Origin of the sequence: Vibrio sp. 10N.261.55.C5 (assembly GCF_041470505.1) — a bacterium.
Taxonomy (GTDB): Bacteria; Pseudomonadota; Gammaproteobacteria; order Enterobacterales; family Vibrionaceae; genus Vibrio; species Vibrio crassostreae_C.
This window is the reverse complement of sequence record NZ_JBFRMS010000015.1, coordinates 4,627-62,297: the sequence shown is the minus strand read 5'-3', so window position 1 is coordinate 62,297 and position 57,671 is coordinate 4,627. Positions and strand designations below refer to the sequence as shown.

At 44.3% G+C, this 57,671-nt stretch carries 55 protein-coding genes and 4 pseudogenes; 29 read left to right on the top strand and 30 right to left on the bottom strand.

Annotation, left to right across the window (positions count from 1 at the left end):
- Nucleotides 1-342: 342 nt before the first annotated feature.
- Nucleotides 343-1,356: a porin gene (locus tag AB4263_RS07900; protein ID WP_136979967.1), complete on the top strand. Its 1,014-nt coding sequence runs from the start codon at nt 343-345 to the stop codon at nt 1,354-1,356.
- A 127-nt stretch (nt 1,357-1,483) separates the two neighbouring features.
- Here the strand turns inward: AB4263_RS07900 and AB4263_RS07895 are convergent, their stop codons facing one another.
- Nucleotides 1,484-2,143, bottom strand: coding sequence for a DUF2726 domain-containing protein (locus AB4263_RS07895; RefSeq protein WP_017065541.1), 660 nt, complete (start codon nt 2,141-2,143; stop codon nt 1,484-1,486).
- Between the two features lie 273 nt (nt 2,144-2,416).
- On the opposite strand from AB4263_RS07895, the gene AB4263_RS07890 reads away from it, so the two are divergent.
- A complete protein-coding gene (locus tag AB4263_RS07890; protein ID WP_372098034.1) occupies nt 2,417-2,602 on the top strand; it encodes a hypothetical protein in 186 nt (61 codons plus the stop codon).
- 135 nt (nt 2,603-2,737) lie between these two features.
- On the opposite strand, the gene AB4263_RS07885 is transcribed toward AB4263_RS07890, so the two are convergent.
- On the bottom strand, nt 2,738-4,696 hold the full coding sequence (locus AB4263_RS07885) for a GGDEF domain-containing protein (RefSeq protein ID WP_102427817.1): 1,959 nt from the start codon (nt 4,694-4,696) through the stop codon (nt 2,738-2,740).
- A 261-nt stretch (nt 4,697-4,957) separates the two neighbouring features.
- Here AB4263_RS07885 and AB4263_RS07880 point away from each other — a divergent pair, with 261 nt between their 5' ends.
- Nucleotides 4,958-6,064 carry a M20/M25/M40 family metallo-hydrolase gene (locus tag AB4263_RS07880; RefSeq protein WP_372098033.1) on the top strand — a complete coding sequence of 369 codons (1,107 nt, stop codon included), beginning with the start codon at nt 4,958-4,960 and terminating at the stop codon, nt 6,062-6,064.
- A 108-nt stretch (nt 6,065-6,172) separates the two neighbouring features.
- Here the strand turns inward: AB4263_RS07880 and AB4263_RS07875 are convergent, their stop codons facing one another.
- Together AB4263_RS07875 and AB4263_RS07870 are read right to left on the bottom strand one after the other, a co-directional pair.
- Nucleotides 6,173-6,595, bottom strand: a complete 423-nt coding sequence (locus AB4263_RS07875) for a DUF3859 domain-containing protein (protein WP_019824122.1) — start codon at nt 6,593-6,595, stop codon at nt 6,173-6,175.
- 78 nt (nt 6,596-6,673) lie between these two features.
- Nucleotides 6,674-7,042 (bottom strand): ATP-binding protein, encoded by a 369-nt coding sequence (locus AB4263_RS07870; RefSeq protein WP_102333268.1) that lies wholly within the window; start codon nt 7,040-7,042, stop codon nt 6,674-6,676.
- A 275-nt stretch (nt 7,043-7,317) separates the two neighbouring features.
- Between AB4263_RS07870 and metA the strand changes: the two genes are divergently transcribed.
- Complete coding sequence (gene metA, locus AB4263_RS07865; protein ID WP_017059174.1) at nt 7,318-8,259, top strand: homoserine O-succinyltransferase; 942 nt, start codon at nt 7,318-7,320, stop codon at nt 8,257-8,259.
- 168 nt (nt 8,260-8,427) lie between these two features.
- Nucleotides 8,428-9,195, top strand: coding sequence for a type IV pilus biogenesis/stability protein PilW (gene pilW / locus AB4263_RS07860; RefSeq protein ID WP_017059173.1), 768 nt, complete (start codon nt 8,428-8,430; stop codon nt 9,193-9,195).
- Nucleotides 9,196-9,284: 89 nt separating this feature from the next.
- Here pilW and rlmF read toward each other — a convergent pair whose 3' ends face one another.
- Together rlmF and AB4263_RS07850 are read right to left on the bottom strand one after the other, a co-directional pair.
- The gene (rlmF, locus tag AB4263_RS07855) at nt 9,285-10,586 is read right to left on the bottom strand and encodes a 23S rRNA (adenine(1618)-N(6))-methyltransferase RlmF (protein WP_372098032.1); all 1,302 of its coding nucleotides are present in this window, start codon (nt 10,584-10,586) and stop codon (nt 9,285-9,287) included.
- A 4-nt stretch (nt 10,587-10,590) separates the two neighbouring features.
- Nucleotides 10,591-11,088, bottom strand: a complete 498-nt coding sequence (locus tag AB4263_RS07850) for a YgjP-like metallopeptidase domain-containing protein (protein WP_004734935.1) — start codon at nt 11,086-11,088, stop codon at nt 10,591-10,593.
- Between the two features lie 137 nt (nt 11,089-11,225).
- On the opposite strand from AB4263_RS07850, the gene AB4263_RS07845 reads away from it, so the two are divergent.
- A complete protein-coding gene (locus AB4263_RS07845) occupies nt 11,226-11,462 on the top strand; it encodes a glutaredoxin family protein (RefSeq protein WP_016786183.1) in 237 nt (78 codons plus the stop codon).
- Between the two features lie 89 nt (nt 11,463-11,551).
- Here the strand turns inward: AB4263_RS07845 and AB4263_RS07840 are convergent, their stop codons facing one another.
- The gene (locus tag AB4263_RS07840) at nt 11,552-12,424 is read right to left on the bottom strand and encodes a LysR family transcriptional regulator (RefSeq protein WP_017065533.1); all 873 of its coding nucleotides are present in this window, start codon (nt 12,422-12,424) and stop codon (nt 11,552-11,554) included.
- A 110-nt stretch (nt 12,425-12,534) separates the two neighbouring features.
- On the opposite strand from AB4263_RS07840, the gene AB4263_RS07835 reads away from it, so the two are divergent.
- Nucleotides 12,535-13,752: an MFS transporter gene (locus tag AB4263_RS07835; RefSeq protein WP_372098031.1), complete on the top strand. Its 1,218-nt coding sequence runs from the start codon at nt 12,535-12,537 to the stop codon at nt 13,750-13,752.
- 67 nt (nt 13,753-13,819) lie between these two features.
- Nucleotides 13,820-14,386 carry a DUF1415 domain-containing protein gene (locus AB4263_RS07830; protein WP_017065531.1) on the top strand — a complete coding sequence of 189 codons (567 nt, stop codon included), beginning with the start codon at nt 13,820-13,822 and terminating at the stop codon, nt 14,384-14,386.
- Between the two features lie 28 nt (nt 14,387-14,414).
- Here the strand turns inward: AB4263_RS07830 and AB4263_RS07825 are convergent, their stop codons facing one another.
- On the bottom strand, nt 14,415-15,485 hold the full coding sequence (locus AB4263_RS07825) for a diguanylate cyclase domain-containing protein (protein ID WP_372098030.1): 1,071 nt from the start codon (nt 15,483-15,485) through the stop codon (nt 14,415-14,417).
- Between the two features lie 213 nt (nt 15,486-15,698).
- Between AB4263_RS07825 and AB4263_RS07820 the strand changes: the two genes are divergently transcribed.
- On the top strand, nt 15,699-16,274 hold the full coding sequence (locus AB4263_RS07820; RefSeq protein WP_304564037.1) for a nucleoside triphosphate pyrophosphohydrolase family protein: 576 nt from the start codon (nt 15,699-15,701) through the stop codon (nt 16,272-16,274).
- Between the two features lie 156 nt (nt 16,275-16,430).
- Here AB4263_RS07820 and AB4263_RS07815 read toward each other — a convergent pair whose 3' ends face one another.
- The 4 genes from AB4263_RS07815 to gntH all read right to left on the bottom strand — a co-directional run bounded on the left by AB4263_RS07815 (nt 16,431) and on the right by gntH (nt 19,997).
- Nucleotides 16,431-16,919 carry a GNAT family N-acetyltransferase gene (locus AB4263_RS07815; protein WP_048658534.1) on the bottom strand — a complete coding sequence of 163 codons (489 nt, stop codon included), beginning with the start codon at nt 16,917-16,919 and terminating at the stop codon, nt 16,431-16,433.
- A 115-nt stretch (nt 16,920-17,034) separates the two neighbouring features.
- Nucleotides 17,035-17,544, bottom strand: coding sequence for a hypothetical protein (locus tag AB4263_RS07810; RefSeq protein ID WP_017068283.1), 510 nt, complete (start codon nt 17,542-17,544; stop codon nt 17,035-17,037).
- Between the two features lie 185 nt (nt 17,545-17,729).
- Entirely contained in the window at nt 17,730-18,245 is a 516-nt protein-coding gene (locus tag AB4263_RS07805) for a hypothetical protein (protein WP_017068282.1), read from the bottom strand.
- A gap of 126 nt (nt 18,246-18,371) precedes the next feature.
- Nucleotides 18,372-19,997, bottom strand: a complete 1,626-nt coding sequence (gntH, locus tag AB4263_RS07800) for a guanitoxin biosynthesis MBL fold metallo-hydrolase GntH (RefSeq protein ID WP_017068281.1) — start codon at nt 19,995-19,997, stop codon at nt 18,372-18,374.
- 193 nt (nt 19,998-20,190) lie between these two features.
- Here gntH and AB4263_RS07795 point away from each other — a divergent pair, with 193 nt between their 5' ends.
- The 3 genes from AB4263_RS07795 (at nt 20,191) to AB4263_RS07785 (ending at nt 22,141) form a co-directional block, all read left to right on the top strand.
- Nucleotides 20,191-21,030, top strand: coding sequence for a LysR family transcriptional regulator (locus AB4263_RS07795; RefSeq protein ID WP_017068280.1), 840 nt, complete (start codon nt 20,191-20,193; stop codon nt 21,028-21,030).
- A 98-nt stretch (nt 21,031-21,128) separates the two neighbouring features.
- A complete protein-coding gene (locus AB4263_RS07790) occupies nt 21,129-21,848 on the top strand; it encodes a hypothetical protein (protein ID WP_102393881.1) in 720 nt (239 codons plus the stop codon).
- Nucleotides 21,849-21,907: 59 nt separating this feature from the next.
- Entirely contained in the window at nt 21,908-22,141 is a 234-nt protein-coding gene (locus AB4263_RS07785) for a hypothetical protein (RefSeq protein WP_102393880.1), read from the top strand.
- Between the two features lie 224 nt (nt 22,142-22,365).
- Here the strand turns inward: AB4263_RS07785 and AB4263_RS07780 are convergent, their stop codons facing one another.
- The 11 genes from AB4263_RS07780 to AB4263_RS07730 all read right to left on the bottom strand — a co-directional run bounded on the left by AB4263_RS07780 (nt 22,366) and on the right by AB4263_RS07730 (nt 33,595).
- Nucleotides 22,366-23,832, bottom strand: coding sequence for a lytic polysaccharide monooxygenase (locus AB4263_RS07780; protein WP_372098051.1), 1,467 nt, complete (start codon nt 23,830-23,832; stop codon nt 22,366-22,368).
- Between the two features lie 487 nt (nt 23,833-24,319).
- Nucleotides 24,320-24,679, bottom strand: coding sequence for a DUF6559 family protein (locus AB4263_RS07775; RefSeq protein ID WP_102320089.1), 360 nt, complete (start codon nt 24,677-24,679; stop codon nt 24,320-24,322).
- Between the two features lie 29 nt (nt 24,680-24,708).
- A complete protein-coding gene (gene btuD / locus AB4263_RS07770) occupies nt 24,709-25,467 on the bottom strand; it encodes a vitamin B12 ABC transporter ATP-binding protein BtuD (RefSeq protein ID WP_372098029.1) in 759 nt (252 codons plus the stop codon).
- On the bottom strand, nt 25,454-26,449 hold the full coding sequence (btuC, locus tag AB4263_RS07765; protein WP_017065523.1) for a vitamin B12 ABC transporter permease BtuC: 996 nt from the start codon (nt 26,447-26,449) through the stop codon (nt 25,454-25,456). Before btuC ends, btuD begins: the two co-directional genes overlap by 14 nt.
- Nucleotides 26,450-26,582: 133 nt before the next feature.
- Nucleotides 26,583-27,611 carry a succinylglutamate desuccinylase gene (locus AB4263_RS07760; RefSeq protein WP_372098028.1) on the bottom strand — a complete coding sequence of 343 codons (1,029 nt, stop codon included), beginning with the start codon at nt 27,609-27,611 and terminating at the stop codon, nt 26,583-26,585.
- A gap of 278 nt (nt 27,612-27,889) precedes the next feature.
- Entirely contained in the window at nt 27,890-29,686 is a 1,797-nt protein-coding gene (locus AB4263_RS07755; protein WP_136978784.1) for a M3 family oligoendopeptidase, read from the bottom strand.
- Nucleotides 29,687-29,825: 139 nt separating this feature from the next.
- Nucleotides 29,826-30,443 (bottom strand): alpha-ribazole phosphatase family protein, encoded by a 618-nt coding sequence (gene cobC, locus AB4263_RS07750; RefSeq protein WP_136978786.1) that lies wholly within the window; start codon nt 30,441-30,443, stop codon nt 29,826-29,828.
- Nucleotides 30,444-30,452: 9 nt separating this feature from the next.
- On the bottom strand, nt 30,453-31,064 hold the full coding sequence (cobU, locus tag AB4263_RS07745; protein WP_372098027.1) for a bifunctional adenosylcobinamide kinase/adenosylcobinamide-phosphate guanylyltransferase: 612 nt from the start codon (nt 31,062-31,064) through the stop codon (nt 30,453-30,455).
- Nucleotides 31,065-31,073: 9 nt separating this feature from the next.
- The gene (locus AB4263_RS07740) at nt 31,074-31,880 is read right to left on the bottom strand and encodes an adenosylcobinamide-GDP ribazoletransferase (protein WP_372098026.1); all 807 of its coding nucleotides are present in this window, start codon (nt 31,878-31,880) and stop codon (nt 31,074-31,076) included.
- Complete coding sequence (gene cobT / locus AB4263_RS07735) at nt 31,880-32,926, bottom strand: nicotinate-nucleotide--dimethylbenzimidazole phosphoribosyltransferase (protein ID WP_017065520.1); 1,047 nt, start codon at nt 32,924-32,926, stop codon at nt 31,880-31,882. Before cobT ends, AB4263_RS07740 begins: the two co-directional genes overlap by 1 nt.
- A 57-nt stretch (nt 32,927-32,983) precedes the next feature.
- Nucleotides 32,984-33,595 carry a flavin reductase family protein gene (locus tag AB4263_RS07730; protein ID WP_136978792.1) on the bottom strand — a complete coding sequence of 204 codons (612 nt, stop codon included), beginning with the start codon at nt 33,593-33,595 and terminating at the stop codon, nt 32,984-32,986.
- Between the two features lie 718 nt (nt 33,596-34,313).
- On the opposite strand from AB4263_RS07730, the gene AB4263_RS07725 reads away from it, so the two are divergent.
- Together AB4263_RS07725 and AB4263_RS07720 are read left to right on the top strand one after the other, a co-directional pair.
- The gene (locus AB4263_RS07725) at nt 34,314-35,009 is read left to right on the top strand and encodes an NAD-dependent epimerase/dehydratase family protein (protein WP_017059149.1); all 696 of its coding nucleotides are present in this window, start codon (nt 34,314-34,316) and stop codon (nt 35,007-35,009) included.
- A gap of 185 nt (nt 35,010-35,194) precedes the next feature.
- Nucleotides 35,195-36,568, top strand: coding sequence for an L-cystine transporter (locus AB4263_RS07720; protein WP_017059148.1), 1,374 nt, complete (start codon nt 35,195-35,197; stop codon nt 36,566-36,568).
- A gap of 112 nt (nt 36,569-36,680) precedes the next feature.
- On the opposite strand, the gene AB4263_RS07715 is transcribed toward AB4263_RS07720, so the two are convergent.
- Both AB4263_RS07715 and AB4263_RS07710 read right to left on the bottom strand, forming a co-directional pair.
- Nucleotides 36,681-37,073 carry a heme-binding protein gene (locus AB4263_RS07715; RefSeq protein ID WP_372098025.1) on the bottom strand — a complete coding sequence of 131 codons (393 nt, stop codon included), beginning with the start codon at nt 37,071-37,073 and terminating at the stop codon, nt 36,681-36,683.
- 9 nt (nt 37,074-37,082) lie between these two features.
- Complete coding sequence (locus tag AB4263_RS07710) at nt 37,083-38,093, bottom strand: aldo/keto reductase family oxidoreductase (RefSeq protein ID WP_372098024.1); 1,011 nt, start codon at nt 38,091-38,093, stop codon at nt 37,083-37,085.
- Nucleotides 38,094-38,225: 132 nt separating this feature from the next.
- On the opposite strand from AB4263_RS07710, the gene AB4263_RS07705 reads away from it, so the two are divergent.
- Together AB4263_RS07705 and AB4263_RS07700 are read left to right on the top strand one after the other, a co-directional pair.
- A complete protein-coding gene (locus AB4263_RS07705; RefSeq protein ID WP_372098023.1) occupies nt 38,226-39,110 on the top strand; it encodes a LysR family transcriptional regulator in 885 nt (294 codons plus the stop codon).
- 307 nt (nt 39,111-39,417) lie between these two features.
- Entirely contained in the window at nt 39,418-39,639 is a 222-nt protein-coding gene (locus AB4263_RS07700) for a hypothetical protein (RefSeq protein ID WP_017059142.1), read from the top strand.
- A 128-nt stretch (nt 39,640-39,767) separates the two neighbouring features.
- On the opposite strand, the gene AB4263_RS07695 is transcribed toward AB4263_RS07700, so the two are convergent.
- Nucleotides 39,768-40,289, bottom strand: coding sequence for a DUF2058 domain-containing protein (locus tag AB4263_RS07695; protein WP_010441213.1), 522 nt, complete (start codon nt 40,287-40,289; stop codon nt 39,768-39,770).
- Between the two features lie 415 nt (nt 40,290-40,704).
- On the opposite strand from AB4263_RS07695, the gene AB4263_RS07690 reads away from it, so the two are divergent.
- Both AB4263_RS07690 and AB4263_RS07685 read left to right on the top strand, forming a co-directional pair.
- Entirely contained in the window at nt 40,705-42,039 is a 1,335-nt protein-coding gene (locus AB4263_RS07690) for a sphingomyelin phosphodiesterase (RefSeq protein WP_372098022.1), read from the top strand.
- Nucleotides 42,040-42,078: 39 nt separating this feature from the next.
- Nucleotides 42,079-43,029 carry a chromosome partitioning protein ParA gene (locus AB4263_RS07685; protein ID WP_372098050.1) on the top strand — a complete coding sequence of 317 codons (951 nt, stop codon included), beginning with the start codon at nt 42,079-42,081 and terminating at the stop codon, nt 43,027-43,029.
- Between the two features lie 4 nt (nt 43,030-43,033).
- Here AB4263_RS07685 and AB4263_RS07680 read toward each other — a convergent pair whose 3' ends face one another.
- A complete protein-coding gene (locus tag AB4263_RS07680) occupies nt 43,034-44,068 on the bottom strand; it encodes an AraC family transcriptional regulator (RefSeq protein WP_017059139.1) in 1,035 nt (344 codons plus the stop codon).
- Between the two features lie 170 nt (nt 44,069-44,238).
- Here AB4263_RS07680 and AB4263_RS07675 point away from each other — a divergent pair, with 170 nt between their 5' ends.
- The 7 genes from AB4263_RS07675 (at nt 44,239) to purT (ending at nt 51,413) form a co-directional block, all read left to right on the top strand.
- Complete coding sequence (locus AB4263_RS07675; RefSeq protein ID WP_372098021.1) at nt 44,239-45,252, top strand: DUF2804 domain-containing protein; 1,014 nt, start codon at nt 44,239-44,241, stop codon at nt 45,250-45,252.
- Nucleotides 45,253-45,339: 87 nt separating this feature from the next.
- The gene (locus AB4263_RS07670) at nt 45,340-46,188 is read left to right on the top strand and encodes a sterol desaturase family protein (protein WP_017059137.1); all 849 of its coding nucleotides are present in this window, start codon (nt 45,340-45,342) and stop codon (nt 46,186-46,188) included.
- 206 nt (nt 46,189-46,394) lie between these two features.
- Complete coding sequence (sbcB, locus tag AB4263_RS07665) at nt 46,395-47,819, top strand: exodeoxyribonuclease I (protein WP_017080644.1); 1,425 nt, start codon at nt 46,395-46,397, stop codon at nt 47,817-47,819.
- A 25-nt stretch (nt 47,820-47,844) separates the two neighbouring features.
- The gene (locus AB4263_RS07660) at nt 47,845-48,216 is read left to right on the top strand and encodes a CidA/LrgA family protein (RefSeq protein WP_371702364.1); all 372 of its coding nucleotides are present in this window, start codon (nt 47,845-47,847) and stop codon (nt 48,214-48,216) included.
- Nucleotides 48,217-48,218: 2 nt separating this feature from the next.
- Entirely contained in the window at nt 48,219-48,896 is a 678-nt protein-coding gene (locus AB4263_RS07655; protein ID WP_017059134.1) for an LrgB family protein, read from the top strand.
- A 286-nt stretch (nt 48,897-49,182) separates the two neighbouring features.
- Nucleotides 49,183-50,070 (top strand): cytidine deaminase, encoded by an 888-nt coding sequence (gene cdd, locus AB4263_RS07650; protein ID WP_333008851.1) that lies wholly within the window; start codon nt 49,183-49,185, stop codon nt 50,068-50,070.
- Nucleotides 50,071-50,237: 167 nt separating this feature from the next.
- Complete coding sequence (gene purT, locus AB4263_RS07645; RefSeq protein ID WP_137002067.1) at nt 50,238-51,413, top strand: formate-dependent phosphoribosylglycinamide formyltransferase; 1,176 nt, start codon at nt 50,238-50,240, stop codon at nt 51,411-51,413.
- A 113-nt stretch (nt 51,414-51,526) separates the two neighbouring features.
- Here purT and AB4263_RS07640 read toward each other — a convergent pair whose 3' ends face one another.
- Nucleotides 51,527-52,180, bottom strand: a complete 654-nt coding sequence (locus tag AB4263_RS07640) for a thiopurine S-methyltransferase (RefSeq protein ID WP_372098020.1) — start codon at nt 52,178-52,180, stop codon at nt 51,527-51,529.
- Between the two features lie 324 nt (nt 52,181-52,504).
- Here AB4263_RS07640 and AB4263_RS07635 point away from each other — a divergent pair, with 324 nt between their 5' ends.
- Nucleotides 52,505-53,281: a RelA/SpoT domain-containing protein gene (locus tag AB4263_RS07635; RefSeq protein WP_017059130.1), complete on the top strand. Its 777-nt coding sequence runs from the start codon at nt 52,505-52,507 to the stop codon at nt 53,279-53,281.
- A 193-nt stretch (nt 53,282-53,474) separates the two neighbouring features.
- Nucleotides 53,475-54,469 (top strand): annotated as a pseudogene (locus tag AB4263_RS07630) (ABC transporter substrate-binding protein).
- 172 nt (nt 54,470-54,641) lie between these two features.
- Here the strand turns inward: AB4263_RS07630 and ihfA are convergent.
- Nucleotides 54,642-54,938, bottom strand: coding sequence for an integration host factor subunit alpha (ihfA, locus tag AB4263_RS07625; RefSeq protein ID WP_004734853.1), 297 nt, complete (start codon nt 54,936-54,938; stop codon nt 54,642-54,644).
- Nucleotides 54,939-55,387: 449 nt separating this feature from the next.
- Between ihfA and AB4263_RS07620 the strand changes: the two are divergent.
- Nucleotides 55,388-55,525 (top strand): annotated as a pseudogene (locus AB4263_RS07620) (GTP-binding protein); the annotation flags it as partial.
- Nucleotides 55,526-55,642: 117 nt separating this feature from the next.
- On the opposite strand, the pseudogene AB4263_RS07615 reads toward AB4263_RS07620, so the two are convergent.
- Nucleotides 55,643-56,374, bottom strand: a pseudogene (locus tag AB4263_RS07615) (DMT family transporter); the annotation flags it as partial.
- Between AB4263_RS07615 and AB4263_RS07610 the strand changes: the two are divergent.
- Nucleotides 56,365-57,651 (top strand): annotated as a pseudogene (locus AB4263_RS07610) (PLP-dependent aminotransferase family protein); the annotation flags it as partial. The pseudogenes AB4263_RS07615 and AB4263_RS07610 sit on opposite strands and share 10 nt — an antisense overlap.
- Nucleotides 57,652-57,671 lie beyond the last annotated feature (20 nt).

Genomic DNA, 57,671 nt, shown 5'->3' with positions numbered 1-57,671 from the left:
CGTCGTCATCGAATTACTAGGCCGCAATGACTAAATTCGGATTTTTCATATAAAGTGGCCGGGTTATTACCAACATACATAAATACGATAGCACTCTATAGTCGAAAAACATCAGCTACAATTAATCTCCCTCAAGAGCAACAATCTATAAGCAATTCAAAACCCAACCCCACACATCATAGCTATTTTGAATACATACAGCACAGTAATACATAATGAAATTTGCATAATGGTAAAGCGCGCCTATATTCATAACCTGTAGGAATCAATAATCTGAATTCAATGCTATACGTGAATTTATGGTTTACGATAAATACAAGTGTGAAAAATAGGGAATAAATTATGAAAAAATCACATATCGCCATTGCAGTGGTGAGCATACTATCGACATCTGCCGTATCGGCGGCGACCATTTATGAGACAGATGAAACAGTATTCAATATCGGCGGCCGCGCAGAAGTTCGAGGGAATTTCTCTGATGCGAATAAAAGTGCTGGTAATAGTAGCACCTATAGTGATAGATCACGTGTCCGCTTAAGTGTCGATGGCACACAAAAAGCGTCGGACGATGTTTCCTTTTTTGGGAAATATGAATTCGAACTAACAGAGTCTGAAGATGGCGCATCAGATGATATCGGCATTAACACTCGATTCTTATATACGGGTGTTCAAACCAATCACGGTAACGTCTATTATGGCCACCAAAATAATGCCGTTACCTACTTAACCGATTGGACGGATATGGCTGAAACCTTCAGCGGCTATATCAATGAATACACGGTGTCGACTGCTGATCGAGCAAAAAATGTTTTACGTTATGAACTGACAAGCGACAACATCACCTTTCAAATTGATGGCAATTTCAATTCAGATAGTGAATCAGCACAAAGTGACGGCTTCGGTGCAGTTGTCGCCGGCAGCACTTCGATTGGGTTAGATATTGGCGTCGGTTATGCGTCAAGTGATGAAACCTATGGCGTTGGGACAGATACAGAAACTTCTGATGCCTATATTGGTGCGGTTAAGTACACCAACGATCAGGGGGTTTGGTTCGCCGCACTCTATCAATTTGGTAGTATTTCAGGTCTAGGCGTAAAAGATTCAGACTACGATTCTGCCGATGCTTACTTGGGATACTCGTTTGGTGCCAACACCGTCAACCTGACCTACAGCTACTTTGAAGCTGACGATATTGCAGATTACGACATTAACTTTATCGGTCTAGAATACGCACGTTATATTGGCGATGTGGCCTTCTTTGGTAGTTATAAGTTTAACATGTTAGACGAGGGCGAAGGTGGGCAAGGCGATAACGACGAAGATGAGCTACAGCTCGGTATGCGTTACGCGTTTTAGTCTAAACCAATCCACTTAATATTAGTAAAGCCGAGCATAATCAATGCTCGGCTTTTTAGTTTGTATAACTTATTCGTATCTAAGCGATTGAATGGAGTCCAACCGGATGCATTACTATCGATACCAACTATTCTTCAACATCGAATACAACGTTGTAGTTTTCGGTATAGGTGCAGTTTGGCTGGCGGCTACAAGTGAAGAAGCGTCGGCCTTTGTAATCGCCTTGGCTTGCCAGTTTGATGATCATTGGGCTACCACACTTCTTACAAAATCGCACTTCTTTTGATGGCTCGATTAAATCGATGTGTGCTGCCAGTAACCTCTTCAAACGGCTCACTTGGTAGCTGTGTTTAATAGATGCACCAATCAGAGGTAAACCTGCCGATTTACACACGTGAATTAGTAGCTTTTCGCGATCGACTTTCCCTTTATTGAGCTCTTTGCCGTTATCAAGTTCGATAATAACGCGGGGCTCTAGCGTTCGCGGGTCGCAAACAACAAAGTCGAAGTAACTACGTGAGATCTTGTTGTTGGCGATAAACCAATTCTTCTTATTGTTCGTCTTAGCAGGAACAAGTACGTTCGACATGCTGACTTTAGCAAACACTTCCCCATGGTTGCCCACAGCTGATTTTAGCGCATTATAGAATGTCGCCTGTTGCGCCGACATCAACGCGCCTTTCTTCTGATAAGCGTGGTCTTTGGTGTCATCGTGTTTCACCACATACTTTTGAATAAAGTAAAAGAACACAACCAGAACAATTACAACGATAAAGATATTAGTCATTTTCCAACACAATCAAGTCTGTATAGGGATTAAGAGAGTAGCTAGCGTATGTAGAAAAGCATCACCTGGCAAGCAAAAGAGCGAGAGTCGCCAACCAGAATCACGACCTTTGAGCGCAGTGCCCAACGAGAGGTCGCTCCTTCGCTAGACACACCTCTCTTATTTTGATAATTAAATCATCAATTACACTCTAGATTGATTTAGATCAATTTACCTAGATTTGTGATCAACTAGTCTGAAAAACGTTAGGCAAATGTTAATAAGGAAATTGATATGGAACTTAAACAAGACCCAAGATGTTATACCGACGTATGTGTAGATGGTAAATGGTTCCACTATGACCACTGCGGAACCCAAGCCTACATGTTAAAGGGAGGAGCTTCGGCTGTGATTGAACTCGCTAGCGAACCAGCGACAGAAGGCGAATTGGTTGAAATGCTTCAAGGTGCCGCTAAGTAACCCACCAAGCCAAATCACAGTATGAATTAAGCGAATAAGAGTAAATAGCCGTATTAGTTCAGATAAGCACTCTTATTCGCTTAGTTATTGAAGTTCAGGTTTCTTGATTGCAGGGGATTAACTAAGTTTAGGAACTCAAATGATAACGACTTTATTGCGCCCTGACTGCTTAGCTTGATACAAAGCATCGTCTGCCGATTTCAAGTGTTTCTTATAGGTACGGCTATTCAACTGTTGCTCCGTTAGATGAGTCGTCGCACCAATCGATGTGGTTAATTCTAATGGGCCAGAATGCGTTTCAATCGCTCGGTCAGCGATCGCTTGCCTTATAAGCTTAAGCTCTTTATTAGGATCTTGATTCCCAGCCAGCAACAAAACAAACTCTTCCCCACCCCATCTTGCCACTACATCGTTTGTTGATAAGATTTTCTCTAAACGCTTAGCGACTTCCACCAGCACTTGGTCACCAATATCATGCCCATAAGTGTCATTAACTTGTTTGAAGCGGTCTAAATCTAGAATAGCGAGCGTATACCCAAACGACGACAAATGATGTGGCATCGGCTGAGTTAACCGTTGCTCTAAGTAACGCCTATTGTATAAGCCTGTCAGTTCGCATCTTGTTGATTGCTTAAGTAGTTCTTTGTTGGTCTTCTGGATCGAGCGTAACCTTATCAATAGTAACGTGGCGCTTATCATCACCATGATACCCAAAGCGACGACGATTCGATTCCGTAATTGCTGCTTATCTAATGTCAGCTCACCCAACTCTTTTTCTGCGTTAAGCAGTTCGTTTTCTTGAGCTAATGATGCCGTAGCGAAATCTTGCTCGAGTAAAAAGATATCACTCTGGCGCTTGTCAAATAGCAGCGCTTTATTACCCTTGTAATAGAGCTTGAAGTAGCGAAGTGCGTTCTCGCTGTCGCCTCTTGAATCATAGTATTCAGCAAGTGTTCTTAAGCCGAGGACCTTCCAGCTGCGAGTCCCCACAACATCGAACATTGCAGACGATCGCTTTAGATCAGCAAAAACAAAATTATCTCGGTTCAAACCAATGTTCGCTAAGGCTCTATTTAGGTAACACTGCCCCAATTGAAGTGTGTATTTGTCCACGCCTGGGTATCTAAGACACAAGTTTGCGACTTGTCGTGCTGACTCAAAGTTCTTTTCCGCCAACAACACATCACTCTCTGCTTTTAATAGGATGATTTTGTATCGTTCACTCACGTTATCGCCATTTAGCTTAGCCGCACTTTGATATGCTTCTCGGCCTTTGACTAAATCACCACTGCGCAGATAAGCAAAAGACTCATTCACATGCAGCACGCCGATGGTAGACGCTTCGAGTAGTCCACTCTTGTAATAGAGCTTTTTGGCTCTTTTAATCAGCTTGAGCGCTTTAGGCCAGTCTTCCAAATAGATATAAAGCAGTGCCATATTTGACACTAACTTGCTGTTGTAGATGTGATGAGGGTACTTCTTACCAAGGTCTAAACCTTTATGGAAAAAGTATTGAGCTTCAGGAAAGTCATTGCGGATGTTGTTGATGACACCAGCCGTGTTATAGGCCTTAATCAACAACTCTTCATAGTGGAGCGATTCTGCGATATCTATCGCAGCTCTGATTTGGATTTCAGATTCCGCTAGCTCACCCGTACTGATGTATTCGATCGCTAATTCAACGAGAGATTGGGCCTTTAACCAACCCATATGTTCGTGTTGTGCGAGTGCTTTAATCTGCCTGACGTATTCGGAAACCGCTTTGGTATCCAACTTATGTTGCGCGAGGTTCGACAAAATCATCAATTCGTAAGCACGATAGATGGCTTTATCTTGGTCTGGGAACTTGGCTTGGAGAGCCTCAAGTTGTAGGGAAGCTAAATTAGGGTCACCACGAGATACATCGAGAATATCGATCAACGCAGATCCATATTGAGAGAGTGATAACTCTTTCTCTGGACTATAAACACTCGGGTTTTCAGGGCGAATATGCTTTAAATCGTCGTCATAAGTTGGATAGAGCAAATACAGCCCCAGCACAATACTCATCAGCACCACGAAAAGGAATGAACCTAACACATTGTTTCTATTCATTTATCAGGGCCATTATTGATTGAATTCCAATTTTATTGACGTTTTTTTAAGAGCGGTCAAACATTATACCCGACAGATATACAGATTAAAATCCTGCGCACTGGTGGATCTGAATTGGGTTTTTCTCATTAATTAGAATAATCAGGCAACTTTCTTGATTTAACTCAGACAATCATCTACCTCATTGGCGTTATAGTGATTTTCCTGTTCCTACCTCCGCGGCTTCTTTTTGAACAAGCGGAAGCATAATGAGAATTAACAATGACCCAAATTAATGAACAACGTCTTGTAGAACATTTCTGCGATCTAGTGAAAATTGATAGTGAATCTCGTAACGAAAAAGCGATTGCTGAAGCTTTGGCTGAGCAACTCGGTGAACTAGGTTTTGAAGTTCACAAACTGGCGGTTCCTGAAGAAGTGTCTAATGGTTTCAACATCTACGCTCGTCTAGATGGCACTCTTCCAGGTAGCACAGTGTTCAGCTGCCACATGGACACAGTAACGCCAGGCATCGGCATTGAGCCAATCCTCGAAGACGGTATCATCCGTTCAAAAGGCAACACAATTCTAGGTGGTGACGACAAGTCTGGTATCGCAGCTATCATGGAAGCGGTTCGTTGCATTAAAGCTGAAGGACAAGAGCACAAAACTATCGAGATTGCATTTACTGTATTCGAAGAAGGCGGTCTGTTCGGCTCTTTGAACTTCGATATGTCTTACATTCAATCTGAGCACGCAATCGTACTTGATACAGGCGGTCCAATTGGCACTATCGTAAACGCAGCGCCTGGCCAGCAGAAGATTGTTGCTAAAATCAAAGGTCGCCCTGCTCACGCTGGTTTAGCACCAGAAGAAGGCATCAGCGCAATTCAAGTTGCTGCAGACGCTATCACTAAGATGAACCTACTTCGTATCGATGAAGAAACGACAGCAAACGTTGGTATTGTTGAAGGTGGTCAAGCAACTAACATCGTAATGCCAGAGCTTAAAGTCGTGGCTGAAGCACGTTCTCTAAACGGCGAAAAGCTAACGGCTCAAGTTGAACATATGATCTCTACATTCCAAGAAAGTGCTAAGCAGTTCGGCGCTGAAGTAGAAATCGAATCAACTCGTGCTTACGATGCATTCGTTATTGCAGACGATCATCCGCACATTCTTTCTATCAAATCGGCGTTTGAGAAGCTTGGCGTCACAGCGAACACTAAACGCACTGGCGGCGGTAGCGATGCAAACAACTTCAACGCAAAAGGCCTGACAACAGTTAACCTTTCTACTGGTATGGCGAAAGTTCACACCACTGAAGAGTACATTGCAGTGAAAGACATGGTCGCAATCACTGAGTTTGTTGTGGCTTACGTAACGCAATAATCGAATCCATTAGTTAGGTAGTCACTTCTATCTAGCACAATGAAAAAAGCCGAGACATCATCACGATGCTCGGCTTTTTGTTGTTTAGGTGAACATAGAAGGTCGAATCTAAAACCCTCTACGCTTCCAGAATTGGCCTTCGTCTTTTGCTACTAGGTCGAATGTCTTGTCGGCGATGATGTTGCCTTTTAGCTCAACCGTCATGCGCCACTTTCCTAGCTTGTTCGAGACAGGAGCCCAGATAGTGTCACCTAAGTAGAAATCCCAGTCATTGTTACCGACATACTCCTCACCATCAAACGGTTCGAGCACTTCACCTTTGTCTGTGGTGATGTTTGGGTGATAAATGCAGTAACGGATCTTCTCACCTTTGGCTTTTTTGATATTCAGGATATAGCCAAACTCTACGTCGATTTCAGCATCAACGGTGGTGGTGAACTCTTGGATTTTTGGAAGATCTTTAGATTTTGAATCCCATGTGGAATAGATACCATAAGAAGTCATGTCGACCACAACAGAGCGCTTTGCCATTTCAATCGTTACCTTGAAGTTGTTCTATTAATTTAATTCTATTTGCCATTCAGCCACGCAAGCAGAAGAAGAACGAGGCTATTCTTGCCAGTCTTTCGCCATACGCTTAATTACTGAAGGTTCAATGTCGTGAATAGTGCCATATTGCTCTCGGCACACTTCGATAATTAATTCTGCTTTATATTTGAGTGCAAGTTGGCGGTAGGCTTTCATTTCCCAATGCTTAATAAAGGTATTTGAAACAACCACATCAAACCCTTGCTTTAAGCCGTTTTCAGCTGTGTTTTGACACCACTCATGAGCTTGTCGCAGCTGCCTAGGATCAAAATGGTACTCACCTTGCTCATTCACATAATACATATCGGCTTCGACATGCAATGCATCGTAGGTTTTTGCTTTTGTTGATTTGCCAGAACCGGGCAACCCTCGAATGAGTATTAACTTCATCTGTCACTTTACAGGCTAATTTGAAAACATGAGTTTATCGTAAATAGTAACGAGTTGCTCTGATAACTGCCTCTGCTCAGCATACGAAAACCAAGTACTTACACACGACTCAGACAATCACTGAATACAATGAGACTCCCCTCGAAGCGCGTGGATTGCCTCTGATAGAAAACACAAATAATTTACATCTATCCATTTTGCATATCGACAAGCGTATCAAACTACTATAGATTTAGATGTATAGACGTCTACATATCTAGCTTAGGGAGAAAGCTGTGCCTATTCGCATTCCAGACCAATTGCCAGCATCCGATGTTCTTCGTGAAGAAAACATCTTCGTTATGCCGTTATCAAGAGCATCGACACAGGAAATTCGTCCACTTCGAGTCTTGATCCTCAACCTAATGCCGAAGAAGATTGAAACTGAAACTCAATTTTTACGCCTACTATCGAACAGCCCATTGCAAGTGGATGTAGAGCTGCTGCGCATTGATGATCGACCAAGTAAAAACACACCGACTGAACACCTTGATAACTTTTATCGCCAATTTGAAATGGTCAAAGGCAGAAACTTTGATGGATTGATCATCACTGGTGCGCCGCTTGGCTTGGTTCAATTTGAAGATGTGATCTACTGGGACCATCTGAAAACCATCATGGAATGGGCAAACAAGCACGTTACTTCAACTCTATACGTGTGTTGGGCAGCTCAGGCTGGTTTGAAATTACTCTATGATTTGCCAAAACGCACTCGAAAAGAGAAGCTGTCTGGTGTTTACAACCACGAGATACATAACCCATACCACCCTATTTTACGTGGCTTCGACGATACATTCTTGGCTCCGCACTCTCGCTATGCGGACTTCTCTCAAGAGTACTTAGCGGAACATACTGACCTTGATGTTCTTGCGACTTCTGATGTTGCGGGCGTATACCTAGCGGCGACCAAAGATAAACGAAACGTGTTTGTAACGGGTCACCCTGAGTACGACTCTCACACACTTCACAATGAGTACATTCGTGATTTGGGTGAAGGCATGGAGCCTGTGATACCAATCAACTACTACCCGAATAACAATCCAGACAACAAACCGGTTGCAAGCTGGCGCAGCCACGGACACTTGTTGTTCTCAAACTGGCTAAACTACTGCGTTTACCAACAAACGCCTTACGATCTGGATCATTTCAGCGAAGACAACTTTACCAAAGACGATTAAGTTCTTTCTTCCGATTCACAAACACATAAACCGTGTTCAGTATGTTGTTGATAAAACGATGAATTGGACGCGGTTTTTTTATGGTGTGTGGGTCGCATTCCATGATAGATTTACGACTTCAATGGGTTTGATTTCATATGATGGGTTGGTGTTCATAAGGAGCTTCACATGCCTGCCAAGCCATCATTTTCAAATCCGATTTCGTTGTCCCGCCCTCTTTCGTTATCAAGTGTGGTACTACTTGCCTCGCTTTCCTTGGCCGGTTGTGTCTCTGTCACTGAAGGACCGCCAAAGATTGAAAGTGATCCTATCGCGATGTCTGAATCTCGAATCGAATTAGGTTTGGGCTATATGGGACAAGGCAATATGGTGAGAGCGCGTGAAAACCTTGAGCTCGCGATTAAACACGCACCTAGCTACTACCGTGCTCGGCTTTCAATGGCGCATTACTACGAACAAGTGGGTGAAGTAGATGAAGCGAGAAGCACTTACCGCAAAGCACTCAGTCTTGATTCAAGAAATGGCAATGTATTGAACAACTACGGTACCTTCTTGTGTAAACAGGGCGAATACGAACAAGCCGATAATTACTTCAATCGCGCCATCGACCAACCCTACTACTACTTGGTGTCTGCAAGTTATGAAAACGCCGCGTTTTGCGCATTTAAGGCTGGCAATACAGACCAAGCGAAGTACTACTTCAGCAGAGCGATTGACCACGATCCAAACCGCGTGAAATCGATACTACAGTTATCAAAAATTGAAGTGAGTGACGCCGATTACAACGACGCTAGGCTTCGTTTATTCAAATTCCACCAGCGTTATGGCTACCAAATTCCATCGCTTAAAATCTTGGTCGAGCTCGAAAACAAAGCAGGTAACAGTGCTCTAGAGAAGAAATATCAGAGTAAGTTAGATGAGTTACTTTCTGCTTAGCGCATATGAAAAACACAAAAAAACGGGCTTGTTGCGTTAACAACAAGCCCGTCCGTATTTCAGCTTAATATCTTAACTAAGTGCAGCCGCTATTTTAGCGCGATCCACTCTTGTCTTTGATCATCGTCCATAAAGGTCCATGCGATAAAGCGACTTACCTTCTGGCCTTGTGACATCTCGACGACTTTTACTTGTTTCGCTCGCAGCTTGCCCAGTTCTGAACGAACCATATCGACGTTGTCTTTCTTAGAAATCAATGTCGTAAACCACAAAACTTGAGTAGCAAAAAGTTGACTCTCTCTTGCCATCTTCATAATGAAAGCGGCTTCACCACCTGGGCACCAAAGCTCGGCTTTTTGACCACCAAAGTTTAAGGTTGGTTTAGCTTGCTTAGTTGATTTATCTAACTTAACTGGCTTCTTGTTCGTTTCAGGCTTGAATGACTGACCGGCTTTCTTAGCACGGTTCGCCGCTAGATTATCCAGTTTACGTTGTGACCCCTTTTCAGCCTCTTCAAGAGAGCTGTGGAATGGAGGATTACAAATAGTGACATCGTAACGTTCATTATCCTTAATCACGCCCTTAAAGATAGATTCAGAGTCAGCTTGTAGGCGAGCGCGGATCTTACCTTTTAGATTAGGGTTGCTTTCCGCTATGAAGTTCGCTGTTTTGATGGAGACTGAATCAACATCTGTCCCTGTACAACGCCACTTATACTCTGTCGCACCAATGATTGGGTAGATACAGTTTGCACCGACACCAATATCTAATGCTTTCACAGACGCGTGGTTATAGGGTTCACCTTGGCCATCGCTATTAAGGATGTCGGCCACTCTGTGAATGTAGTCTGCACGACCAGGAATTGGCGGGCACAAGTAACCAGCAGGAATATCCCAATGTTTAACGCCATAGTGATGCGCCAACAAAGCTTTGTTGAGTAGCTTAACGGCCAATGGATCAGAGAAATTAATGGTGTCTTCGCCAACCGGATTCTTGATCAGATGCTCTTTTAGCTCAGGCAAGGCTGCAACTAGTAACTCGAAGTTATAGCGGCCAGTGTGCTGGTTTCTTGGGTGTAATCCACCTTGAGGTTTTTCAGCCGAGCGTCTTTTCTGAGCTGCGTTCTTGTTAAAAGCCGTTTTATTGAAAGAACCCTTATTCGATGATCCTTTATTTGCACCCTGCTTCCCTTTACTGTCTTTTGCAAAAGGTCGCTTTGCTTTGTTATTGCCCGCGCCTTTGGGTGCACTATTCTTGCGGCTTTTATCAGATGTGTTCTTTGTAGAAATACGCTTGTCGCTGCCTTCTTTAGCTTGGTTATCTTTTGTTTTTGCTGATGAAGTGCTGTTTTTCGACAGGCTTAGCGTCGTTCTATTTTGTGATTGGCTCATTGGGCTACTTCTTTAAATCTAAATACATCATGAATAAACGGGCATCCAACTCAAGTTGATGATATTCCGGTTCCATGTGACAGCATAGTTGGTAAAAGGCTTTGTCGTGCTCTTTCTCTTTGATATGCGCCAGTTCGTGTACCACCAGCATTCTTAGCAAAGGTTCTGGTGCATTTTTAAAAACACTGGCGATACGAATTTCATTCTTTGATTTGATCTTTCCACCGTGATTCTTAGCAACGTAAGAATGCAGACCTAACGCATTATTGATTAGGTGTATCTTGCCGTCGTAAATCACTTTGCTGATCGGTGGTGTTTTTTTCATGTAGCGATTTTTTATCTCAATCGCATAGTCAAACAGGGCTTTCTCGCTTTTTATTTCATGATTCTTTGGGTAGCGAGCTTCAAACCAAGGCACCAATTTACCCGACTCTACAAGTTGAGTAACAGGATCAAGAATGTGCTTAGGATAGCCTTGAATATAGCGTAAAGAAGGATGCATGCTGAAAGACCGTACAAGTTACACCACGACAATACGTTGTGGTCTTGAAAATTGAGCCGCATAGTGTAACTGATCACACTTTTCTAATCACCTAGGATTCGTTACACTTTAGCGAGATTCACCAAGAGAATGAAAAAATGAAACGTGTTGTATTGTACGTCGCAGACAAATGCCCGCACTGTAAAGATGCCCAAAGGTATTTAGACTCTAAGAAAATTGTTTACCGCCTGACGAATGCAAAGATGCAGCGTGGCCGTAAAGAATTGCAAGCAATGGGTGCTCGTTCTATCCCCGTGCTTAAAATCGGCGATCAAGTGATGGTCGGCTGGAATCAGAAAAACTTCGATAAGATGTATAACTCAAAGAACACCTAACGTGCTCTGAGCCAGTCATACTTCTATACAACAAAGCCCGAATATCCAATCTAGGATGTTCGGGCTTTGTTTATTTAAATCTTACTAAATCACACATACCGCTTAACGAAATCAATAAAGGTTCGGTCTGCTTTTGACAGATACCCTTCCTTTCTCCACGCCAAAGATAGGTTCAGTTTCACAGGGTCTTTAAATGGCACGCCTACGACATCTTCCTCGTATTCTGTCACCAAGCTAAGCAACGCGGTGATGGCAAACTCTCGCTTCACGATAGAAAGAATCATTGGCAATAAATTGGTTTCGAACGCAATGGTCATATCAAGATTGTACTTCTTACAAGTCGCATCGATAAAATCGCGGTGGAAGTAGCCCGATTTGAACATGATCAGCTCTTGAGCAAAAAATTCTTCAAAGGTGATGGATGGTTGCGTTGCCAGTGGGTGATCTTTGCCAACTACAGCTAACATTTCTGAGCTTAACAGGTGGTCAGTTTCAAGATCATCAGGCACGTTTTCATGGTTGATTACGCCAATATCGAGTTCGCCGTTTAACAGCATTTCACGAATAGATGCGGTGCCAGCATCAATCAAGGTCAACTTTAGGTTTGGGTATTGGCTTTTAAATGCCATCACTACTTGGGGGAAAAAGTAACTGCCCATCATACTTGGAGCGCCTAATCGAACCTCGCCTTTTTCTAGCCCCTTTAGTTCATTCATCGCGAGCTGAGCATCATCAAACTGCTGGGCGATTCGCTTTGCATGCTCAAACAGTACTTTGCCCTCCTCCGTTAAAGTGACGGATTTATCGCCTCGACGAAATAGAATCAACTCTAGTGTCTGTTCTAGTTTTTTAATGGAGATACTCAATGCAGGCTGTGCGATATGCAGCGCTTTGGCCGCCTGGGTGAAGTTACCAAACTGAGCAACAGCCAGAAAATGTCGAAGTGGTTTTGATTCAAGCATGGCGATATATTTAATATATAGAGGTGATATTTTTAATATATTTCTTTAATCACACCTGTACTGATAACTTGTTCACAAATAGCTTACTAACTCGCGCAGGCACAACGTAAATGTTTGATAAAGGCAGTCCTCAATACAAACGTATCACTCAATCATTGGCGATTGGTTCATTTATCATTTTCTGTAACCTTTACCTCTTTCAGCCTATCTTGCCGCACATGGCGGAGCACTTCCAAGTATCTGAAACTCAGATCAACTGGTTATTTGCTGCTACAACACTCGGCCTTTCGATTAGCTTGGTACCTTGGGCAATTGCCTCTGAAACCTTTGGTCGTAAACCCATTATTCTGTTCAGTCTGTTCGCTATCCCATTAATAGGGTTAAGCATGGTGTTCACGACTACCTTGTTGCAACTCGTTATTGCCCGCGCATTTATGGGCATCGCTGTGGCGGCGTTTGCTGGTGTGGCGGTTGCCTATATGGTTGAGGAGTTAACACCCAAAGCCTTTGCTGTCGCGATTGGAGGTTATATTGCGGCCAACTCATTGGGTGGAATCTTCGGACGTGTATTAGGCGGCTTAATTACAGACTATTTCGATTGGCATGCAACTGTACTGTTTTTCGTTGTCGGTTCATTGCTTGGTGCACTCTTTATTGCCTATCGCCTACCTGACCAACAGAACTTCAAACCTCAAAAAGGGCTGTTCTTTCATCACAACCGCTCCGTTGTAATGCACTTAAGAAACCGCACACTGTGGCTTGCCATGTTGATTGGTGGTGCTAACTTCGCGCTGTTTGTTAACCTGTACTCTGTAATGGGCTTTAGGCTAGTATCCGAACCTCACTCGGTACCCGTTGGTTTAGCTTCACTGATATTCCTATGTTACTTGGCCGGTACGGTCAGCTCTAAGCTATCAAACAAATGGACACTTCGTTTTGATCCGTTAAGTGGAATCTTGATGGGTGTGTGTATCAGCTTAGTTGGAATGCTCGTTTCTGCGGTCGATAAGGTCCCGTTCATGCTCGCTGGTTTATTGCTGATTAGCGGCGGTGCGTTCTTTGCCCACACTCTTGCCTACTCTTGGGTGAGTCAAAAAGCACCGAGCGCTAAGGCGACAGCAACTGCACTTTACTTGGTTCACTATTATATTGGCGGGAGCTTAGGTGGTTTCTTACTCTTGTATTGCTGGCAACTGTTCGGTTGGAATGGCGTGATTGCGGGCGGTTCAATCTTCTATGTTGCGATATTTGCTTGGGTCTACCAATTAAAACAACTTCAAGTATCGGCCTCTAAACTCGCACAAGCAAAAGTACGACTGAGGTTGTAACTCAATTATTGCTTTTGATTGACGTCCGTTCTGATATCCTACGCAAAATTTCATTTCGGAACCTGTTATGTCGAACACTCAAAGCACAGATCTTCAAACCATCCACGACCAAGTAAAACAGTGGTTAGACGATGTCGTTATTGGCCTAAACCTGTGTCCATTCGCAGCCAAGCCACAACGTAATAAACAGATTAAGATCTTTGTGAGTGAAGCAAATACGGAAGAAGCGTTGTTGCAAGACATCATGACGCATTTCGTAGAGTTAGATAACACGCCAGTCGCAGAATTAGAGACGACGTTGGTGGTTGTACCTAACATGCTGCAAGATTTCTTCGACTACAACATGTTCATTGATTGGATTGAAGCGTTGATCAAGCAAGAAGATTGGGAAGGTGTTTATCAAGTGGCAACCTTCCACCCAGACTATTGTTTTGGTGGTGCGGATCCAGAAGACGATGAGAACCTAACGAACCGTTCTCCGTACCCGGTTTACCATTTGATTCGTGAAGCGAGTATGGAAAAAGTGTTGAAGCACTACCCTAACCCTGAAGCGATTCCTGATACCAACATCGCGAGAGTCGAGTCTTTAACGCCAGAAGAACGCCGTCAACTGTTCCCTTACTTGTTTAGTTAATAGTTCAGTTAATCGCTAACATGATGGCTCATATTCCTGAGCGCTCTTGATGATATGGACGAGAAATGAACTGATCTCGTCCATTTTGTTTCGCAATGTACAGACACTCATCGGCAACTTTGATGAGCTTATCTAACGCCGACATCCTTTCCCCTTTGGTATCCCCGGTACTCAACTCAAAATGACATGCACCGATTGATATAGTGACAGGCTTTCTATCCAGTGTGATTTTCTTCATCTCTTGCAAAAGAGTCATGAACTTATCTTCAACACAACTTGGTGTTTTATTTGGGTACCAAAGAATGAACTCCTCGCCACCAAAGCGCGCCACAAACTCACCTTCTTGAGTGTTATTGCTCAGCACGTTCGCCACTTTCTTTAAGACAACATCACCCATTTGATGACCGTAAGTATCATTAACGACCTTAAAGAAATCGATGTCGACAACCGCCAAGGTTCCCTTTCCTAAAGAGCCTTTTAACTGCTCGACTTCCGCATTCAACGTTTTAAACAAGCAACGTCTATTCGGTAGATGAGTGAGAGGGTCATATAAAGCTTGGTATTCTAGCTTCTCGTTCAACTCTTGCAGCTTATGCTCTTGTTGTCTTCGAACCAATTCCACTTCGATCCACGAGGCCATTAACTTCATTACATCAATATCAAACTCTTTGAACTCGCGATAATACGGATTACCACTCGAGAAATTTAGAGTGCCATAGAGCTCGTCGTCGACGAAAATGGGAATGCCAATGTAAGATTCTAAGCCAAAGGATTGGTAAGCAGGATGTCTCGCGTAGATTTTGTGTTTACCGCAGTGTTCAATGCAGATAGGGCCACTCGACTTGCAGGTAATTTCGCAATACGTCGAACGGTAGTCGAACATGTCACCGCTTTTTAAGTCGACACCTTCTGGAGTCACGCAATGTTCTACTAGATAAGTGTTGCCATCTACTTTCGACAGAATACCAATATCTAAATCGAAACGCTCAAGCCCCATTGTGAGCAACTGAGCAATCTGAATATCGAAGCCCTTTCGATAATCATTGGTGATTTGATACAAGCGGCGTATAACAATTTCGCTTTCACTGGCTTGGTTCATAAATGGGATTCCACTACTGCTGACATTAATGGCAACATTAATATTTCGTATATTAAGAAGAGTAAAGTGTAAAAAAACATAATAATCAATTAGTTTGTATGCAAAATACCTCATTGGTCCAATGAATAAAAGTCGCGTTCTTCCACTTTGCGTTAGCACCCCATTCCTACCTTTGTTAAAATGGTCCATTAACGAAACAAAATGGATAGGAATATGAACCTTTCTCAACTAAACCAAGAAATCTACGATCACCTTTACCGCGACATTGAAGAGTTCCGCAGTACTTTTGATCTGCCGGTTGCTGCTCCTGAAACAATGGACGAAAAAGGCGATACGCTACATACCTCTCTAGCGATCGAAGAACTAACAGAACTTGCAGAAGCTGACTCTAAAATCGAACAAGCGGACGCTATCGTAGACAGCGTTTATGTTTTGATGGGACGTCTGGTTCACCTTGGCCAAGCTAAGGTTGAAGACAACCTAGCAATCAGCTACCTGATCGACCTACTGTTGAATGTTTCTAAAAACCGCTCAATTGACTTCTTACCTTGCTGGGACGAAGTACACTCAAGCAACATGAGTAAAGTATGTCGCAACGAAACTGAATACGCTGAAACAGAAGCTTTCTATGCTGAGCAGAACATCAAGCTGATGGCGGTTCAAAAAGGCGAATACATCATCGCTAAGTGTGCGGAAGATTTCGTATCTGAAGGCAAGACAGTTCGCCAAGGTAAAGTACTAAAATCTGTACACTACCGTCCTGCGAACCTTGAGCCACTAACGGCTTAACTAAGTTTACGACTGAACTAAGGTTATGGCTGTAGCTCTTTAAAGCACCAGCGCACCAAAATAGCAAACGCCACGTTTAAATAACGTGGCGTTTTATTATCTGTCAGTTAATTCTAACTGTGTTAATCGTAGCTGTGTGTTAATCGTAGCTAAATGCTATACCAGTCGAGCCATATGATAAGCCGCCACATATTCGCCATTTCTGAAAGCGAACCCTGCGGACTCTCCTTCAATCACGAAACCGAACTTCTTATACAGGCTGATCGCTCTTTCATTATCGGTGTATACCGTTAACTCCATTCGCTTGATGTTAATCCAGTTATCACACAAGTCGATCGCGGTCGCGAGCAGCTGACTACCCACACCTTTGCCTAGCACATCGTCTTTAACACCCATACCAAATGAAGCCACATGTCGTCTTCTTGGATTCACGCACACTTCCATTCCCAAGTTGCCAACAATCTCATCGTCGATCATCGCGACATACGAGTACACGTTGTCAGGTATATTAGAGATTCGTTTTTGCCAGCTTTCCAGAGATGGATTTGGGAGTTGCAGCGTACCGGTATAAGCATTAGTGCATTCGTAAACTTCTTTTATTCCCTTTGCATCTGACGGTTCAGACCGTCTCACTATAATACTCATCGCAACTCCTACTATTTTCATCGCTAAATATGAAACACATCCTTAATGTGCACCTAAACACACTAACAAATAGTGAATATTTAACAATAGGTTAGATGAACTTATCTTATTGGGCTTAATTGATACTGAGTAAACGCCCTCTCTCAATATCTTGCTCAAGTACCTCCGGCGTTAAATCGCCATGTCCATGGTGGTCATGATTATGGTGATGACCATGATCGTGTCCGTGGGAATAACCTTTGTGTTCATTTGCTCTTTGAGCTAACTTGTGTGAGTCCAAATAGGTATCAGTTAAATCAGCACAATATTCTTCGGTCCATAAACGTCGAGCCTCATCATCACTCATGATTTGCTCGGCTTTAGGGCCCAATTTGTCCATGTAGAACATCCCCAGCTCCTCACCTTCTACATTGGCGTGGTTGATAAGGTTCATAAACGCAGGCTCTTGATTCTCATCTGATAGATGACCATTTTTGTAACACACGGTTAGACCAATAATATCGTCGCCAAGTTTCTCTAATTCAGGGTTAAAATGATTGTGACTATGATTATGTTCGGCAGCGGCGACATGCATTGGAGTAAGTAAAACACATGCGATAGCCAGTAGCTTAATGGTATTTTTCATGGGATAGACCTTCTGTATTTTCGAATACAAATTTGATTAGTTGGCTGACTTAGCTTCTTGTGAGATGAGCTAAGTTAAGGGGAACTTCAAGACCATTTCAGCCTGAGTACCCCTCTGTCTCACTACAAATAATCAATATGATTGGATAACGAGGCTCGATATAACGAGCGTTCTATAGACAAAAATCACTTATCAACTACGATTCTTGCTGGTGCGATGGTGTAAGTCATTGGCTTCACCTCCCATTCACCTTTTGCTTCCAATGCAACCGCTAGTGCTTGCGCCTCTTCACATACCTTCGCTGGTTTTCCGTCAGCCCAGTATGATGGACCCGAAGTGTAGCCGCACATCACTGAAAACGTGTGTTGCCCATTCTTTGTGGTGTATTCCGTCATAATGACACCACCTTCTCCATGCGTTATTTTTAGCGAGCCTTCATCGGCGACATGCATTGCATCGGAAGGATTCGGTTTGACATACGTTGTGTAGGTCCCACCATCTGACATGGATTGGTTGTCATACATGGTGTAGCCTTCTTTTTCTGAAGGTAAGGTCAGTTCGTAGTTAGGATCAATATCCGCTAAACGTTCTGAGTTATTCGTCGCACCAGGTTGATAGTTGTGAGCATTGGATTGTCCGTTAGCGAAAACAGACGCTGACACTAAAGATAGAATGACGACCGCTAAAATTGATTTTTTCATAATGAACTCCAGATATTCTAAGCAAAGATGTTGTAAGCAATAGTTTTTATGATTGAGTAAGAGAATGGGTTTATTTACCTAACTTTTTAGGATGTGAGGGCAATATCAGCCCTCACTGCAAATACCCTATTTGTTGTCGGTTCCTGCTCCTTCACCAGGCTCAGTTGGACGACTTACCGACTTGCGCTCAAGGTTGTGGTGAGCACGCACTCTATCCATGTATTCTTGCTTGGTGTTCATACCTTGCTTCATTGCTTCTGGTACTTGTTCAGCTGGGATCACGATGTCACGGTCGACTGGCCACTCAGTCAACAGCTCTGGGTGGTAGCCTTCTGGGTAGTACAGTTTTGGATCCAACTCTAAATCACGAATCTCTTGTTCTTGTATGTCTTCACGGCTGTTTTTCGGTAATGGAATTCTAAAATCAGACCCATCGGCCATATCAAATTGTGGCGCTCGCGCATTCGGGAAATCAGGTAAAATACCTTCACGAACCCACGCATTATCTTTAGTCATGTTAACGACAATGCCATCTGGCGCACCGAAGTGGTAAGGCCCTTGCCAATGGTGGCGAACCTCTGCAACGGTTTCCTCATTGAGATATGGGTCGAATGTCATGTGCGTTGTCATGAACAAGCGCGGTTGTACTTCATTCGCCACATAACCCGCCGCGTACGCTGGTGTATGGTGAGTATCAACGGTGTAACGTGCTAAGAATGGCGGCACACCTTGAATAATCGAAGACACACCAAACGTTTCGGTTTGCAGCTCAGTAATGAACAAGTCTGCACCTTTTGCGTATTTCAAATCTAACTCGGTTGGGCGACCGTCTCCTGTCCAAACAAACGAAAGCACTCGACCGTCATCTTGAGTCCAATTCAAGCGGTAACCAGACGCGCCATCTTTTGCGTGACTGCGTCGCCAGTGAATCACTTCCACATTGTCTTGGTCATAGATAACACCTCCGTCGTCGCGGAAATCAAACTCGTGTACCACTATGTCGTTGCCTGATGGGAACACATCAAATGCGTCGGTGTGCCAGTTCAACATTTGCTGCATGCCTTCAATCATATGACGAGTGCCATATTCTGGAGTCGCACCACTCGGACCATAAATGTTAAGCGGCTTTTCCCAGCGACCATTCCAACCACCAAATTGATACAGGTAAGGTAACGAGCCGTAATGGTCTACGTGTAAGTGAGTAATGAAGATATGGTCGAGTTCATTCATCGCGACACCCGCCGCTACGTAGTTCGCAATTGATCCTTCACCTAAATCAAAGACAAAGTTAGAGCCGTTACCCAATTCGACGTATATCGAGGTGTTTGCCTGCCCCGGGCGAATCATTGGTGATGTCCCCATGAACGTGACACGCATTTCATCCGGTTGAACTTCTTCAGTGCGTGGGAACCAGTTGGCGCCCGACACCATGTGATCGCCATAAGGTGCAATGCCCTCAAACATCAGGCCTTCTTTCCAACCTGAATTGGTTTCTTTGCGATAGTCACCATTGTTTACACCGCCCATTAACACAGAAAGCACCTCTTCTTCTGAAGAGTACAAGTTCCCCTTAGGTTGAGTGCTCAGATACTCTTCAAGGGTTTCACCCTCGTGATATTCAAATTTCTCGAGTTTTTGAATATCAGAGTTAGTTTGCTTGGTGTTGTATTGCATCATTGGGTCAGCAGCAAAAGCGGTGGTCGTGATGATCATTGCTGTAGAGATGATTGATAATTTTGCGAAAGTTCTCATAGTTTCACCTATCGGTCTGAGTATTTAGTAAATGAATGAAGTTCCTTCCTCACTCCGATGCAAACAAGTTTATTAATAAACAGAACCTTGATATATAGTGTAAACTTTACTTAAAACCTCCATTTCATTTATGAGTTAATGATAACTCCACCATGATTTGGATGAGTGGCAATAAGAATAGAGGGAACTGAATTTGGACCTTAATCTACTGACGACATTTTTGGCCGTTTACAAACACAGCTCTATCACCGTGGCATCAGAGCAGCTCGATATTTCTCAACCCGCGGTAAGCGCGGCGATTAAGAGACTCGAAGGTGTCGTGGGCAAGGCTTTATTTGTGAGAGAAGGACGAGGTATCGCGCCCACTGGAGCAGCGGTATCACTCGCTAATAAGATAGAAGACCCATTGAACATCATTGGAACGGTTGAGCAGCAAAAGAATGACCTTAAAGTCTATTGCACAGAGAGCTTGCTTCATTTCGTTAGCCAGGTTGAAGGCGTAAGCTTTACGGAAGCGCCACTCGAAGAGGAAGAACTGTTTGATGCGCTTACTGCACAAAAAGTAGATATCGTCATTGATGTACTTTCGAGTAAGAAACACTCATTGATTGAAGAAACCATCGTCGATGAGGAGCCCGTGTGTCTGACTCGAATCAACCACCCTCGAATTGGTGAGACACTAAGTAAAGAAGAGTATTTCCAAGAGGAACATATTGCGCTCAAGATCAAACGCGCCAACATGAACACGGTCGAGTTTTTATCAGAGAGCGATATCGAGCCGAGAAAAGTCAGAATTGAAACCAGCTCAATTTCAAGCATGCTGATTTTGGCAAGCACGACAGATTATATCGCCGCTTCTACTCGCTCTTTTGCAGAAATGCTTGCACCAGCGCTTGGCTTACGCGTTCACCCTATCCCCATCAAATTAAGACCGATCACGTTTCGAATGCTCTATCACCGCCGCTACGCTAAAGACGAACAGCACATCAAAACCCGTGAAGCAATCAAATCAGCATTAAGGAAACATAAATGAAACTGAGGTTTTAACTAAAGTTAACCCTATTAATATAAATTCAGTTTAATCACATACTCTCTAGCAAGTTAATTCAATAGAACGACACTGGAGAATCCATGAAAAAACTTAACCTTATTGCTCTACCACTTACGTTACTCAGCAGCGCAGCGTTTGCGACTTCGACTCAAGTTTACATCGAACAAAACGTTGCCTCTAATGCTGCTGATAACGGTGTCTACACCACAGAAGCTGGCGCATTAATCGATACCTCAGAAAATGGACAAGTCTATATAGGTTTTGATGACCAGGGTTGGCTAGCCGCGGGTTACGGACACGACTTTCACATCAGCGAATCCTTCACGTTCAACCTATACGGTGAACTCGGTAAATGGGACAACGGTGAAGAGTTATTAATCGAAGGTATTATCGATTATCAAGTGAACGACAACTTCAATGTATTCGGTGGATTGGGATATAACCAGTCAGGGCAAGTACTCGAGAATGTAAGCGACACCACGATCAACACCAATAAGTTCATCGCCGGTGCGGGGTACTCACTCGCAGGCTGGGATTTAGCTTATCAATACACTCACGAAAACAGTGATGGATCCAATGGCGGGTTTACCCACAACGATGACAACGTAATCTTTCATCAAGGCGACTACCGTACCAATGAGCACGAAGTCGTTCTCTCTAAAAGCATCGACGACTGGACACCCTACGTGAAATACACCTACTTCAATACCAACGAAGGTGACCTTTACTTGAACGGCCAATCGATGGGCCCGATCGACAACGACAATATCATTACGCTTGGTTTGTCTTACGACTTCTAAACATCTCAGATTCAATTCTCATAGGCAGATGGATTTGCCCACCTTTCGAGGGCACTACTATGAAAATGACTCCTCAACGCAACAAAGCCATTAATATCGCTGCAGCGATCAGTATCGTTTTGTTTTCTGCGATTCCCACCTACGTAAGTGCTGATCACTTAGACCCCCATTATCTAGAGCCGAGTCATCTAGAAACCAGCTATCTAGACTCCTCCTCCGTCGAATTTATGACACCAGATTTTGATCAGGGGTATCTTAACGATGAGATTAAAGAAAACCTTATTCTGAAATAATTCGTCAACACATTACAAAACGTTATATAGCTCTTGTTTTCTATATAACTCTCATCTTCTTATAGAGCCGTGCTGAGTGATTAAGACTCCGTTCCTGAATCACTTTTTCTAGGCTGATGACATTCAAAACCGCAAATGCAGAGACTAAAAAAGACACCACACTCGTCAAAAAGTGTGGTGTCTTGGTTATTATTGCAAGGCTAATTAACTAACAATAGTTAAGATTAGTTGGCTGGACGCCAAACGCCCCATTTGTCATTTTCGTAAGTCGCTTTAGGGTTAGTGCCACCTTGAACCCACCATTGTGCTTTCCATGACTGGTTCGAGTAAGTCACGACTTCGCCACCAAGGTAAGTCGCTGATGAGTCCCACGTACCTGGATCTGGCGTAGGGTCTGGGTCAGGAGTCGGATCAGGATCCGGCGTTGGATCTGGGTCTGGTGTCACGCCACCGTCATCGGCAATTACTTCAAAAGTGAAGGTTTCAACACTGTCGCTTTCAATCGAGCTAGCCATAAACGATAAAGTTTCGTTTGCAGTGATGCCAGTGGTATCAACTACGATAGAAGCCGTGCCGTTATTTTGAATGCTTACAGAAGTACCTTGAGTTTGAGTCAATGTCGCCGCTTCGCTTGTTGCAATTACAACTTTGTCGCCAGCATTCACTACGTTGTCACTCTTCACTAGCTCGTAGATATCACCTTTCAATGGTTCAACACCACCGTCGCCACCGTCAATCAGCGTTAACTGACCAGAAGCACGGCTATCTTTTGAGTTGAAGAAGTTGCGTGAAGGATCGTTTTGGAAGTACATGTAGTGCTGCATTTCAGCATGCCAGTCACCAATGAAGATCGCGCCATCTTTAAACTCTTCGTGCCAGCCATTAATTTCTGAAGCTAACAAACGAGCCCAATCGTTAACGTTTGAAGCGTCGATAACGATGTCGAAGCTTCGCGCTACTTCACCATACTTGTTGATGATGTCGTATTTAACCGTATCACCAATTTCTGGCGTGCCAAACTGGTCAGAAACAAACAGGTCACCACGCACTAGATCAGGCTCTGGACCCGGCTCTGGTGGAGGGGTTGTGCCACCCGCGATAGTGATGTCTGAACAGTTGTAGAAGCCTTCGCCCGCAGCATCATCACGTTGCCAACGAACGAATAGAATCGCATCGCCAGAACGGTCTGAAGGAATAGTGACATTAATGCGGTACTTGCCGCCATTAACCGGAACGTTACCCTCTTCTTGGATAAGATCTAAGTCTCCCCACGCTAGGCCTTTGCTTAGGTCCGCGTTTGGTTTCGTTAGGTAGAACTCCCAGAAAGAAGGGTTGTGTGGCGCTGTCGCATTGAATACATATTCAAACGTACCAGTATTTAGCTCGGTACGAGTCCAACCAGTATGAGGCGCACCCATGCCGCGTTTTTGCGAATCGTTGGCATAACATAACGTGCCGTCAGGAATCGCCGCTTTTACAGCATTGATATTATTGAAATCTTGGACATTTTTCGCGTACTCGTTACGTTGAACAAACGGGTATGAACCCGAAATGTCTTTTGCTTGAGCACACGCAGCATTAGGTGGTGTACCCGACCAAATCCCGCCTTGCTCGTAACACATGTTCTGACGCGCGCTTGGAAACTCAGACCAACCATGAGCATTTGCCACTGACGGCACACTCGATAGCATAGCCATACCCACTGCTATTTTTAGAATATTATTATTTATTGTTGTCACTTTCCCACTCTCTATTATTTTACCCTAAACACAAAACCAATTGGTTACTAACCAACCAGCACTGTAATTCGAAGGTTTATAGTTTCCGACTTAAAGAACAACGAAAAATATATACGTCAATTTTATCAATAACAGCGGGTTTTATATTAATAGGAATCAGCATCACACAACTCAAACAAATGCGTTGTAGATAGATGATATTGGTTCGAATTATCAATTTTTACCGACAAAAATTACGCATTCCCTAAGAAAATAGATCGCTAGGAAGGTATTTTTTCATTGAATTAATTGGAGTGAAACGCTCGCATAAATAATGATATTGAGTGCTTTTTATCATCATTATTATTACGTTGTTGAGACTGCTGTAAAGTCGCTAAGCTATTGAGCGTATACGTTTATAAATGGATAAATCATTAAACGTTAATTTGAACGAGCTAAACTAATAGCGGCTATTCATGCCAAATCGATTCGACATATCATCGTCCATACGACCGCCCTTCCAACCGCCACCGCCCAACAAATTAAGTACATCACGCGCGTTATATTCCTCACCACCGAAGAAGTCATTAGACACATTATTACGCAGCAATTGAATGGCTGGAGCAATTTCAGCAGCAAGGTCTTGTGGATCAGCAAACAATGCTAAGGCAACCAGTTGTTGGCGCTTACTTAATTCACATGAACTCGTTTCTACTTGCCCAATAGAGAAAAAGTCACTGCTTCCGTACGCTTTCACCAACTTTGCAGAAAGTGATTTGATTACTTTCTTGATTCGTCGTCGTTGAATATATCTAAACATATAGATTGCCTTGTATTGATGAGCTTAAGTTAACCAAACAGCAGATAGGTCTGATTGTCGACTGAGATACTTTTGACTTCGGTGTTGAACACGGACTCTAGCTGCTCAGGGGTAAGCACTTGATCAGCTGAGCCTGATGCTTGAAGTACACCTTTATCGAGCAACAACACTTGGTCTGCGTGTCTTAGTGTTCTGTTCAAATCATGGTTAGCCATGATCACGGCGATGCCCTTCTCAGCCACTCGTTCGATAAGCTTGTACAACAAGGCTTCTTGAGCAATATCCAACGGAGCTGCGGGTTCGTCGAGGATCAGCAGCTTCGCGTATGGGTTAAGTGTCGGCCAAATTTGCAGGCACATTCCCGCCAAACGTACGCGTTGCCATTCACCACCAGACAGTGTCTGAATTGAGCGATGAAGTTTGTCTGCAATGTCTAGCATCTGGCTGATTTCTTCCAAAGCTGCGTTGATTTCAGCATCAAGGCCGTGTGAGGAGCTTGGCAGTGACAATGCAAGATATTGGAACACTTCTAAGTTGAAGGCTGGCCTTGCGCTTTGGCACAAGTAAGCGCGATACAATGATAAATCTTGTAAAGACAGCTCCGACAAATCCTGCCCGTCGATCTTTATATCGCCTTTGTAACCATCACCAATTCCAGATACCGCTTCGAGCAAGGTACTTTTACCGCTGCCATTAGGGCCGATAACGTGAGTCACCTGCCCTTGCTTGAGCTCAAATGATAGTGGTAATAAACGAGCGCCGACGCTCAGGCTCTTAATTTGAATCATGATTTTTAATTAACATCCAAATGAAGATAGGCGCACCGATACTGGTGGTCATCACACCCAAAGGCAGCTCTGCGGAATCTAATAAGGTTCTTGCACAGATATCAGCAAACACCAACAACGCAGCGCCAGCAACGGCAGACAAAGGAAGAAGGTATTTGTTATCAGTACCAATCGCTAAACGCAACAAGTGTGGCACAACCAAGCCAACAAAGCTGATCACGCCACCTAAAGCTACCGCGCAGCCGACTAAAATAGACACGGCGAAAATTAGACGCCAGCGCAATCTCGGTACGTTTACGCCTAACTGTGCGGCATGCGTTTCGCCAATCATTAACTTATCTAGCTTACTACCTTGCAGGCACAGCCAAATAATCACGGGGATCATCACCAACGTGAGCGAGTGTTGATACCAAGTGACGCCACCTAAGCTGCCCATCAGCCAATACATCAATAAGCGTAGACTTAAGTCATCACTAAAATAGAACGCCCATGTCACCATCGCGCCAGAAAGAATGCCTAACGCGACACCCACTAGCAGTAATTTAGCCGTGGTGAGTCGCATGGTTTTTACCATGCTCACTAGAATCACGGTAAAACAAAGTGACCCTAAAACGGCGGCAATCATGAACAGTTCTGGGGTAGGAGCAAACGGCAAGAAGAACAGTACGATAACCATCGCCAAGCTTGCACCACCAGAAATGCCGAGCACACCGGGCTCTGCTAATACGTTACCCAATAAGACTTGTAAACTTGCGCCAGATACGGCTAACCCTGCCCCGATAGCAATAGCCGCCAATAGTCGAGGTAAGCGTAAATCAACCAGTAGTTTTTGTTCTAACGTGGACAAGGTGCCCAGAGGGGAAATGAAAAGATCGCCAACCATTAGGTAAATCGCACTCAGCGCGACAAGCAGTGCTGCCATCAGATAAATGGCTCGGGTCCATTTGCGCTGTTTTTGGTGAAGAAGTTGTTGGAAATCCATATCAAGCTACTTTGAAATTGTTCGCGTAACCTTACCTGTATCCCTAAATAAACTCAAGGCTCACACAGTAATGTGAACCTTGATATTTCAACCAGTTGAGCGGTTGTTTTCGTCGCTTTAACCCAGCTCAGTATTAATCGTATACAAGCTGACCGTGGTCGAATCGTGTTTCAACTTCGCACACCATTAAGGCCGCTCGTTGACCGATAGCCACGTTACGATTTGGGAATACCACTGCTTCGTTTTCATTCTTCGCCATCAATGGCTTATCACCATCATGACCAAACACTTCTCCGTGCTTGAATGCCGTAAAGTTTTCTACGTCATCAGAGAACATGAAATCAAAGTCATCGTGCAAACGAACAATGGTTCTGCTCACGCGATAAGTGATGGTTCGCTTAGGTAAATGCTCTGGCTCAACTTCAGCAATCAAGTTACGCATCGCCAAGTCAAAAGCCGTTAGCTTATCAAGTTGGTTCTCACCAATTCTCGCGACCTGCCCTAGTTCCATTGTCAGTGCTTGCGCTTCGAAGTTTTCAGCACTGTACCAACTGAATGTACTGGTTGGCGCATTTGACAACAACACTGCTTCCACGTGCGCACTGTTAATGAAATCAAACAGCTCTTTACTGCGTACTTCGTGGCGAACTTTAGGGCTCACTGCAAACGAGTAATGCTTAGATAAACGGATTGCACAGTGCAAATCTAGATGCCAACGAGTGGCAGGTTCCGTTTCTTTGTAAAACTCAGTCACCAAGAACTTCAAGTTCTTCGCGATATCCACTTCTCGATTGCTCTCGTACTGCTTTTCATCAAACAGACGATTCATGTTCACATCAAGAAAACGAGTATGCGCGTTAGTGGCTTCTGGGTGAGCTATGATAAACAAGCATCTCGCGTTTACTACTTGGAAACCTGTTTCAATATCCTCAATGAGCTTATCGATCAGCTCCATTGGTGAAGTTTCGTCGCCATGAACACCGGTTGAAAAAATGATGTTCTTGGTTTCAGAATTAAAATCCGCGGGAATCACTTCCAAGACACCGCGTTGATGAAGCTTAATTTGAACACCGTTACTCAGTACGGTCTGTCCTGCAAACACTTCTTGCTCAAGATCTAGGCTGTCAAAAAGAAATGATTGGCGAAAGAGGGTCTTCGTCATGCGCTACTCCTTAATTGCACGGCCGTATGTTAATAAATTGTACATAGAAATTGTGTTGCTAGGATCGCACTTATCAACAGAAACTCCGTTATCACTCACAAATACTACCCATATATTTTTATATTACCTGCTGACTTTACTAACCGACATCTGTTCCAAATAACTTTCTCTATTTAAAGAGACTTTTGGTTGTTTCGGCTTTTCTCAGGTTATGCCAGCAAGATAAGAGCCACGTAAGCTAACACAGCTCTTACCTGCTATGAACAGATTGAGATCAATTAATCTTCCTGATCGAGCAATCTTTCAAATTCATCGATTTGAACTTTGACCATGTCGATGCTTTGTTGCCAAAAATCAGCTTGAGTCAGGTCCATTCCTAAGTGCTTTTGAACGACTTCTTCCGCCATCATGCTGCCCGTATCACGAAGCAACGAAACGTAATCGCCGTAGAATTGCTCACCTTTCGCATCGCGCTGAGCGTAAACACCTTTACTGAACAGGTAACCGAACAAGTATGGGTAGTTGTAGAAGCTTACTTGAGAGATGCTGAAATGCAGTTTGCTCGCCCAGAAGTAAGGGTCAGCTTCTGTCATTGCATCGCCATACCACTCTTTCCAAGTCGTTTCCATCAAGTCACACAGCTGCTGAGCCGTTAGCTCGCCTTTTTCACGCTGCTCGTAGAAGGCTTTTTCGAATTCGAAACGCACTGGAATGTTCACCATTAAAGCGAGTGAAGAAGACAACTCTTCCCATAACATCTCAAGTTTCTCGTTACGTGTTTGAGCTTGTTTTAACAAATGGTCTCTAACGATATTTTCAGCAAAGATCGAAGCGGTTTCTGCTAGCGTCATTGGGTAGCGTGTTTGACACAACGGCATGTCTTTCATCACCCAGTTGTGGAACGCGTGGCCTAACTCGTGTGCCAATGTCATTAAATCTGAGCGGCTACCGCTCCATGTCATGAACACAAGCGGAGTGCGTGTAGCAGCAAACTTGGTGCAGTAAGCGCCTAAACGTTTGTTGGCTGCTGGTGCGGCATCAATCCAACCATTATCAACCATCAAAGCGACAAAATCAGCCATCTCTGGATTTACTTCAGCGAACGCAGTTTTGATCACGTCGATCGCCTCATCAAATGGGTAAACCTTAGATTCAGCGTCACCCAGCGGCGGCATCGCAGCTAAGTGATTCCAAGGCTTCATTTCATCTAGCCCGTGAACTCTTGCCATTAACAAACCTGCTTTCTGACCAACAGCTCGATTAGCTTTCGCTACCGACATCATGGTGTCTAGCGTTTCTGGCACAATGCGGCTGCCGTGTAGGCTTGGATCTAGGAAATGCACATCGCTAATCTTCGAACGCTTTTTGTTTTCAGTCAGTCGCCAACCCGCCAATGCATTTAGAATCGAAGCAAAAGACTCTTGGTGCGTTTTCATCGCACCTTGAACCGCGCGCCATGCTGGTTCTTGTTTGTCGAATTCGCTGCCGTACAACAGGCTCGCGGCTTGTGAAAAGCCTAGGGCTTCCTCTTCACCGTCCAGCTTTAGCGACAGTTTTAAAGATCCGGTTAGGTTATCGTATAAACGACCCCATGCATCACGGCCATCCACTTTCATTGCTGCTAACAGCTGTTCTTCAGCCACACTGAGTCGGCTGCTTGAAAGCTTACGTGAACTCTCAATCGCGAAGCGTTGGCCTGCAACATCTGCACTCTCGTGTTCTAAAACCGCATCAATAAACTCTGGTTCAGCGTGAATCAGCGTGTCTTCATAAGGGCTAAACGCTTGAGACATTTCAGAGTTCAGCTTCGCTACACGACCAAGCAATGCTTTCGCTTCTGTGTGTGTCGCGTCGACCGATGCGTGGCAATTAGCGAAGGTGTTGATTGTACTCAGTAACGTGCCTGCCGCTTCTGAAGTCTGAATCGCGTTTTGCATCGCTAGAATGATATGACGCTTTTCAACGTGTAGGTTCAACAGCTCAATGCACTGCTGAATGAGTTCAATGTCCTGTTCGATTTTTGCATCATTAAGATCGCTATAAGCAATGCTTAGATCCCAACTTGGTGTTGTCATGACTAAATTCCTTTCACGTAGGTAGTAATACCAATCAGGTATAGCGGCTGTGAACGCCGCTTTATACTTCTATTTATATTTCTGTTTCTATTTACAGATCTAAAAGATTGTTAATTCTTAAACTGTGTTTTTTGAACACTCAGAGAACAGGTATCCCTATCGATTTAACGCTGATAAAGCTCTGCGCAAACTGAGTGATTTGAATATGCGTTATCGATGCGTTTTCTATCGATAACTTCGAGTACAAACTCGGGTTTTTCCAATCAATATTAAGGCAGTGCGCTAGCAGTATGCGAATCACACCACCATGAGTAACCAACAATATGTTGTCACTTGAATCATTCAAAAGTTGCGACCAAGCTTGAGTTACTCTGTCGTGGAAGCTCTGTAAACTTTCTGCGCCAGTTAATTGATGATTAGCAGGGTCTTTCCAAAAGGTTTCTAACATTCCCCACTTGTCTTCAAGTTCATCAAATGGGACACCATCTACTTCACCGAAGTTCATTTCCTGAAAACCCGATGCAACTGATAAAGGCACAGACATACGCTCTGCAAACAAGCTCGCGAAATCACCACATCGTCTTAGTGGAGAGCTAACCACGCTATCAAAGGTAATGTCTTGTGTAGTTAGTGCCTCACATATCTGTTCTTGAAGATCAGAGTTGACCAGCACATCAGATAAACCATTGAGCGCAGCTTTTCCTTCGACTTTGCCATGTCTTAACAAATAGATGTTTTTGGTTGTTCCATTGACCATGTGTGCGACCTAGCCTTGAATATCAAGCAAGTGATTAGATGGTTTTAAGTGCAGCGGCAATCCGGCAGCAACCAGCGTGACGCGCTCAACGACGCGAGCTAGCGCTTGGTTCATTCGTCCTGCATTGTCCACAAACAAGCGAGACACTTTACCCAGCGGCACCACACCTAAACCGACTTCGTTAGAGACCATGATAATTTGCGCCGGACTTTGCTCGACGCTTTTGACCAATACTTCAACCACGGCTTCAATCTGTTCATTAGTTGCGTCATCACCCAGTTCAAAGATGATGTTGTTCAACCACAAGGTTAGGCAATCAATCAATACCACATCTTCTTTCTCAAAAGACTGCAGTTTTTCGGCTAATTCGACGGGTACTTCATGCTCAATCCACTGCTCGCCACGACGTTGTTGATGGTGCGCGATTCGTTCTCGCATTTCATCATCAAGATATGTCGCTGTCGCAATATAATTGAGGCGTCCATTTGAACATGCTTCAAACGCACATAATGCTTGTTGCTCTGCAAAACTCGACTTACCAGAACGAGCTCCACCCAATATCAGATGACTATTTCGCTGACTTGTTTGATTAATTTGACTAGCTTGATTCGTGTTTGTCATAGGAAGCCGTTATAGAAAGCCATTGTAAAATGCAGTAATGAATACAAGGTAAATCAGTAACTCCATCAACTGTTGAGCTGCCCCCAAGCAGTCGCCAGTAAAGCCGCCAATTCGAGCCGTTAACCACTTTTTGAAACCTGTTCTGAACAGATAGGCGACGACAGATAAAACCAAAGCGAATTCAAGACCAAACCACAAGCTTGGTAACAGGCCAACCAACATAAGGAAGACAAGTTCGCCCTTGGTTTGTTTATTGGCTAGAGGCTTACTCTTGCTCGTGTCTAAATCGCTGACGTAAGGCATGTCGTAAATAAGCGATGCAGCAATCGCGCGGCTAAAGGTATAACTGGTCACGATGACCATAAACAATCCAGTCATGCTGATAAGTTCATTGAGCAGAACCCACTTTCCAAGCAACGCCATGATCAGCGCAGACGCGCCGTATGTACCAATTCGACTGTCTTTCATGATGGTCAAGCGGCGTTCTAGGGTCATGCCGCCACCAATACCATCGGCCATGTCAGTTAAGCCGTCTTCATGGAATGCACCTGTGAGCATCAGGCTAAAACTCATCATCAAAAAGATCGCCACCGCACTCGGCAGTATGGCATCGAGTAGCAAGAGCACACCGCCACACAGTACGCCAAGCAACAAACCAACAGTAGAGAAATAACGACCCGAACGGTTCATTCGCTCTGATGAATAGGGCATATTCTTCGGCATTGGCAAGCGAGAAAAGAAACCCATCGCCAGTGCAAACAGCTCCCACTGATGGGTGACTCGATCTTTCAACGATCTTTCTGGTACATCACTCATTAAACCGTGACTCCAGCACTTTCGAAGCTCGCCATGTTGTTATAGAACTCGGCTGCCGCACGAATGATTGGCATAGCTAGCGCAGCACCTGTGCCCTCGCCTAATCTCAATCCAAGATCGAGCAGTGGCTCAGCGTCGAGCAGCTCTAACAGAATTTTGTGTCCTGACTCTTCAGAGCGATGGGCGAAGATCATATAGTCTCGGCAACTCGGTTCAATTAAAGTCGCGACATACGCCGCAACCGACACGATAAAGCCATCGACTAATACTGGGGTTTTGTTTTGGTAAGCGCCAAGGAAAGCACCGACCATTTGAACGATTTCATAGCCACCGACTTGTGCGAGTACCTCTTTAATATCTTTAACTTCATTCGCATCTAAACCTTTGCAACGCGCGACACCTTGCTCAACCACAGCCACTTTACGTGCAAGCTGTTCATTGTTGATGCCAGTGCCTAGGCCAACACACTCCGCTGCAGCACGATTCGCTAATGCACTTAAGATCGCTGATGCGCTGCTGGTATTTCCGATACCCATTTCACCAAACATGATGATATTGGTGCCATTCGAAATGGTTTTAGATACAAGATCTGTACCCAGTTCAATCCCACGTTCAACCGTTTCTAAACTCATTGCCGCTTCATTGGCAAAGTTATTGGTTCGCGTACCCAAACGCTGAGAGATCAACATGTCACTGTCTGATTCCACAGGCAACAATATCCCCGTGTCGACTACCGTGATATCGATATTATTCACCGCACAGAAGCAATTGATCGCCGCGCCATCGCTTAAGAAGTTCAACACCATCTGTTGTGTTACCGCGCTTGGAGCAATACTCACGCCTTCGTCAGCAATGCCATGGTCGCCAGCAAAAATGATGATACTTGGCTTATTCAATTCGATGTGTTCAACCGCAGCTTCTTTGCCTTGGCTCTGAATCAAAGCCAGTTGATGTGCGACTTTTTCTAGTAAGCCAAGTGCGCCAAGTGGCTTGGTTTTTTGGTCAATTCGGTGTTGGATGTACTGCGAGTATTGGGTATCTAACATAGTTTTTAAAAACGCTTATTCTGGGTACGTTGATATAGGGCTGCTACTTAGGTATTGCTACTTAGGGCGTGCGACAGAAAACACATTGGAAAGCGTGGCGTATTCACCGCCACCCAATCGAGATAAAGGATCAAGTGCTAACGCGTCGATCTTAAGACGCTCACTGTCTTTGTCGATCACGTCTTCGGAAATGTACACGGTTTCGACTTGAGCAAAGATAAGGCTTTGTGGCACTTCTCCAACCTCTTTTACTTCGTACAAGGTGCATCCAAAAGCGACCGCACACTCTTTCAATCTCGGTAAAGAGAAGCCTTCAAATTCAACCAGATCAATGTTATTCGCGGTGACTTCCGAATCACCATGTTCAAGGGTAGCTGCTGTCGCCGTCATGGTTTCGGCAGAACTTGAAGAAGCAATGTGAATCACTAGCTTACCCGTTTCTAGGGTATTACGAGTGGTATCTTTGATTTCGCCGGACGGCTTCTTCCCAACCGATAACATCAGTAACGGCGGATTGCTGGAAACAGGCGTGAAATAAGAGAAAGGCGCGAGGTTGTACTCTTGGTCAGAAGATTCCGTCAATGCCCACGCAATCGGGCGAGGAACAACGGTTTGTGTCATCAGGTGATAAATCTGAGTGGGAGCAAGAGTATCAAGCTTGAGGTTCATAGCACGTCCTTGGTCTATGTGAATTACGACTCAGTTTACGTGTTAAGCAAGGCTGTATCTATGGCTATGTGGCAGAAACCGCAGAGAGTGTTCTTAATTTAAACAGATCACACTGGTTTTTTCTCAGATTGACAGTCAAATTGACGAACCCTAAAACACAAATAATACTGATAATAGATTTATCAATAACTTACATTTTGGCATCGTTTATGCCTTATCTAAATTACTTATTAATCTCTCCATTGATAAGTACCCATACAGTGAATGCCCACAACACTGACGCTACACGAAGAAAGACAATCGATTGAAAGACAAAACAGAACAACGATTTAGGAGGTGTAATGATTCCAAATTCAAGTAAAAGAAAACCAAATAAATCAAGTAAGAAAGCTAGCAAAAAGGTAAGGAAAATCCCACTGTCCTTTACCTAGTAAGAAGCAAGAAAAGTAACAAAGCCCGTCTCCCAGCGGGCTTTGTTATGTTTAACGCCTAACTTAAGTTTCAAACCGCATTTATCTTTCCCACCGCCATTATGTTTCATATCGTACTTATGCTTCAGACCGTACTTATGCGTCGAGCCAAACTAAATCATCTCTTTTTCCATAAACAGGCGACTCCCCACATACTACTGACCACTCGTTTAACAAACTTTTATTCGCTTAAAATTCAAACACTGTTTATATTAAACAAGCACTTGTGGAGTGAAGAAGGGATTAAAATGAGCATTTCTGGAGACAAAACATCGGTCGTGGTGGCTGGTGCAACCGGGTTAATTGGTCATCATGTGATGAAGTTGCTCATCGATGAACCCGCCGTTGATCATATCTATGCCCTATCTCGCCGAGCGTTAGATTCACAGTTTGATTCCAACAAGCTCCACACACTCATTCACAGCGACCTGCAAGTTACCAGTTGGGATGACACGAATGCGACGCCTAATCTTGGCGTTATCTGCTTAGGTACGACTAAGAAAAAGGCAGGATCAAAAGAAGCGCTTCGCAAAATCGATGTGGAACTGGTTAGCCAAGTCGCACAGTCGATGAAGTTTCTTGGGGTTCAACGCGTAGCGGTCGTTTCTAGCTATGGCGCTTCACCAGATTCCTATTCGCACTACCTTCGCTGTAAAGGACAAATGGAACAAAATTTAAAACGTATTGGCTTCAAGCAGCTTTTCATCGCACGCCCTGGGCCTCTGGTGGGTGAGCGTGATGAACCTAGAGCTGATGAAAAACTCCTGCAAAGTGTCTTTCCTCTGCTGTCTCCATTTATGCTTGGTAAGTTCAAAAACCTACGCCCTATTCAGTCGGAAGACGTAGCCAAAGCAATGTTGTTCCGGTTATTCGAAAATAATTTCCAAAATATCGAAATTTACTCGTCAAGTGACATGCTCAATTTATTGGCAAAATATCGCTAAAAAGCTCACCTATTCATCACAATGTTGAATATCCACCCATCCTATTGAGTGGATATTACTAATCGTTCTAATAAATTACTTTTCCTTATTTTACGTTTTGTTACAGGTCGCTACTGTAGCTAACAGTATTTGCGCCCATATATCTAAGCGCCCTATCGATTTAAAGAGATTCATAAGGAAAACAAATGTCATTTTCAGCTATCGCTGCCTTAGCGGTATTCACTGGTATCCTCTTTTTTCTCTACGGACAGCAGAAAAAAGAAAACACACTTTCTCGCCTCGTTTTACTCGGTTTAGTATTTGGTAGCGCATTTGGTCTTGGTCTACAGCTGTTATTTGGTGAAGGCAATCCGGTCATCAACGAAACACTAGACTGGGTAAATATTGTTGGCCGTGGTTATGTTGGCCTACTGAAAATGGTGATCATGCCATTAGTATTGGTTTCAATGATTGCAGCAGTAGTGAAGCTTGAAAAAGGCGGCTCACTGGGCAAGATTTCTGGTATCACCATTTCTGTACTGTTAGCAACAACCGCGATTTCTGCGATTGTTGGTATTGTTGTAACGCAAGCATTCGGCCTGTCTGCTGAAGGTTTAACAGAAGGCGCTCGCGAAACAGCACGTATCGCAACACTTGAAAGCCGCATCGGTAGCGTTTCAGACCTAACAATTCCACAAATGCTGATCAGCTTTATTCCGACTAACCCATTTGCAGACCTAACGGGGGCTCGCTCTACGTCTATCATCGCGGTTGTTATCTTTGGTGTGCTAACGGGCATCGCTGCTCGTAAAGTGATGGCAGAGAAAGAAGAACTAGAATCTCCAATCCGTACTTTCGTTGAAGCGTCACAATCTATCGTTATGCGCTTAGTTAAGATGATCATGGCACTAACGCCATACGGCATCGCAGCGTTAATGGCGAAGGTAGTTGCAACATCAAGTGCTTCTGACATCCTCAGCCTACTGGGTTTCATCGTTGCATCTTACGTTGCGATTCTACTGATGTTCGTCGTACACGGTGTGTTGGTTTCTTTTGTTGGTGTAAACCCGAAAGAGTACTTCCAAAAGATCTGGCCTGTACTGACGTTCGCTTTCACGTCTCGTAGTTCTGCAGCAACAATTCCACTGAACGTTGAAGCTCAAATCACTAAGCTAAACGTGCCACCAGCGATTGCTAACCTGTCTGCCTCTTTCGGTGCGACGATTGGTCAAAACGGTTGTGCGGGTATCTACCCTGCAATGCTAGCAGTCATGGTTGCGCCTACAGTTGGCATCGACCCAATGGACATCAACTTCATTCTGTCTCTGATTGCTATTATCACAGTGAGCTCATTCGGTATTGCTGGCGTAGGTGGCGGTGCAACGTTCGCGGCGCTTATCGTACTTCCTGCTATGGGCCTTCCTGTAACGATTGCAGCACTGCTTATCTCTATCGAGCCACTTATCGATATGGCACGTACGGCGCTTAACGTATCTGGTGCTATGACAGCCGGTACGATCACAAGCCGCCTATTAGGCAAGAAAGACAAGCAACAAGATCTGGAACAAGCGAACGCTTAATGGGTTCGATTGATTCAAGCACTTGAGTCTCGTTAAACAAAAAAACCGATGCACATGCATCGGTTTTTTATTATCTGTTACTTCTAACTTCCATTACTTCACGAGCAACAGCTTAGAACACAAGTTGAATGACTTTTTCGGCAAGTGCTTCATCGTCGTCTTCACTTAATCCGCTGACACCAATAGCGCCAATCACCTGCCCATTTAATTCAATGGGAACACCGCCTTTAAAGCCAGTGATCTTTGGGTCAGTCCAGTAACTTAAGTCTTTACCAGTTTCTCTCGCCCAAGCACCTAAGTTACCGCTTGGCTGTCTATCTCTTGCAGATGTATAAGCTTTGTTCTGTGCTAACAATCCGGCTTGAACACTCACATTATCCATGCGAATAAACGCCAGTAACTCTCCGTGCGTATCACACACGCTCACCGCAATTGCTTGTTGATTATGCTCGGCAATGTCTAGAGCGTTAGACACCAACTGTTGTGCGATCTTTTGATTCAACATGCTCATTCCTTATGGCAGTGCTTGACCACGTGAGTACACGTATAAGTTATACCACTCTTCACGAGATAGGTTTATCTGAGTCGCTACCGCTGAAGCTTTGATTCGGTCTAGATTTGTGGTGCCAATAACAGGTTGGATACGAGCTGGGTGACGAAGCAAAAATGCCAACACAATCGCTTCACTTTCTACGCCATATTGATTTGCTAACTGAGCCACGTAGTGCGCCGTCTTTTTCACGTGTTCATGTTCTGAATACAAACCTTGCTCAGCAAATCGGCCTTGTGCCAAACAACCCCAAGCTTGCAATTGGATGTCATTCATTTGGCAATGTTCAAGAGTGCCTGCGGCGAAGTCTGATTGATGGTGCCCTTGCGAGTTAATCATCACCCCATCGTTCAACCAATCCAACTTGGCTAAGCTCATCTCAACTTGATTCGCGACAATGGATTGCCCAAGTGCAGATTGCAGGTAGTGAATTTGGTGACTGTTCATGTTCGACACACCAAAGAAATCGACCTTACCCTGCGCTTTTAAGTGCTCTAACACTCTTGCCAGGTCATCGAGTTCCATCAAGGGATCAGGACGATGTAATAACAGCACATCGAGCTTTTCAGTATTCAATCGGTTGAGAATACCGTCTACCGATTGGCTTACCCAATCTACCGAGAAATCATAACGACCGACATTGCCCTCACCTTCAAAACGAATCCCACACTTAGATTGAATGAACATCTGATCACGTAATTCAGGCGCTTGTTGTAACGCTTGACCAAAAGCTTGCTCAGCTTTGCTGAACGTATAGATATCCGCATGATCGAATAAGTTAATACCCGATTCTAGTGCGGTGCCGATTACGCTTCGTGTTTGAGCAACATCCGCACTCGTCACTGGATTATCATTCCAGCCACCACCTAACCCCATGCAGCCATAGGCAATTTGCCCAACATTCGGTAGATAATTTGATAATGGGATACGTTTTTTGTCATTCGTTTTGTTTGTAGATTCAGTGCTGTTCGTCATATCGATTCTCGCTTAGAAGATTTGCTGACCAGAAATATGCCTCTATCATATTGTTCTTTTTAAAAAACAGAATATGCTAGTTGCGAAATGATTGTTTGATATGACGAACAATAGATTGGTAGGAACGCGCGAATGAACGAACACAAAAGAATAGAACGACTGATCCTGTTTGTAGAACTTGCTCAGCAACTCAACTTTACCAAGGCAGCCGAAAAGCTCGGTATCTCTAAGAGCTACCTTTCTGAACAGATCAAACGTTTAGAGAACGATTTACAGTGCCCGCTTTTGGTCAGAACCACTCGCAGTGTTCGTTTAACCCAAGAAGGCGAACGCGCGTTACAACAAGGCTTAACGATTCGCTCGCAAGTCTTACAGCTTGAACGCAGTGTTTCTGAGCAACACGACATCGTCAAAGGCCTATTACGCCTCACTTCGCCAAAGATGTTTACTGAGGTATATCTATTCGATATCTGCCAACAGTTTAGGCAGCAATACCCTGAGATTCGTTTCGAGATAAACAGTAGCTACACCAACTTTAATCTCAATCAAGATGATATCGATATCGCGTTTCGTGCCACCAATACGCCACCTGACAACATGGTGGCGAAACACTTGATTAGCTATCAACATGATTTAGTCGCGACTCCCGGTTATCTTAACCAATTTGGTCGCCCTACCAATGTGAGTGACTTAAGTGATCATCAATGCTTAGCAACTCTGCACCAAACCGAGTGGCCTTTAAAATCGGTAAATATTGATGTGTCCGGCTGGCTTTCAAGTAATGACAACCACCTGCTTAAGCAACAAGCTATGGCAGGCAGTGGCATCATCCGTATTGCAAGTTACTACGTTGCGAAAGAGGTCGAACTGGGAGAATTAGAGCGAGTGCTGCCTGATGAATGTCTGCAACAAGGCAACAGTATTTATCTGTTCTATCCGCAAGTTATTTATCCGGCAAAGAAACACCAAGTGTTCGTTAAATTTGTTCAGAATTACTTTGAAAGCTTAAGTCGATAAAATGATGCACAGCTCACTAGGGCTTGTTGGTTTCATCTGGCCAACATATTCGTCGTAGCGAGCTCTACTTCAACCTCTTCGGCTGAATGTGATACCAGTGAAAGTCGACTATATGGCCGATCTACTTTCAAGCCTACTCGTCCTAGTTCTTTTATTTTTTCTTGCTCTTACATTTACATTAATACCTAAACATTCACTCTACGAATCGTTTTTTATTGACTTAAAAATGAAATCATAACGACACACTAATTTGCGTAACTTAGGGTGCAAATAGGCAATCAGATTACAGTGCCTATCAGGAGGATGTATGAAACCAAATCGATCTACGGTACTCACTGGACATGTAAAACACTGCCCATGCTGCTCTACCGAACTGGTCATCAAAGACCACATTCACGTTTGCCCGCGCAATGAAATTGGCGACTGTTACTTCGATGGCTATGACCAACACGAACAGCGCGCTAATACCGATTTTATCGATCATGCAAGTGCCAATGATAGCCTTGTTTACGGCATGTCAGAACACTAAGCGTTATTCAAGATTTGTTGAAGTCATTTCGCGCCAAAAAAAATGCAGCGCCAATCGAGTGATTGTTCGCTGCATTCTTAGATCCTGTAAACTTAGCTAACCATTAAAATGGAGCTAGATAAAACGGATTACCACATTAGATCATCTGGGATCACGAAGTCTTTGTACGGGTCATCTTCGTCTACTTCGTCTGTGCTACCTGCCTGCGTATCAACGATAGATTCTTCGTCGCGCATAGCAATCTTGTTCGCTACTGCTGTTGGAATAACAACATAGCTCTCGCCTTGACGAGCAATACTTAGAATGCCTTTACTTAGTTGCTTTTGAGTCAGCTCTTCTACGTAAAGATATTTAACTAGCGTACCGTCGGTGAAGTTGTATTTGATCTCACCATTCTTCTGTTCGATCTTGTTCATCTCAATCAGTTGCTTCACTTGAGCTTTAATTTCTTTGCTCAACTGTTGTTCTTTCAACTGTTGGTTTAGCTCTTTGTCTTTCGCTTGCTGCGCCAGTTTAGTTTCTTCAGCTGCCGCTTTTGCTTCACGAGACTGAACGCGAGACTTTTTAGAGCCTTTCTTCGCCTTCTTTAATTTTTTCTCATTTACCAAGCCAGCTTTAAGCATCTGCTCTTGGAGTGTTAACTTTGCCATGACTTTCCCAGTTCAGGATTAAAAACGGCACTATCATACCTGTTTTTAAGGTTTCTGTTTACTGAACAAGAGTAAATTACAGAACAATCGCAAAATTTGTGCTGATAGATCTAAGCTGTCGCCACAATCCCTTCTAGTTGCTCACAATCTCTACTCTCCCCGAACATACAGTTTTGATTTAAGCATGCCAACATTGGCTGCTCCACCGACTCAAAACCATTATCTGACTCTATTATTCGCGCGCGTACCATTTATCATTCCAACAAGACAATATGTTAATTTTCAATGGTTAATCAATTTTATAAAACCTTGGCATATATCTCATATTTGAATAAATGCCATAGAGTTATAACTCCAATGTCATAACTCTTGACTACGTTATTCTAGACATCAATCAATAAGGATAACGTAAACGATGAAAACTCAATGGACTTGGTTAGCTGCACTTGTGGCATCCACATCAATCGCTTCGACCTCTGCGATCGCAGACACCGACGTGTATCTCACCAATAACACCAATCAAGTGATGACCATTCAAGCCAACCACACTGGTACCGACCTGCTTCAACTCGGTGATGAGTGGCAACAGCATGTTGAACAGATTGGTCCTTGGGAGACGAAGAAGCTGATAAGTTTCAACCGCTGGACTGGTGTGAAATCTGGGAAGACCTATGAGTTTGACACTGTGATATCGAACGCTGTGGGCGAAAGTGTCACGCTCAACCAAACCATGAAGGGACATTGGTATAACTCGACACTGCAACATGGTTTGAGTGCCGCAGACGTCAACCTAACATTGCATGACGATCGTAATATTCATCGCAGCACAACCGATGCGTTCGGGGTCAATGCAGAGCTAGCCCTCAAAGCCGATTCTACAGCGCGCTATGATGATATTTATTACACCATCACCCCACCAAAAGTGGATGAGCAACCAGAGCAGGATGCCAATACACTCAAGGTCATGACTTACAACATCTGGGCGCTGCCTGCCATCGCTTCACATATTGGTGACCGCTATGACCTACTCCCTCAATATGTAAAGGGCTATGACGTGTTGGCGCTTCAAGAGGTGTTTGCTAACGGCAGAGATGAGTTCTTGCGTGAGCTTGCGAAAGAGTATCCTTATCAAACTAAAATGCTCGATAAAGATGGGATTAACATATACGACGGTGGTGTGATCATTGTCAGCCGCTATCCTATCGTTAATGAAGCGCAGTATGTTTTCCCTGATTGCACGGGCACAGATTGCTTTGCTGATAAAGGTGTTAACTACGCGGAAGTTATCAAGAATGGTCAGGCTTACCATGTTTTCGGTACCCACACGGCATCATTCGATACGGACACCGCTCGTGATTACCGACAACGTCAATTCAAGCAGATGCGTGCACTGGCGCAGTCTCTGAATATCCCGGCATCAGAAACTGTGGTTTACAGCGGTGACTTCAACGTGAACAAGCTCAAGTTCCCAAGCGACTATCAACAGATGTTTGCTAACCTGCAGGCTGATGAACCAACATACTCAGGTTACACCGCTTCTACCTTTGACCCACGCATCAACAACTTTGCGGGAGAGCCTATGTCGGGTGGCGAGAACGTTGAGTATCTCGATTATGTAGTAGTGAGCTCAGAGTATGCCGCTAAAGCGCATAACTACAATCGCGTGGATGTCCCAAGATCAACAAGCAGTGAGTTATGGAAGCACTACAACCTTTCAGACCACTTCCCTGTTAGCGCCGTGATCAAGTAACTCGGTGAACCAATAATGCATCGAGTTATATTAATCCTAATGCTCGTCTTAACGGCGAGCATTATTTGCTATTCGTGGTCATCAAAAACGAACGAAACAGCGCTATCTTCTGCTCAACACACAGAACCTAAGCCGCGTGTTTCTACGACAACTAATGACGATAATTCCACGCCTACTGCAACCGCTAGTTCGGAAAACTCCGCATCGCACAGCAATCAAGCCCAAGCCGGAGCACTGGACGGTAAAATTCTTGCTGAAAACTTGAGTGAGCTTGAAGGCAAGGCTTTGTTCGATGAACTCGATGGGTTCTGGAAGCTTTGCCAACAACGTGATGACTGCACTGAGCAACTCGCACGATTGAAATCAGAATTGCCGAGTATATGGTTTGAATTACTGAGCGACTATCCGCAGCTATCGGCTGACTGGCAATTAACACAAAGCACTATCCCACTTGAATCCATAGAGACTCTTGAAGATCGTGTAGCCTTATTCAAGCAATCTGCACAACAAGTATGGGGAGAGTTGGCCCACCAGCTATTCGCTGACCAGCTTGCTCATCTGGATTTTACGCTTGACGCTAACACCCTTGAAAAGAACGAAGCGAGCCAGTTTTTGGCCACCTATCAAGATTTGCTTAGTGAATGGCAAAACAATACGGGCACGTTAAACGCCGAAACACAGCTTCAAAAATATGAACTGGCAGTATCTTTGATACCCAGCAGCTATAACCCTGCTGAAGTAGCATCAGTCAAAGCCGACCTTCAAGATGCCTACTTAGATGAAGCGCAGGCCAGCAACATTGCCGCGCGAGAACAACAAGTCGCACAACAGCAACAAAGCGTGATGAGTTATCACGAGCAACTGGATCAGCTCAAAGCAACCTTAGACTCTCAGCACTCATCAAGTTATGCCACTTGGACTCAACAAGATTGGGACAGTTATTATCAACAGCGAGTCACCGATTTCAGGGAGCAGTTCTTTAGCAAGTAACGCCTTAACTTAAACCATCACGAAACTGAGCGGGCGTTTTATTGAGCCAACCTTTAAACGCCCTTCTGAAATTTGCAGGGTCGCTATAACCGAGCCTTTCACCGATGTCATCAATGCTCATGGTTGTGCCGAGTAATAGCTCTTTGGCCAGCTCCACTCGAACTTCGGTAAGCAATATTTGGTAACTGGATTCATGGGTCACTAGCTCTCGCCTGAGTGTACGAGAGCTACAACCAAACTCATCCGCGAGTTGTTCAATATTCGGGAAACTACCTGCGGTTTGATAAAAGATCGTTTTGATCTGGTTAGTCAGCAGATGCTCAGAGTCCAACGTTTCCATTATCGACTGGCAAGACGCAAGATAGCGCTTCAGTGTCGCGGCATCATGAGTCAATAAGGTTTGCGACAAAACCGATACATCAAAACGCAGTTCACAATGGCTCTGCTCAAAAACTACAGGGCACTGGAAACGATCGTCATAGAGCTTGGCGTAATTAGTGCGTGTATAAGGCAAAGCCAAAATATGAATATCCAACTCATGACCAGTCAGCTCTTTGAATAAAGAGACGATTGAACTCAAGAAATATTCACTGCAGAAAGGAAGCAGATCGCCCACTTCCAATGTGTTCTCAATCTGAATCACTGCTTGCTCGGAATCTAGAAACAATTTAACCGAGAAGATAGGACCGTTCAGGCGCAAATACTTGAAGCCCGACTTGATGGCCTCCCCGACATTTTGACTGGTTGATAGCGCATAACCCAACACACCAAAGTGGCTCAAGCTAGCGTGCTCTCCCAACCAAAGCCCCAAACCATCGTGAGGAAAACTCTGATTAGCCGCGCTAAACAACGAAAGCTTGTCAGCGTAAGTCAGTTTTCCATTCGGATCTCGCCAATCCATGTTCGGCAAACCCACATCATTGAGTAGCCTTTCAATATCGATACCTCGTTGCTCTAGCGTATTCAACAGCAGCGCGATATCTAATGTACCCAACTGGTGCCTATGTCCGGTTGGCTTATACTCCGCGATAATCTCCAATCGTCTCTCCTTATATCGAGCCCATTCCCATCAACATGACTACTCAGCCTTAACAACACATGCTGACAAAATCGTGATTGGTAACGCGCTCTTGTCCGAATATGACCTCCCAATTCTACGCTACTCATCGCACAATGGCTTTAGTTGTTAAAATAATGTGAACCATCGCAATGATAAAAACCAACCCAGCCCCACACAGTTTGATTAATTCTAATGGTCAGCCGATCATTGGGCATTTCGATGGCATCCTTAAACACCTAAACATCGAGAACTTTGACTACCGAAACTCGATGGATTCAAAAGCAAACCCTTGGCAGAAGCACTTCCACTATAAGCAATTCCAGTTTGTCAGCATCGTCACCGACACACACATTATCGGCGTCGCTATCGCGGATATTCGCTACTTAGGCTCGGCATTTTGTTATCTGTACGACATAGAAAACAACCATCTGCAAGAGTCATCTTGGTTGAGGCCATTAGGGTTTGATAAGCATGTAACGCCTTCACCATTTGAAGGAAAGACAAGCATTGCAGATCAAAGCATTGCTTTCTATATCGAGGGCGGACAATGGCGAGTTCGCTTGAATACGAAATTCATCAAGGCCGATATTTCTTTAGAGCCTGAAACCGACAGCTTGCCCATGGCGATGTGCAGCCCAACGGGTTATTCAGGTTGGACTTACACCCAAAAGCACAATGCTTTGCGCATCAGCGGTGAAATCCAAATCAAGGGAGAATCACTCGTTCTCGAACAAGCTCGTGCCGGTTATGACTTTTCAGCGGGTTACATGAGACGTGAAACCAGTTGGCGCTGGGCAAGCATCAACACGCAATCCAATGGGACAGATATTGGCTTGAACCTCGCAGCAGGCGTCAATGAAACCGGAGGCTGCGAGAACGTTTTATGGATCAATGGAACTCGGCACTTACTTAACCCGGTACAGTTTGCGTTTAGTCGCCAAGACACCAATTTACCTTGGCAGATAACATCACAAGATGGACGTATAAACCTGACCTTTACGCCCTTAAATAATCGCAGCGAAAAGCTCAATTTATGGCTGTTAAAAAGTAACTTTCGTCAGTTCATTGGTCACTTTTCTGGCTCGATTGAAGACATCAATGGAGTGACACATCAACTCGATGGTGTTCTTGGCCTAACAGAAGATCACTTTGCTCGCTGGTAGCGAAATTTTGCTAACTGAATTTCAGGCGAGCAAGTCTAAGTAAACTTGATACTAAGAACGCGTATGGCGTCTCAACAAGGATAAAACATGAATATCGACGCATTAATCAATTACCCAGAATGGCTACTGCTGGTATTAGCGCCCTTGTTCGTGGTGTGCATGTTGGCTGAGTATTTTATCGGTCAGAAGCAAGGTCGACTGCCTGATAACTCCAGCTATAAGCTTTCAGAAGTGATGTGTAATTTCACGCTGGCGGGAATGCATCAACTCTCCGATTTGCTCACCGGGTTATTGGTCGTGCAGCTGTATCTCTGGATGTTTGGTTGGCGCTTAATGGACATTGAAATGGGCGTGCTGAGTTTTGTTGTATTGATGGTGTTGCAAGACTTTTGCTATTACTGGTTCCACAGAGCAAGCCATCGTGTTCGCTGGATGTGGGCAGCACACGTGGCACACCACAGTTCAGAAAGCATGAACTTCAGTACGGCTTTCCGTCAAAGCTTAATGTATCCACTTGCTGGGATGTGGCTTTTCTGGATACCGTTGGTCATCATAGGTTTTGCCCCTAAGTGGGTCATCTTTGTGGTGCTTCTCAATCTAGGTTTGCAGTTCTTCGTCCATACACAATGGATACGAAGCTTGGGGCCACTTGAATACATCTTTAATACCCCTTCGCATCATCGAGTACATCACGGCAAAAACCCGCAATACATTGATAAGAACTACGCCGGCGTTCTTATTATCTGGGATAAGTTATTTGGTACATTCGAACCTGAAGTTGAAACTGTACGTTATGGCGTCACCAAACCCGTGAACAGTTTTAATCCGATAGTGGTCACCTTTCAAGAATGGAAGGCCATATTCAAAGATTTGAAGAACCGAGAGTTAACCATGAAGCAGAAAGTCCAGTTGATACTCTCGCCTCCATCGGATTAAACGGACGATAGACAGATTGTATTAACTAAGAAACCGCCTCAATTGGATTCAAAACCTTCCCTACCGACTCGATTGAATAGTAAAGCACCGTTTTCCGGCAATTTATTTGTGATCTGGGTTGCACGCGTACCGCATACTATCAGATACTGAACAAAACTAACCTTCAGCCACAGTAAACGTTCCGCGCTTGCTGTTCAGGAAATTCAATGAGTTCAGATAATCAGCCGACCTACTTCTTTTTCGATTACGAAACGTGGGGCGTTAGCCCAGCAAAAGACCGTCCGAGTCAATTTGCGGGTGTTCGTACCGACCAAGATTTTAATGTTATTGGAGAGCCTCTGGTTATCTATTGCCAACCTCCCGCTGATTACCTCCCTGCGCCTGAAGCTGCACTGATCACCCGTATCACACCACAAAAGGCGGCTTCACAAGGTCTTCCTGAACCAGAGTTTATCGCTAAGATCCATGCTGAGTTAGCCAAACCAAACACCACAAGCCTTGGCTACAACAGTATTCGATTCGATGATGAAGTAACGCGTTACACCTGTTACCGAAACTTCATCGACCCATATGCGTGGAGTTGGCAGAACGGCAACTCGCGTTGGGATCTGTTAGATGTAATGCGCGCTGTTCACGCACTGCGCCCTGAAGGCATTGTTTGGCCAGAGAACGAAGAAGGTTATCCAAGCTTCAAACTGGAACACCTATCTGTGGCAAACGGCATTGAACATGAGAACGCGCACGATGCGATGGCCGATGTTATTGCGACCATCGAGTTAGCGAAGAAGCTGAAAGCTGCACAACCTAAGATGTTCGATTACCTCTACAACATGCGTCATAAGCGTAAGCTGAATGACCTGGTTGATATTGTAAACATGACACCATTGATGCACGTTTCGGGCATGTTTGGCCGTGACTGCAACTACACAAGTTGGATTGTGCCTATGGCTTGGCACCCAACCAATCAAAATGCCGTTATCGTGGTTGATTTAGCCAAAGATCCAAGCCCACTGTTAGAACTGGACGCTGATGAACTCAGAGACAGACTCTACACCAAACGCAGTGAACTGGGTGAAGACGAGCTACCCGTACCAATCAAATTGGTTCAACTGAACAAGTGCCCTATTCTTGCTCCAGCTAAAACGCTGACGGCTGAAAATGCCGAAACCATCGGTATTGATCGCCAACAATGCTTGAAGAACTTGGCACTGCTGCGCGAACACCCAGAGATCCGCGAAAAACTGATCGGCCTGTACTCACAAGAGCGAGAGTACGAAAAGAGTGATGATGTTGATACACACCTTTATGACGGTTTCTTCTCACCTGCTGATAAAACAGCGATGAACATCATTCGCGAAACTGACCCAAATAACTTGGCAGCTTTAGATATCACCTTCGGTGATGAACGTATTAAACCGTTACTGTTCCGTTACCGTGCGCGTAACTTCCCATGGACGCTCGACGAAGCTGAGCAATTGAAATGGGCGAACCATTGTCGTGAGTTTTATGAAAGCCGTTTAGAAGAGTACATGCTCAACCTTGAAAACCTCGCGCATGAACATGAAAGCGACGAGAAGAAAATGGCTATCTTGAAGGCGGTTTATCAGTACGTAGAAAAGTTAGCTAGCTAATTCCATTATCAAGAGACGTAACACTTTGAAAGAAAGATTGATCCAACTGGTTTACTGCTTAATCTCCTTCACCTTAATCATAGGTGCACTTACAGCAGGTAACGCGTTACAGCACTTTTTGGATACCTCAATTCCAGGCAGTATTTTTGGCATGTTGATTCTGTTTGCCGCCATGGTGATTGGTATTGTTCCTTCGCACTGGGTACAGCCCGGTGCAAGCTTGATTATCCGCCTAATGATCTTACTGTTTGTTCCGATCAGTGTTGGGTTGATGGATCATTTCGACATGCTCATCACGAACGCATTGCCAATTATGGCGAGCGCCGTTGGTGGCACATTATTGGTGTTAGTATCCTTATCATGGTTCTTAGACCGCTTGCTTTCGAGAGGTAACTGATCATGTGGATTCTACTCACCATCGTGGTATTCCTATTTGCTCGCTGGGTAAGTCAAAAAGTAAACTCGCCGCTGTGTAACCCCCTGCTTATCAGCATTGGTATCATCATTCCGATTCTCACGTTCTTTAGAGTACCGTTTGAGACTTACTATGCTGACAACACTTGGATTACCTACATGCTGCAGCCTGCGGTTGTTGCACTTGCTTACCCACTTTATGAGCAGCTACCTCAAATCAGAGCCAACTGGCGCATCATTACCTTTGCTTGCACGCTAGGCAGTGTGATGTCGATGACAACAACGGCAGTGATCGCAGTAGCATTTAAAGCGGACTTAACTTTGATTGCGAGCTTGTTAGGCAAATCAGTCACCACGCCAATTGCAATGGAAGTATCGAGCCATTTAGGTGGTGAAGCAGCGATTGCGGCAATATTGGTATTGATTGTTGGTCTGTTTGGGGCAATTTTTGCTTATCCAATCTACAATCTCATTGGTATTAAGAGCCCGATCGCCCGTGGTTTAACCATGGGGACGGTATCTCACGCATTAGGCACTGCGACATGTGCTGAAAAGAACCAAGAAGATGCGGCATTCAGTTCGTTGGCATTGGTTCTTTGTGGGGTTATCACCTCAATCATCGCACCGAGTATATTTTCGCTCGTGGTTTGGTTCTACTCTTAACCTAAACGATCACTACGCGATTCAGCCCAACCAGAATGCTGTTTATTACAGTGTCTGTTTGGGCTTTTTATTCGCATTTATTTAGCAATAGCAGTCAAGTCACGGTCTTTTACGAGCAATAAGTGCGATATCAGCTGTATAAATGGCTCTTGTAATCGATTTCAAGTGTGACCTCACTCTAATTATGCAAACCAATGTAACAACAACAATTCAATAGTGATCTTTATCACAGAAAATTCCTGAGCATTGCATAAACTTAAAGCCTAAGGTCAATTAAGGATTCAACATGAACAGTCGTATTACCCTGGCGCTGGAAAGTGCTCCATCATCAATGAAAGCGCTTTTGAGTGACATCGTATTAGCAGACAACTTTGACGCGACATTGTCTCCAGAACAATTTGCTAGCCTACTGCAAGCAAGTGGTTTAGCGGATGACGAGCTACGTATTGCGCTACTTCCTTTTGCCGCAGCCTATTCTTACGCTCCGTTATCTGACTTTTATGTTGGTGCAATCGTGCGTGGTTTATCTGGCACTCTGTATTTTGGTGCAAACCTTGAAATTGCTGGTGCTCAACTTGGCCAAACAGTACACGCTGAGCAATCTGCAATCAGCCACGCTTGGATGAAAGGCGAGCAAGGTATCTCTGATATCACAATCAATTTCAGCCCTTGTGGTCACTGTCGTCAATTCATGAACGAACTGACCACAGCAAAAGAACTTAAAGTTCAGCTTCCACAACGTGATGAAATGTCTCTGCAAGAGTACCTACCAGACTCATTCGGCCCTGCCGACTTAGGTGTGACGACTGGCCTAATGACTAAGCTTGATCATAAGCACACGACTGAAGAAACAACGCCTATTGTTGTAGAAGCGCTAGCAGCACTAAACCGCAGCCATGCTCCTTACACCAAAAACCTAAGTGGTGTTTCACTGCAATTGACGTCGGGTGAGATTTTCACCGGTGCTTACGCTGAAAACGCAGCGTTCAACCCAAGCTTACCTCCTCTACAAGTGGCGTTGATTCAACTTAAACTGGCTGGCTTCGATTTCGAACAAATTGAAAGTGCTGCTTTGGTTGAAATCGCAGAAGGTAGCATCAGTCACCTAGCGGATACGCAATCTACATTAGAAGCGATTAATCCCGACATTCCAGTGACTTACTTAGCAATCTAAGTACATCTGATTAACAAAAATTTAAATAAGCAGCCCTATTTAACAGGGCTGCTTTTTTTATGCCTGTAATTAAAGCAACAACTTGCGCAAACGTTTGCTTTTGTCATTGAAATAAGTATGATCACCCCGTTTTCAATCAATCGTTCAAAAGATCGGAAGGAATTTCTATGTTTGGTACTGCTACTCGTGAAAATGCTACTCGTGTACTTCTATTAGGTTCAGGTGAACTCGGCAAAGAAGTTGCTATCGAGTGCCAACGTTTAGGTTTGGAAGTTATTGCTTGTGACCGTTATGCAGACGCACCAGCAATGCAAGTTGCGCATCGTAGCCATGTATTAGACATGTTAGACGGCGATGCACTTCAAGCGATCATTGAACTAGAAAAGCCAGATTATGTGGTTCCTGAAATTGAAGCTATTGCCACCAGCAAGTTGGTAGAGCTAGAAGCACAAGGCTTAAATGTCGTTCCAACTGCGAATGCGACCAAGCTAACGATGAACCGCGAGGGTATCCGTCGTCTAGCGGCAGAAGAACTAAAACTGAGCACTTCTCCTTACCGCTTTGCAGACACCTTTGAAGACTTCGCTTCCGCTGTTGAATTCGTGGGCATGCCTTGCGTTGTTAAGCCAGTAATGAGCTCTTCAGGTAAAGGCCAAAGCGTTATCAAAACAGAGGAAGACATTCAGAAGTCTTGGGACTACGCACAAGAAGGCGGTCGTACTGGCGCGGGTCGTGTAATCGTTGAAGGCTTCATCGACTTTGATTACGAAATCACGCTTCTAACCGTTCGTGCTGTCGACGGTGTTCACTTCTGTGCACCTATCGGTCACCGTCAAGAAGACGGTGATTACCGTGAATCATGGCAGCCACAGGTCATGTCTGACAACGCACTTAAAGCGGCGCAATACACGGCAGAGCAAGTGGTTAACGCATTAGGCGGTCACGGCATCTTTGGTGTTGAACTGTTCGTTAAAGGCGACCACGTGATCTTCAATGAAGTCTCCCCTCGCCCACATGATACTGGCTTGGTTACTCTGATGTCTCAAGACTCATCGGAATTTGCACTACACGTACGCGCATTTACAGGTATGCCGATCAAATCAATTACTCAGTATGGCCCTTGTGCCTCTGCCGTAATCCTTGGTCAAGGTACTTCAACCAACATTCGCTTTGAAGGCCTTGCAGAAGCGCTAGACGCACCACAAACGCAAGTTCGCTTGTTTGGTAAGCCTGATATCGATGGTCGCCGTCGTCTTGGTGTGGCGCTTACTCGTCGCAACAGCACTGAGACAGCGATTGAAGATGCAATTGAGAGCGCGTCAAAAGTAAAAGTGATTTACTAACCTGCTATTCAATTCTGAACAATCACGAGTTCAAATCTGAACCACAAAAAGACGGGCTATCGAGCCCGTCTTTTTGTTGGTGTTATCTGTTCGCTTAACTAAGCAGACTGAACTTAAGCGTCTGACTCAATCAAATACACTTCTTCACAGAAGCGAGACAAGCCTTTCTTAGCAATCTTCGGATGTTCATCGTTCGCTATATCTTGATTCAACAATGTAATTTTGTATCCTGCAAACAATTGAGCAATCTCTAACTTAGGTACGCTAAACGGAGGCCCAGCCATTTCGTTTTGGTCGTAATCCAGTGTTACCAAAAGAATCTTACCACCCGGTTTCAGCAGTTGTTTCAAACGCTCTACATACTGCACTCGCATCTCTTCAGGCAATGCGACTAAAGACGCGCGATCATAAATGGTATCGACAGGCTGGATTGGCGCTGTGAAGTAATCGCCTGTGTAGATGTTCAGTTCATCGAATTGGTAGAGCTCGTGCTGACCGCTAATTTGAGTCACAGTCGGCGTATAAAGGTGCTCTGCAAAAAATGCGCGAACCGCAATCTGGCTTAACTCGACACCTTGAACATCTTCATGCTTTGAAGCTAGCCAAATCAGATCTTCACTTTTGCCACAAAGTGGAACAAACACACTCTTCTCGTAGCTAGGCTCAGTCTTTTCCCAAAATTTAATCAGAAGTGGGTTTACATCTTCGAGGTGGAAACCAATTTGGTTGGCTGCCCATTTATTGTGCCAAAATTCAGGATTATTCATCTTTCGTTCATGTTAAACAGTCATAATGCAAGGGTACAGTATAGAGAGGTAAGAGCAACCTTAGCTTGGTTTAAAGTACCAAATTGGTTTCGATAAAATCAGAAACTGGCTAAGTTCAAAGTTCTGATAATTGCGGAACTAACGGTTGGATTATTTGTCTATATCTTCACATTTTAAAGCAATATTAAACGTTAGAGTTGGTTTCTGTCTTAGCTAGCCCCATTAAATATGTAGTGAGTTTAGTTAAGCTGTTTTTACTCTTTTGCGTTACTGGTTACCCCTTTTGACTACCCGTTTTTTGTAACCTTGTATTTTGGAGTTTGAATGAGTGTATTTCTCCGTACGACGGCCCTAATGCTTTTGGTATTGAGCCGAGCGCCTGCATTCGCAGCAGCACCTGTTTCAACAAGTTCAACAGATCAAACGCGCACTCCTGCGCAAAACCAAGTATCTTCAAACGTATTCCGTCATAGTTTGAGCGGCCTTTACGGCATCAAAGCCTTCGACTCACGCCCGACTCAGCCTTACACCGACTTCGATATTTTGTACAGCAAAGCGCATCAAGGCCAAGCTGAACTAGAAACTATCTGTAAAAGTACTGCCCTACTCACCAATTCTGAAGCGCTATTTGCTGGCGTTAAATCTCAAGCTCGCGCAGAAGAAAAAATCGCCCTTGAGCTTGATGGTGATGTGACAAAAATTACCGACTTAGCCCGTGCAACTATCATCGCGAACGATGTAGAGAGCTTGGTTGAAGTTTACGAAGCGCTAAGCCGTGAAGCAGACGTTGTTAAGCTGAAAAATAAGTTTAAATCGCCGGCTGACTCTGGTTACCGTGACCTTAACTTGTTGGTTCGTTTGCCTAAAACCAACATCATTGCAGAGGTTCAACTTCACTTAAAAGCGATTGCTGACGTGAAAAGTGGTCCTGAGCACGAGCTGTACGAAATTATCCAAGGCATTGAGCGTCACGCAATTGCAGAACATCGCCCAATCAACGATATCGAAGCGGCACAAATCAATAGCCTACGACGCCAATCTTTAGAGCTTTACCAACAAGCATGGCAACCGTACATTACAACGCACATTAAAGCGGCTTAACACATAGATAGGCTATTCCAATAAACATCACAAGGGCTGCACTCGCAGCCCTTTTTAGTACTTGTTGAGTAGCCTCTCCACTTCCTATCCCAAATAATCAGATCGTTTAAATTTAGATCTCAGTCTCTTTTCTCCGTCGAACATTTCTGTTTCTATAGCGAATAAGCTTCTGACAAGAAAAGGAATTACGTCAATGCAGAATAACAAATCCATGCTTTCCATCGCGCTACTTGCTGCGTTTTCTGTACACGCTAGTGCTGACGAATGCGGAAAGATCACCATTGCAGACATGAACTGGAACTCGGCGAGCCTATTGCTCATGTCGACCAATTCATTTTGAATAACGGCTACGGCTGTGAAGCGGACTTAATCCCCGGTGATAGCGTCCCTACGGGCACGTCAATGATTGAAAAAGGTCAACCTGATGTTGCGCCAGAGCTTTGGACTAATGGCATCAAAGAAGCGTTGGATAAGGGTGTTGCGGATAAGCGTCTACGTTACGCGGGCAAGTCTTTGGTCAACGGCGGTGAAGAAGGTTTCTGGGTACCAAACTACCTTGTTGAACAGTACCCAGAGCTTACAACCATTGAAGGTGTGATTAAAAACGCAAAGCTGTTTGAACACCCAGAAGATGATGAGAAGTTTGCGTTTTATAGCTGCCCTGCGGGTTGGACTTGTCAGATTACCTCCGGTCACCTGTTCGATGCGCTTAAGTTAGAAGATCACAATTTTGAAATGGTTGATCCCGGCTCAGGCGCCGCTTTAGCAGGTACGATAGCGAAAGCTTACGAACGCAAAAAAGCATGGTTTGGATATTACTGGTCGCCTACGCCTGTGCTAGGTAAGTATGAAATGGTGAAGGTTGATTTCGGAAGTGGTACTGACATTGAGGAATTCCGTAACTGTACGACACAACCTGATTGTGAATCTCCTAAAGTGACCATGTATCCACCAGCACCGGTTCACACAATCACCACAGAAGCCTTTGCTAATAACGAACCTCTTGCCTACCAATACTTTGAAAAGCGTGGTTTTACCAATAAACAAATGAGTGAGTTGCTGGCCTGGATGGAAGACAACCAAGCCGACGCCGAAGAAGCCATGTATTACTTTCTAGAAAGCTCACCACAGGTATGGAAGCCTTGGGTGTCTGAAGACATCGCAAGTAAGGTTCAACAAGCCCTTTAGAGTGAAGATTCAAAGTCAGAGGCCTAGCCTCTGTTTTCGCATCTAAAGCAAGTTCTTACCGGACAGTAAATAGATGGAGTTTGAGAAAGGTTACTAAAAATTAAAGAAATGCGTTTAGCTTAAACTCTATGCAGATACAAAAAGACCACGCTAGGCGTGGTCTATTGCTTGGCTACTTCTCGATTTTAATATTTTCGACACGGGCCTTTAGTTTTTGTCCCGGTCTAAAAGTAACAACACGTCGAGCAGAAATTGGAATGTCTTCACCAGTTTTCGGGTTACGACCAGGTCGCTCGTTTTTCTCGCGAAGATCAAAATTACCAAAACCAGACAGTTTTACCTGTTCGCCATTTTCGAGCGCTTTACGAACTTCTTCGAAAAACACTTCCACCGTTTCCTTGGCATCCCGCTTGCTGTATCCGAGTGTCTCAAACAGGTTCTCAGCCAAATCGGCCTTCGTGAGTGCCATAAAACTTTCCTCAAAGCTATGTTAAACATTGCTACCATCGCCAGTAGCGCCAAAGCATTTACCCTATTCAATCAATGAGATAAGGTCATTTACTAGGAAAGTGTATGCCAAGCTTCTGATTTTCGCCAACTTTTTTATCTTAACTATTTAATTATTCTTTCAAATCAGAAAGATAACTCGCTTCAAATTTCACATATATAGCTAAAAACCATCTACTCAACAGTAACGAAATGGCGTTATATTCCATACAAACAACCATTAATAGAATTTAAAACTTTAGCGAACTAAATAATAATTTTTGAGACTTTTCTCCGATACCCAATAAAATCAGCCACTTGATTTGATATGGAACTCAACAGAGGTTACTAAATAAGCGTTATTAAATATAAGATTTGTATCATTTCAGAATTTAATTCGAATTCACTTATAAAAGCCTATGTTCTTTTGAGGTTTTCGGTTACAACTTAACAGAGGATGGCTTGACGGAATCAGAACTCGATGAGTGTATCGAAATCAGAATAGAAATGATCGGTCTAGAAATAGACGATGATCTTGAGAGCCAGTTACTTGCGTGTATGGTTAGTTGATTGCTTAGTAAGTTGGTTATTTAAATAACTTCACTTCTTCGACATAGAATAAGACCTCACAAGTGCGAGGTCTTATTTGTCATTCAAAGCTGCTCATGCAATATCAGCTTTCTTCAATCATTTTTGTTCAGCAAGTGTTTGTGTCGCTTTGGTATTCGTTACATTCGCAGGTTTCACAATCAAACCAATCCCGACAAGAAACAGTATTGATGCAACAACCTGAGCCACAGACAGCACCTCATCATACATAAAGTAACCGCTAATCAATGCGAAGATAGGCACTAACAAGGTTAACGGCGCGGTCGTACTTAACGGGTATTGGATTAGCAGCTTATTCCATACCCAATAACCAAATAGCGTGGTTGGGTAAGCTTGAAACAGCACCGCAATCGTCGTGTTCCAATCCCATTGTTCGATGCCCTGCCAGATTATTTGGTCACCGTGTAACATCACGGCAAATAACACTAATGGCACTGGAGCAAACAGCATCCCCCAGACATTGAACGCAAAAGCTTGAGTGGTTTTCGATGCCTTAACAATCACGCCCATCAAGGTCCAACTGCACGCCGCAATCATAATCAAGATCACGCCATTAACGGTGACATTACCCGTAGCTGCTGATACCAATACCGCCAACGCACACATGGCTAGCATCGCACCCAATAACTTACGAACGGAAGCACTCTCCTTGAACACCCACACGCCAACCGCCATGCCGATTAATACGTTGGTTGAAAGTAAGACCGATGAAAGCCCAGACGATAAACCAGCAGTGATCGACCATGAAGCCATCCCCCAGATACCCACACCGAACACAAAGCCATAACTGACTAAGTAGCGCCAAGCAACAGGCGATCAGCATGTCGACCGTGGTGAGCTGCTACCAAAAACTGGAATCACAAGGTTGGATTCATTCTCGACCGCAAGCGGGATATTTTGTTTCTCCTCATAAACCTGCTCACTCAACCCCAGAGTGGGCACAGTTTGAGAGTAAGGTGTCCAGCGTTAGGCAAACGTCATCGACTCACAACTCAATCAACGGACCTTTAGGGGTTTCGAGCACCACCAATGATGAGCAGTCAATCGTTGAACTGGAACGAAGTTTTCGTCGCGCTATTAGGCGTATGAGCAACAGGCTTAACCATTACCCAGATACACAAGGTGAGTCGATTTTACGACAGGCATTATCCACTCATTTTGCCAAGCTCGATGTGCACTTTTCACCTGAAGAGATGGTGATTACGGCTGGCTGTATGTCTGCGATTAAGGCCGCACTTGAATCTTGCACTAAAGAAGGCGACACCATCGCTATTAGCTCGCCATGTTTCAACGGTATTCTGGAATTGCTCGGACAAATGTCGCGAAAAATCATCGAGATCCCGTCTCTAGATGATGGTGTCGACTTGCAACAACTGGAAGCGCATTTGAAAAATAAACAAGTCGATGCCGCGATCTTTTGTACCTCTCATATGAACCCTCAAGGGATCAACATGTAAGCCACTCAAAAGCAGAAACTGGCTGAATTAGCGAATCACTATCGAGTGCCGATCATTGAAGATGATGTGTATCTGGAACTGTCCTACTCCTCACACACGCCGCTCCCCGCGAAATACTACGACAAAGGCGGTTTTGTCTTATGGTGTGGATCAGTATCGAAAAGTTTGTCACCGAGTTACCGTTTGGGATGGTGCTTGCCGGGCAGGTTTATCAACGAATACAAGGCTCAGTTCTCAGCTGCGAGCTACAGCGTTGCCCTGCCCACTCAGCTTGCGGTTGCTGACTTTATTGGATCTGGCCAATACGCTAAGCACGTGAGGAGAAGATGCACTCAGATCTTGTCTTTGCGCCAACAATACCTAAGTTATTTGGCTCAGCACCTTCCTCAAGATGTGAAGATAAGTAATCCACTAGGTGGCATGGTGCTTTGGCTGCAAATCCCAAGCTTGAACCAGTCAGCCTTTGCTCAGGGCATTACCGAGAAGAACATTGATATTAGGCTTGGACACCTGTTCAGCACTCTCGACCTTTACAGCAATTGCTTACGCATCAATATTGGGTATTCGTTAGAGGGTGGAGCCAAGCAGCAATTGGATGCCTTAATCGAGCTTATCCATATTCACAGCTAATAGCACGTAGCACGTAGCAC

Excerpts from the sequence above, each read along its gene's own strand:
- AB4263_RS07870 (WP_102333268.1), bottom strand. The coding sequence starts at position 7,042 with ATGAAGTTAATACTCATTCGAGGGTTGCCCGGTTCTGGCAAATCAACA.
- AB4263_RS07710 (WP_372098024.1), bottom strand. The coding sequence starts at position 38,093 with ATGACGAACAGCACTGAATCTACAAACAAAACGAATGACAAAAAACGT.
- rlmF (WP_372098032.1), bottom strand. The coding sequence starts at position 10,586 with ATGAGCCAATCACAAAATAGAACGACGCTAAGCCTGTCGAAAAACAGC.
- AB4263_RS07825 (WP_372098030.1), bottom strand. The coding sequence starts at position 15,485 with ATGAACCAAGCCAGTGAAAGCGAAATTGTTATACGCCGCTTGTATCAA.
- AB4263_RS07840 (WP_017065533.1), bottom strand. The coding sequence starts at position 12,424 with ATGCTTGAATCAAAACCACTTCGACATTTTCTGGCTGTTGCTCAGTTT.
- AB4263_RS07720 (WP_017059148.1), top strand. The coding sequence starts at position 35,195 with ATGTCATTTTCAGCTATCGCTGCCTTAGCGGTATTCACTGGTATCCTC.
- gntH (WP_017068281.1), bottom strand. The coding sequence starts at position 19,997 with ATGAGAACTTTCGCAAAATTATCAATCATCTCTACAGCAATGATCATC.
- cobU (WP_372098027.1), bottom strand. The coding sequence starts at position 31,064 with ATGACAAACACGAATCAAGCTAGTCAAATTAATCAAACAAGTCAGCGA.
- AB4263_RS07740 (WP_372098026.1), bottom strand. The coding sequence starts at position 31,880 with ATGAGTGATGTACCAGAAAGATCGTTGAAAGATCGAGTCACCCATCAG.
- AB4263_RS07880 (WP_372098033.1), top strand. The coding sequence starts at position 4,958 with ATGACCCAAATTAATGAACAACGTCTTGTAGAACATTTCTGCGATCTA.
- AB4263_RS07705 (WP_372098023.1), top strand. The coding sequence starts at position 38,226 with ATGAACGAACACAAAAGAATAGAACGACTGATCCTGTTTGTAGAACTT.
- cdd (WP_333008851.1), top strand. The coding sequence starts at position 49,183 with ATGAACAGTCGTATTACCCTGGCGCTGGAAAGTGCTCCATCATCAATG.
- AB4263_RS07850 (WP_004734935.1), bottom strand. The coding sequence starts at position 11,088 with ATGCATCCTTCTTTACGCTATATTCAAGGCTATCCTAAGCACATTCTT.
- AB4263_RS07775 (WP_102320089.1), bottom strand. The coding sequence starts at position 24,679 with ATGTTTAGATATATTCAACGACGACGAATCAAGAAAGTAATCAAATCA.
- AB4263_RS07695 (WP_010441213.1), bottom strand. The coding sequence starts at position 40,289 with ATGGCAAAGTTAACACTCCAAGAGCAGATGCTTAAAGCTGGCTTGGTA.
- cobT (WP_017065520.1), bottom strand. The coding sequence starts at position 32,926 with ATGTTAGATACCCAATACTCGCAGTACATCCAACACCGAATTGACCAA.
- AB4263_RS07685 (WP_372098050.1), top strand. The coding sequence starts at position 42,079 with ATGCTCGTCTTAACGGCGAGCATTATTTGCTATTCGTGGTCATCAAAA.
- AB4263_RS07760 (WP_372098028.1), bottom strand. The coding sequence starts at position 27,611 with ATGACGAAGACCCTCTTTCGCCAATCATTTCTTTTTGACAGCCTAGAT.
- ihfA (WP_004734853.1), bottom strand. The coding sequence starts at position 54,938 with ATGGCACTCACGAAGGCCGATTTGGCTGAGAACCTGTTTGAGACACTC.
- AB4263_RS07815 (WP_048658534.1), bottom strand. The coding sequence starts at position 16,919 with ATGAGTATTATAGTGAGACGGTCTGAACCGTCAGATGCAAAGGGAATA.
- AB4263_RS07790 (WP_102393881.1), top strand. The coding sequence starts at position 21,129 with ATGAAAAAACTTAACCTTATTGCTCTACCACTTACGTTACTCAGCAGC.
- AB4263_RS07755 (WP_136978784.1), bottom strand. The coding sequence starts at position 29,686 with ATGACAACACCAAGTTGGGATCTAAGCATTGCTTATAGCGATCTTAAT.
- purT (WP_137002067.1), top strand. The coding sequence starts at position 50,238 with ATGTTTGGTACTGCTACTCGTGAAAATGCTACTCGTGTACTTCTATTA.
- AB4263_RS07885 (WP_102427817.1), bottom strand. The coding sequence starts at position 4,696 with ATGAATAGAAACAATGTGTTAGGTTCATTCCTTTTCGTGGTGCTGATG.
- btuC (WP_017065523.1), bottom strand. The coding sequence starts at position 26,449 with ATGGATTTCCAACAACTTCTTCACCAAAAACAGCGCAAATGGACCCGA.
- AB4263_RS07715 (WP_372098025.1), bottom strand. The coding sequence starts at position 37,073 with ATGTTGAATCAAAAGATCGCACAACAGTTGGTGTCTAACGCTCTAGAC.
- AB4263_RS07845 (WP_016786183.1), top strand. The coding sequence starts at position 11,226 with ATGAAACGTGTTGTATTGTACGTCGCAGACAAATGCCCGCACTGTAAA.
- AB4263_RS07900 (WP_136979967.1), top strand. The coding sequence starts at position 343 with ATGAAAAAATCACATATCGCCATTGCAGTGGTGAGCATACTATCGACA.
- AB4263_RS07805 (WP_017068282.1), bottom strand. The coding sequence starts at position 18,245 with ATGAAAAAATCAATTTTAGCGGTCGTCATTCTATCTTTAGTGTCAGCG.
- AB4263_RS07780 (WP_372098051.1), bottom strand. The coding sequence starts at position 23,832 with ATGCTATCGAGTGTGCCGTCAGTGGCAAATGCTCATGGTTGGTCTGAG.
- btuD (WP_372098029.1), bottom strand. The coding sequence starts at position 25,467 with ATGATTCAAATTAAGAGCCTGAGCGTCGGCGCTCGTTTATTACCACTA.
- cobC (WP_136978786.1), bottom strand. The coding sequence starts at position 30,443 with ATGGTCAATGGAACAACCAAAAACATCTATTTGTTAAGACATGGCAAA.
- AB4263_RS07725 (WP_017059149.1), top strand. The coding sequence starts at position 34,314 with ATGAGCATTTCTGGAGACAAAACATCGGTCGTGGTGGCTGGTGCAACC.
- AB4263_RS07835 (WP_372098031.1), top strand. The coding sequence starts at position 12,535 with ATGTTTGATAAAGGCAGTCCTCAATACAAACGTATCACTCAATCATTG.
- sbcB (WP_017080644.1), top strand. The coding sequence starts at position 46,395 with ATGAGTTCAGATAATCAGCCGACCTACTTCTTTTTCGATTACGAAACG.
- AB4263_RS07640 (WP_372098020.1), bottom strand. The coding sequence starts at position 52,180 with ATGAATAATCCTGAATTTTGGCACAATAAATGGGCAGCCAACCAAATT.
- AB4263_RS07670 (WP_017059137.1), top strand. The coding sequence starts at position 45,340 with ATGAATATCGACGCATTAATCAATTACCCAGAATGGCTACTGCTGGTA.
- AB4263_RS07690 (WP_372098022.1), top strand. The coding sequence starts at position 40,705 with ATGAAAACTCAATGGACTTGGTTAGCTGCACTTGTGGCATCCACATCA.
- AB4263_RS07675 (WP_372098021.1), top strand. The coding sequence starts at position 44,239 with ATGATAAAAACCAACCCAGCCCCACACAGTTTGATTAATTCTAATGGT.
- AB4263_RS07655 (WP_017059134.1), top strand. The coding sequence starts at position 48,219 with ATGTGGATTCTACTCACCATCGTGGTATTCCTATTTGCTCGCTGGGTA.
- AB4263_RS07820 (WP_304564037.1), top strand. The coding sequence starts at position 15,699 with ATGAACCTTTCTCAACTAAACCAAGAAATCTACGATCACCTTTACCGC.
- AB4263_RS07785 (WP_102393880.1), top strand. The coding sequence starts at position 21,908 with ATGAAAATGACTCCTCAACGCAACAAAGCCATTAATATCGCTGCAGCG.
- AB4263_RS07810 (WP_017068283.1), bottom strand. The coding sequence starts at position 17,544 with ATGAAAAATACCATTAAGCTACTGGCTATCGCATGTGTTTTACTTACT.
- AB4263_RS07895 (WP_017065541.1), bottom strand. The coding sequence starts at position 2,143 with ATGACTAATATCTTTATCGTTGTAATTGTTCTGGTTGTGTTCTTTTAC.
- pilW (WP_017059173.1), top strand. The coding sequence starts at position 8,428 with ATGCCTGCCAAGCCATCATTTTCAAATCCGATTTCGTTGTCCCGCCCT.
- AB4263_RS07830 (WP_017065531.1), top strand. The coding sequence starts at position 13,820 with ATGTCGAACACTCAAAGCACAGATCTTCAAACCATCCACGACCAAGTA.
- AB4263_RS07635 (WP_017059130.1), top strand. The coding sequence starts at position 52,505 with ATGAGTGTATTTCTCCGTACGACGGCCCTAATGCTTTTGGTATTGAGC.
- AB4263_RS07875 (WP_019824122.1), bottom strand. The coding sequence starts at position 6,595 with ATGGCAAAGCGCTCTGTTGTGGTCGACATGACTTCTTATGGTATCTAT.
- AB4263_RS07700 (WP_017059142.1), top strand. The coding sequence starts at position 39,418 with ATGAAACCAAATCGATCTACGGTACTCACTGGACATGTAAAACACTGC.
- AB4263_RS07730 (WP_136978792.1), bottom strand. The coding sequence starts at position 33,595 with ATGAACCTCAAGCTTGATACTCTTGCTCCCACTCAGATTTATCACCTG.
- AB4263_RS07890 (WP_372098034.1), top strand. The coding sequence starts at position 2,417 with ATGGAACTTAAACAAGACCCAAGATGTTATACCGACGTATGTGTAGAT.